The 52,724-nt window shown below is 69.4% G+C and carries 66 protein-coding genes (1 of these 66 running past the window's edge); 53 read left to right on the top strand and 13 right to left on the bottom strand.

The window, feature by feature from the left end; genetic code table 11:
• Positions 1-751, top strand: the 3' portion of a protein-coding gene (locus ASF41_RS19695) for an SNF2-related protein (RefSeq protein WP_056496270.1). The gene continues 674 nt to the left of window position 1, outside the view; 751 of the gene's 1,425 nt are visible here — the last part of the coding sequence; its start codon lies off the left edge, out of view; it ends in the stop codon at positions 749-751.
• Positions 752-852: 101 nt separating this feature from the next.
• The gene (locus ASF41_RS24320) at positions 853-1,245 is read left to right on the top strand and encodes a phage holin family protein (protein WP_082487734.1); all 393 of its coding nucleotides are present in this window, start codon (positions 853-855) and stop codon (positions 1,243-1,245) included.
• Positions 1,246-1,248: 3 nt separating this feature from the next.
• On the opposite strand, the gene ASF41_RS19685 is transcribed toward ASF41_RS24320, so the two are convergent.
• The 3 genes from ASF41_RS19685 to epmA all read right to left on the bottom strand — a co-directional run bounded on the left by ASF41_RS19685 (position 1,249) and on the right by epmA (position 3,915).
• A complete protein-coding gene (locus ASF41_RS19685) occupies positions 1,249-1,698 on the bottom strand; it encodes a hypothetical protein (protein ID WP_056211314.1) in 450 nt (149 codons plus the stop codon).
• Between the two features lie 115 nt (positions 1,699-1,813).
• Positions 1,814-2,866 (bottom strand): lysine-2,3-aminomutase-like protein, encoded by a 1,053-nt coding sequence (locus ASF41_RS19680; protein ID WP_056496267.1) that lies wholly within the window; start codon positions 2,864-2,866, stop codon positions 1,814-1,816.
• Entirely contained in the window at positions 2,863-3,915 is a 1,053-nt protein-coding gene (gene epmA, locus ASF41_RS19675) for an EF-P lysine aminoacylase EpmA (protein WP_056496265.1), read from the bottom strand. The genes ASF41_RS19680 and epmA overlap by 4 nt, the downstream gene beginning before the upstream one ends.
• A 182-nt stretch (positions 3,916-4,097) precedes the next feature.
• Here epmA and efp point away from each other — a divergent pair, with 182 nt between their 5' ends.
• On the top strand, positions 4,098-4,664 hold the full coding sequence (gene efp, locus ASF41_RS19670) for an elongation factor P (protein WP_056211320.1): 567 nt from the start codon (positions 4,098-4,100) through the stop codon (positions 4,662-4,664).
• A gap of 26 nt (positions 4,665-4,690) precedes the next feature.
• On the opposite strand, the gene ASF41_RS19665 is transcribed toward efp, so the two are convergent.
• Positions 4,691-5,680, bottom strand: a complete 990-nt coding sequence (locus tag ASF41_RS19665) for a DUF1624 domain-containing protein (protein WP_156389521.1) — start codon at positions 5,678-5,680, stop codon at positions 4,691-4,693.
• A 302-nt stretch (positions 5,681-5,982) separates the two neighbouring features.
• Here ASF41_RS19665 and ASF41_RS19660 point away from each other — a divergent pair, with 302 nt between their 5' ends.
• The 9 genes from ASF41_RS19660 to ASF41_RS24315 all read left to right on the top strand — a co-directional run bounded on the left by ASF41_RS19660 (position 5,983) and on the right by ASF41_RS24315 (position 11,667).
• Positions 5,983-6,600 carry a cold-shock protein gene (locus ASF41_RS19660; RefSeq protein WP_056211323.1) on the top strand — a complete coding sequence of 206 codons (618 nt, stop codon included), beginning with the start codon at positions 5,983-5,985 and terminating at the stop codon, positions 6,598-6,600.
• 11 nt (positions 6,601-6,611) lie between these two features.
• A complete protein-coding gene (locus ASF41_RS19655) occupies positions 6,612-7,109 on the top strand; it encodes a DUF192 domain-containing protein (RefSeq protein WP_407067304.1) in 498 nt (165 codons plus the stop codon).
• Positions 7,110-7,247: 138 nt separating this feature from the next.
• Positions 7,248-7,778, top strand: coding sequence for a hypothetical protein (locus ASF41_RS19650; RefSeq protein WP_244479722.1), 531 nt, complete (start codon positions 7,248-7,250; stop codon positions 7,776-7,778).
• A 130-nt stretch (positions 7,779-7,908) separates the two neighbouring features.
• Entirely contained in the window at positions 7,909-8,772 is an 864-nt protein-coding gene (locus tag ASF41_RS19645; RefSeq protein WP_056496433.1) for a dienelactone hydrolase family protein, read from the top strand.
• Positions 8,773-8,926: 154 nt separating this feature from the next.
• A complete protein-coding gene (locus ASF41_RS19640) occupies positions 8,927-9,367 on the top strand; it encodes a response regulator (protein WP_056272453.1) in 441 nt (146 codons plus the stop codon).
• A gap of 91 nt (positions 9,368-9,458) precedes the next feature.
• Positions 9,459-9,662, top strand: coding sequence for a hypothetical protein (locus ASF41_RS19635; RefSeq protein ID WP_056496253.1), 204 nt, complete (start codon positions 9,459-9,461; stop codon positions 9,660-9,662).
• Between the two features lie 139 nt (positions 9,663-9,801).
• A complete protein-coding gene (locus tag ASF41_RS19630) occupies positions 9,802-10,995 on the top strand; it encodes a chlorophyllase/cutinase-like alpha/beta fold protein (RefSeq protein ID WP_056211486.1) in 1,194 nt (397 codons plus the stop codon).
• A gap of 114 nt (positions 10,996-11,109) precedes the next feature.
• On the top strand, positions 11,110-11,310 hold the full coding sequence (locus ASF41_RS19625; protein ID WP_056496250.1) for a hypothetical protein: 201 nt from the start codon (positions 11,110-11,112) through the stop codon (positions 11,308-11,310).
• Positions 11,311-11,490: 180 nt separating this feature from the next.
• Positions 11,491-11,667, top strand: a complete 177-nt coding sequence (locus tag ASF41_RS24315; protein WP_003599466.1) for a DUF1328 domain-containing protein — start codon at positions 11,491-11,493, stop codon at positions 11,665-11,667.
• 142 nt (positions 11,668-11,809) lie between these two features.
• Here the strand turns inward: ASF41_RS24315 and ASF41_RS19620 are convergent, their stop codons facing one another.
• On the bottom strand, positions 11,810-12,034 hold the full coding sequence (locus ASF41_RS19620; RefSeq protein WP_056211330.1) for a NepR family anti-sigma factor: 225 nt from the start codon (positions 12,032-12,034) through the stop codon (positions 11,810-11,812).
• A gap of 180 nt (positions 12,035-12,214) precedes the next feature.
• Between ASF41_RS19620 and ASF41_RS19615 the strand changes: the two genes are divergently transcribed.
• Positions 12,215-13,018, top strand: coding sequence for a response regulator (locus ASF41_RS19615; RefSeq protein WP_055953119.1), 804 nt, complete (start codon positions 12,215-12,217; stop codon positions 13,016-13,018).
• Positions 13,019-13,473: 455 nt separating this feature from the next.
• Complete coding sequence (locus tag ASF41_RS25245; protein ID WP_156653400.1) at positions 13,474-13,839, top strand: hypothetical protein; 366 nt, start codon at positions 13,474-13,476, stop codon at positions 13,837-13,839.
• Between the two features lie 125 nt (positions 13,840-13,964).
• Here ASF41_RS25245 and ASF41_RS19610 read toward each other — a convergent pair whose 3' ends face one another.
• Positions 13,965-14,159 carry a general stress protein gene (locus ASF41_RS19610; RefSeq protein WP_055953126.1) on the bottom strand — a complete coding sequence of 65 codons (195 nt, stop codon included), beginning with the start codon at positions 14,157-14,159 and terminating at the stop codon, positions 13,965-13,967.
• A 292-nt stretch (positions 14,160-14,451) separates the two neighbouring features.
• On the opposite strand from ASF41_RS19610, the gene ASF41_RS19605 reads away from it, so the two are divergent.
• Positions 14,452-14,895, top strand: coding sequence for a cyclic nucleotide-binding domain-containing protein (locus ASF41_RS19605; protein ID WP_056211334.1), 444 nt, complete (start codon positions 14,452-14,454; stop codon positions 14,893-14,895).
• Between the two features lie 23 nt (positions 14,896-14,918).
• Here ASF41_RS19605 and ASF41_RS19600 read toward each other — a convergent pair whose 3' ends face one another.
• On the bottom strand, positions 14,919-15,365 hold the full coding sequence (locus ASF41_RS19600) for a VOC family protein (RefSeq protein WP_056211336.1): 447 nt from the start codon (positions 15,363-15,365) through the stop codon (positions 14,919-14,921).
• A 246-nt stretch (positions 15,366-15,611) separates the two neighbouring features.
• Here ASF41_RS19600 and ASF41_RS19595 point away from each other — a divergent pair, with 246 nt between their 5' ends.
• From ASF41_RS19595 to greA, 8 genes are all read left to right on the top strand, one after another.
• Positions 15,612-16,253: a L,D-transpeptidase gene (locus ASF41_RS19595; RefSeq protein WP_056211338.1), complete on the top strand. Its 642-nt coding sequence runs from the start codon at positions 15,612-15,614 to the stop codon at positions 16,251-16,253.
• Positions 16,254-16,314: 61 nt separating this feature from the next.
• Positions 16,315-16,467 (top strand): DUF3096 domain-containing protein, encoded by a 153-nt coding sequence (locus ASF41_RS24310; protein WP_082487738.1) that lies wholly within the window; start codon positions 16,315-16,317, stop codon positions 16,465-16,467.
• Between the two features lie 147 nt (positions 16,468-16,614).
• Positions 16,615-19,296 (top strand): pyruvate, phosphate dikinase, encoded by a 2,682-nt coding sequence (gene ppdK / locus ASF41_RS19590; RefSeq protein WP_056496247.1) that lies wholly within the window; start codon positions 16,615-16,617, stop codon positions 19,294-19,296.
• Positions 19,297-19,523: 227 nt separating this feature from the next.
• Positions 19,524-19,787, top strand: coding sequence for a hypothetical protein (locus ASF41_RS19585; RefSeq protein WP_056211342.1), 264 nt, complete (start codon positions 19,524-19,526; stop codon positions 19,785-19,787).
• A gap of 171 nt (positions 19,788-19,958) precedes the next feature.
• The gene (locus tag ASF41_RS19580) at positions 19,959-20,966 is read left to right on the top strand and encodes a cell wall hydrolase (protein WP_056354195.1); all 1,008 of its coding nucleotides are present in this window, start codon (positions 19,959-19,961) and stop codon (positions 20,964-20,966) included.
• 193 nt (positions 20,967-21,159) lie between these two features.
• A complete protein-coding gene (locus ASF41_RS19575) occupies positions 21,160-21,747 on the top strand; it encodes a hypothetical protein (protein WP_056211346.1) in 588 nt (195 codons plus the stop codon).
• Positions 21,748-21,853: 106 nt separating this feature from the next.
• On the top strand, positions 21,854-22,846 hold the full coding sequence (locus tag ASF41_RS19570) for an MDR family oxidoreductase (RefSeq protein WP_056496244.1): 993 nt from the start codon (positions 21,854-21,856) through the stop codon (positions 22,844-22,846).
• Between the two features lie 36 nt (positions 22,847-22,882).
• Positions 22,883-23,344, top strand: a complete 462-nt coding sequence (gene greA, locus ASF41_RS19565; protein WP_056496241.1) for a transcription elongation factor GreA — start codon at positions 22,883-22,885, stop codon at positions 23,342-23,344.
• A gap of 175 nt (positions 23,345-23,519) precedes the next feature.
• On the opposite strand, the gene ASF41_RS19560 is transcribed toward greA, so the two are convergent.
• Positions 23,520-24,533 (bottom strand): L-threonylcarbamoyladenylate synthase, encoded by a 1,014-nt coding sequence (locus ASF41_RS19560; RefSeq protein ID WP_056496238.1) that lies wholly within the window; start codon positions 24,531-24,533, stop codon positions 23,520-23,522.
• Between the two features lie 122 nt (positions 24,534-24,655).
• Between ASF41_RS19560 and ASF41_RS19555 the strand changes: the two genes are divergently transcribed.
• From ASF41_RS19555 to ASF41_RS19515, 9 genes are all read left to right on the top strand, one after another.
• Positions 24,656-26,419 carry an acyl-CoA dehydrogenase gene (locus tag ASF41_RS19555; RefSeq protein ID WP_056496234.1) on the top strand — a complete coding sequence of 588 codons (1,764 nt, stop codon included), beginning with the start codon at positions 24,656-24,658 and terminating at the stop codon, positions 26,417-26,419.
• 61 nt (positions 26,420-26,480) lie between these two features.
• Positions 26,481-27,239, top strand: a complete 759-nt coding sequence (locus tag ASF41_RS19550; RefSeq protein WP_056496229.1) for an enoyl-CoA hydratase-related protein — start codon at positions 26,481-26,483, stop codon at positions 27,237-27,239.
• Positions 27,236-28,096 (top strand): SDR family NAD(P)-dependent oxidoreductase, encoded by an 861-nt coding sequence (locus tag ASF41_RS19545; protein ID WP_056496226.1) that lies wholly within the window; start codon positions 27,236-27,238, stop codon positions 28,094-28,096. Before ASF41_RS19550 ends, ASF41_RS19545 begins: the two co-directional genes overlap by 4 nt.
• A gap of 3 nt (positions 28,097-28,099) precedes the next feature.
• Positions 28,100-28,960: an NAD(P)-dependent oxidoreductase gene (locus ASF41_RS19540; protein ID WP_056211359.1), complete on the top strand. Its 861-nt coding sequence runs from the start codon at positions 28,100-28,102 to the stop codon at positions 28,958-28,960.
• 10 nt (positions 28,961-28,970) lie between these two features.
• Complete coding sequence (locus ASF41_RS19535; protein WP_056211361.1) at positions 28,971-29,975, top strand: magnesium transporter CorA family protein; 1,005 nt, start codon at positions 28,971-28,973, stop codon at positions 29,973-29,975.
• A 93-nt stretch (positions 29,976-30,068) separates the two neighbouring features.
• Complete coding sequence (locus tag ASF41_RS19530; protein WP_056496223.1) at positions 30,069-31,757, top strand: methyl-accepting chemotaxis protein; 1,689 nt, start codon at positions 30,069-30,071, stop codon at positions 31,755-31,757.
• Between the two features lie 86 nt (positions 31,758-31,843).
• The gene (locus ASF41_RS19525; protein ID WP_056496220.1) at positions 31,844-32,608 is read left to right on the top strand and encodes an SOS response-associated peptidase; all 765 of its coding nucleotides are present in this window, start codon (positions 31,844-31,846) and stop codon (positions 32,606-32,608) included.
• A gap of 92 nt (positions 32,609-32,700) precedes the next feature.
• Positions 32,701-32,904: a hypothetical protein gene (locus tag ASF41_RS19520; protein ID WP_056211367.1), complete on the top strand. Its 204-nt coding sequence runs from the start codon at positions 32,701-32,703 to the stop codon at positions 32,902-32,904.
• An 11-nt stretch (positions 32,905-32,915) separates the two neighbouring features.
• A complete protein-coding gene (locus tag ASF41_RS19515) occupies positions 32,916-33,131 on the top strand; it encodes an alkylphosphonate utilization protein (RefSeq protein WP_056378640.1) in 216 nt (71 codons plus the stop codon).
• 46 nt (positions 33,132-33,177) lie between these two features.
• Here the strand turns inward: ASF41_RS19515 and ASF41_RS19510 are convergent, their stop codons facing one another.
• Complete coding sequence (locus ASF41_RS19510; protein ID WP_056211374.1) at positions 33,178-33,432, bottom strand: hypothetical protein; 255 nt, start codon at positions 33,430-33,432, stop codon at positions 33,178-33,180.
• A gap of 324 nt (positions 33,433-33,756) precedes the next feature.
• On the opposite strand from ASF41_RS19510, the gene ASF41_RS19505 reads away from it, so the two are divergent.
• From ASF41_RS19505 to ASF41_RS19485, 7 genes are all read left to right on the top strand, one after another.
• Complete coding sequence (locus tag ASF41_RS19505; protein ID WP_056496217.1) at positions 33,757-35,565, top strand: adenine deaminase C-terminal domain-containing protein; 1,809 nt, start codon at positions 33,757-33,759, stop codon at positions 35,563-35,565.
• A gap of 210 nt (positions 35,566-35,775) precedes the next feature.
• Positions 35,776-35,961, top strand: coding sequence for a hypothetical protein (locus ASF41_RS19500; RefSeq protein ID WP_056211377.1), 186 nt, complete (start codon positions 35,776-35,778; stop codon positions 35,959-35,961).
• The gene (locus tag ASF41_RS25470) at positions 35,886-36,239 is read left to right on the top strand and encodes a hypothetical protein (RefSeq protein ID WP_348271636.1); all 354 of its coding nucleotides are present in this window, start codon (positions 35,886-35,888) and stop codon (positions 36,237-36,239) included. Before ASF41_RS19500 ends, ASF41_RS25470 begins: the two co-directional genes overlap by 76 nt.
• 79 nt (positions 36,240-36,318) lie before the next feature.
• Positions 36,319-36,468 (top strand): hypothetical protein, encoded by a 150-nt coding sequence (locus tag ASF41_RS25735; protein ID WP_200917650.1) that lies wholly within the window; start codon positions 36,319-36,321, stop codon positions 36,466-36,468.
• A gap of 88 nt (positions 36,469-36,556) precedes the next feature.
• Positions 36,557-37,651 (top strand): COX15/CtaA family protein, encoded by a 1,095-nt coding sequence (locus ASF41_RS19495; protein ID WP_056496215.1) that lies wholly within the window; start codon positions 36,557-36,559, stop codon positions 37,649-37,651.
• A 227-nt stretch (positions 37,652-37,878) separates the two neighbouring features.
• Entirely contained in the window at positions 37,879-38,103 is a 225-nt protein-coding gene (locus ASF41_RS19490) for a hypothetical protein (RefSeq protein WP_056211382.1), read from the top strand.
• 106 nt (positions 38,104-38,209) lie between these two features.
• Entirely contained in the window at positions 38,210-38,890 is a 681-nt protein-coding gene (locus ASF41_RS19485) for a hemolysin III family protein (protein WP_056496212.1), read from the top strand.
• A gap of 76 nt (positions 38,891-38,966) precedes the next feature.
• Here the strand turns inward: ASF41_RS19485 and ASF41_RS19480 are convergent, their stop codons facing one another.
• Positions 38,967-39,836, bottom strand: a complete 870-nt coding sequence (locus tag ASF41_RS19480) for a GH25 family lysozyme (protein WP_056211385.1) — start codon at positions 39,834-39,836, stop codon at positions 38,967-38,969.
• Between the two features lie 215 nt (positions 39,837-40,051).
• Between ASF41_RS19480 and ASF41_RS19475 the strand changes: the two genes are divergently transcribed.
• The 4 genes from ASF41_RS19475 (at position 40,052) to ASF41_RS19460 (ending at position 42,308) form a co-directional block, all read left to right on the top strand.
• Positions 40,052-40,483 carry a DUF488 family protein gene (locus tag ASF41_RS19475; protein WP_056273638.1) on the top strand — a complete coding sequence of 144 codons (432 nt, stop codon included), beginning with the start codon at positions 40,052-40,054 and terminating at the stop codon, positions 40,481-40,483.
• A 96-nt stretch (positions 40,484-40,579) separates the two neighbouring features.
• Positions 40,580-41,314: a LuxR family transcriptional regulator gene (locus ASF41_RS19470; RefSeq protein WP_056211387.1), complete on the top strand. Its 735-nt coding sequence runs from the start codon at positions 40,580-40,582 to the stop codon at positions 41,312-41,314.
• Between the two features lie 149 nt (positions 41,315-41,463).
• Positions 41,464-42,087, top strand: a complete 624-nt coding sequence (locus tag ASF41_RS19465) for an acyl-homoserine-lactone synthase (protein WP_056496209.1) — start codon at positions 41,464-41,466, stop codon at positions 42,085-42,087.
• A gap of 23 nt (positions 42,088-42,110) precedes the next feature.
• Positions 42,111-42,308 (top strand): hypothetical protein, encoded by a 198-nt coding sequence (locus ASF41_RS19460; protein WP_056211391.1) that lies wholly within the window; start codon positions 42,111-42,113, stop codon positions 42,306-42,308.
• Between the two features lie 29 nt (positions 42,309-42,337).
• On the opposite strand, the gene ASF41_RS19455 is transcribed toward ASF41_RS19460, so the two are convergent.
• Complete coding sequence (locus ASF41_RS19455) at positions 42,338-43,267, bottom strand: histone deacetylase family protein (RefSeq protein WP_056273632.1); 930 nt, start codon at positions 43,265-43,267, stop codon at positions 42,338-42,340.
• A gap of 181 nt (positions 43,268-43,448) precedes the next feature.
• Here ASF41_RS19455 and ASF41_RS19450 point away from each other — a divergent pair, with 181 nt between their 5' ends.
• The 9 genes from ASF41_RS19450 to ASF41_RS19405 all read left to right on the top strand — a co-directional run bounded on the left by ASF41_RS19450 (position 43,449) and on the right by ASF41_RS19405 (position 50,692).
• A complete protein-coding gene (locus ASF41_RS19450) occupies positions 43,449-44,072 on the top strand; it encodes a L,D-transpeptidase (RefSeq protein ID WP_056496206.1) in 624 nt (207 codons plus the stop codon).
• Positions 44,073-44,800: 728 nt separating this feature from the next.
• Positions 44,801-45,121 carry an AraC family transcriptional regulator gene (locus ASF41_RS19440; protein WP_056496198.1) on the top strand — a complete coding sequence of 107 codons (321 nt, stop codon included), beginning with the start codon at positions 44,801-44,803 and terminating at the stop codon, positions 45,119-45,121.
• 106 nt (positions 45,122-45,227) lie between these two features.
• Positions 45,228-45,650 carry an aspartate 1-decarboxylase gene (gene panD / locus ASF41_RS19435; protein WP_056496195.1) on the top strand — a complete coding sequence of 141 codons (423 nt, stop codon included), beginning with the start codon at positions 45,228-45,230 and terminating at the stop codon, positions 45,648-45,650.
• 211 nt (positions 45,651-45,861) lie between these two features.
• Complete coding sequence (locus ASF41_RS19430) at positions 45,862-46,296, top strand: hypothetical protein (RefSeq protein WP_056211400.1); 435 nt, start codon at positions 45,862-45,864, stop codon at positions 46,294-46,296.
• Positions 46,297-46,495: 199 nt separating this feature from the next.
• Entirely contained in the window at positions 46,496-48,499 is a 2,004-nt protein-coding gene (locus ASF41_RS19425; RefSeq protein ID WP_056272398.1) for an acetyl/propionyl/methylcrotonyl-CoA carboxylase subunit alpha, read from the top strand.
• 79 nt (positions 48,500-48,578) lie between these two features.
• Positions 48,579-49,010: a gamma-glutamylcyclotransferase gene (locus ASF41_RS19420; protein ID WP_056354245.1), complete on the top strand. Its 432-nt coding sequence runs from the start codon at positions 48,579-48,581 to the stop codon at positions 49,008-49,010.
• Between the two features lie 168 nt (positions 49,011-49,178).
• Positions 49,179-49,457, top strand: coding sequence for an acylphosphatase (locus ASF41_RS19415; RefSeq protein WP_056496193.1), 279 nt, complete (start codon positions 49,179-49,181; stop codon positions 49,455-49,457).
• 114 nt (positions 49,458-49,571) lie between these two features.
• The gene (locus ASF41_RS19410; protein ID WP_055953252.1) at positions 49,572-50,294 is read left to right on the top strand and encodes a DUF599 domain-containing protein; all 723 of its coding nucleotides are present in this window, start codon (positions 49,572-49,574) and stop codon (positions 50,292-50,294) included.
• Between the two features lie 134 nt (positions 50,295-50,428).
• On the top strand, positions 50,429-50,692 hold the full coding sequence (locus tag ASF41_RS19405; RefSeq protein WP_056273630.1) for a DUF3253 domain-containing protein: 264 nt from the start codon (positions 50,429-50,431) through the stop codon (positions 50,690-50,692).
• On the opposite strand, the gene ASF41_RS19400 is transcribed toward ASF41_RS19405, so the two are convergent.
• Positions 50,650-51,483: a YdcF family protein gene (locus ASF41_RS19400; RefSeq protein ID WP_056378656.1), complete on the bottom strand. Its 834-nt coding sequence runs from the start codon at positions 51,481-51,483 to the stop codon at positions 50,650-50,652. The two genes, ASF41_RS19405 and ASF41_RS19400, sit on opposite strands and share 43 nt — an antisense overlap.
• A gap of 261 nt (positions 51,484-51,744) precedes the next feature.
• Between ASF41_RS19400 and ASF41_RS19395 the strand changes: the two genes are divergently transcribed.
• A complete protein-coding gene (locus ASF41_RS19395; protein ID WP_056211408.1) occupies positions 51,745-52,011 on the top strand; it encodes a DUF6894 family protein in 267 nt (88 codons plus the stop codon).
• Positions 52,012-52,177: 166 nt separating this feature from the next.
• Here the strand turns inward: ASF41_RS19395 and ASF41_RS19390 are convergent.
• A partial coding sequence (locus tag ASF41_RS19390) for a cupin domain-containing protein (protein ID WP_156653399.1) occupies positions 52,178-52,724 on the bottom strand: 547 nt, incomplete at its 5' end.

Here is a 52,724-nt window from a genome sequence, read left to right as displayed (position 1 = left end):
GTTCAAGGGGGAGGGGGCGATCGGCCTGCGCCGGCGCCCCGGCGACATCGCCGGGTGGCCCGAGGTGCAGCGCGCCCTGAGCGCGGTCGCCCTCACGCCGTCCGAACGCCGCCTCTACGACGCGACCTGGCGCGAGTTCCGCCGGGAATGGGGCCTCCTCGGCGGCAGCACCCGCAAGCCGGCCGGCTGGGCGGCGGACCTGCGATTCCGCCAGAAGGCGAGTCTGCTCCGGGTCTCGGGCACCACGGCCTTTGCCGACCTCCTGATGGAGGACGGCCAGGCGGTAGCGATCTCGGTGGCCTTCCTGGAGACGGCTTCCGCGCTGGTCGAGGCGATGCGGGCGGCGGGCTGGCGGGCCGACGCGATCACGGGCACGCAGTCGGGCGAGGCGAACGAGGCCGTGCGGCTCGCTTTCCAGACCGGCGGGCTCGATGCCGTCGTCTTCACCCTGACGGAATCGATCTCCCTGCATGCCCACGAGTTGCCGGGGGGCGAGAAGCCGCGCGCGCTCATCGTCCACGACCTGCGCCACAGCGCGATCCAGCTGACGCAGATCGAGGGCCGCTGCCACCGGGACGGACAGCAGGCGACGATCTACTACGCCCTCGCCGAGGGCACGGTGGAGGAGAGCATCGCCGCCACCGTCGTCGGCCGCATGGCCTCGATGGACGCCATGGCGGGCGAGGACACCAGGCTGATCGACGCGATCGCTCAGGCCATCGCCGAGGTGCAGGCCGGCGAGGCGGCCTAGGTCGGCCTCGTTCCGTTGGAACGGGATCGAACCGCCACGGTTGTGGCCATCAGGGTCCCGTCTCGCCGGGGCGCTTACCCCCAACGAGGAGGACCGTCCCGATGGCACGACCGACGCCGAGCCTTGGCCGCCTGATCAGCGAGGGCCTGCGCCATGGCGGCGACCTCGTCGGCCAGGAACTCGAGCTGATGCGGCGCGAGACGGACGGGAACATCCGCGCGATCCTCGGCCTCGTCGCCCGGTTCGGCACCGCGCTCACCCTCGTGGTCGCCGCCCTGGTGATGCTGTTCGTGGCACTGGTGAAGGGCATCGCCGCCCTGATCGGGTCGGAAATCCTGGCGGCGCTCATCGTCGGGGCGCCCTTCGCTGGAATCGCCCTCGTCCTGATGGTCCTGGGCCTGCGCCGGATGGACCGCTCCAACCTGCTGCCGCGTCGCTTCGAGCGCCAGGTGGAGAAGGACGCCGCCCTGGTGGCCAGCCGCGTCGCCGACTGAACCTCAGGCCTTCCGGACGGAGCCGAGCAGCGCGTCCTTGTCCACGCCGAGCGCCGCGGCGATCTCGGCCAGGGCCGCGTGCTCCGGCTCGCTGATTCCGGCCTGGTCGGCGACGTCCGCGGCGATCAGGAACACGCTGGTGCGCTGGGCGATCTCGCGCTCCGCGATGGCGGCGACGAAGTGCAGGTTCTCGGCACGGCCGGCGCGGGTGCGGGCGCGGGCAATCCCCTCGAACAGCTCGGCCTCAAGCTTGAGGGTGTCGTAGCCGCGCTCGAGGATTGGATTGGACCGCATGCCGGCGAGCGCGACCTCGATCTCCTCCTCGTCGATCTCGTAATCCGCCAGGATGACGTTGGCCGAGGCCGAGACCGCCGCCTCCATCAGCGCCCGGTCGCCTAGATAGGCGCCCATGGTCTGAGAGAAGCGCCCGACGAACTCCTGAAACACACCCATCCGGCTCCCCGAAGACTTTCAAAATGGGCGGCACCCGGATCTGGCCGGACCGTCCCACCACACCGCTTTCGCATCAAAAGCTTGGCGCCGGAGGCGTGTCAACGCACCTGCCGCTTCACGGGTCGCACGCCTTGGGCGGATAGTCGTGGACGGCTCCCTGCGGGTCGGTCACCCGCCATCCGGCGCTGGCTTCGGCGAGATAATCGGGCCCGGCCGGGACCTTGCCGTGCCCGCCCGGGATGTCGAGCACGTAGAGGGGCTGGGCGAGACCCGAGAGGCGTCCGCGCAGGGCCCGGACGAGGTCGCGGCCCGCGCCGAGATCCGTGCGCAGGTGGCTGGTCCCGGGTGCGAGGTCGCCGTGATGCAGGTAGTAGGGCTTGATCCGGTTCTCGACGAAGCGCCGCATCAGCAGGGCTAGGGTCTCCGGATCGTCGTTGATCCCGGCGAGCAGCACCGTCTGGCTCACCATCGGGATGCCGGCATCGACGAGGCGCGAAACGGCCGCGCAGGCCGCCGGGGTGAACTCGCGCGGGTGATTGGCATGCAGCGCGACGAACACCGCCCCCTCGAATCGCTTCAGGGCCTCGATGAGCTCCGCACCGACCGAGCCGGGGTCCACCACCGGAACCCGGGTGTGGATGCGCAACACCCGCACGTGTGGGATCGCCGCGAGGACGGCGGCGATCTGGGCCAGCCGGCGCGGCGCCAGGGCGAAGGGGTCGCCCCCGGTGACCACGACCTCCCAGATCTCGGGCCGTTCGGCGATGTAGGCGAGAGCCCGGGCAAGATCGGCCTCGCCCAGGGTCCCGAGGCCCTCCGGCCCGACCATTTCGCGCCGGAAGCAGAAGCGGCAATAGACCGGACAGACATGCAGCGGCTTCAGGAGCACCCGGTCCGGGTAGCGATGGACCAGGCCGGGCAGGGGGCTGTGGGCCCCGTCGCCGATGGGGTCGGCCGCCTCCTGATCCTGCGTCTGCAATTCCTCGGCCCGGGGCAGGAACTGCCGGGCGATCGGGTCCGCCGGATCGTGCGGATCAATCAGCTCGGCCATGTCGGCGGTGACGGAGACGGCATAGCGGGCCGCCACGGCCTCCAGGGCCGGAAGGTCGGCGGGGGCAACGAGCCCGACGCGGGCGAGGTCGGCCGGCCGACGCAGGGACGGACTCATCGCGCCGTCCCCACCACCGGCGTCCAGAGTACATCCTCGATGTGGCGGGCATCGGTCGCCAGCATGACGAGGCGGTCGAGGCCGAGGGCGATTCCGCTCGCCTCCGGCATGATCGCCAGGGCGTCGAGGAAATCCTCGTCGATGGGATAGGACTCGCCGTAGACGCGCGCCTTCTCGGCCATCTCGAGCGTGAAGCGCCGGCGTTGCTCCTCGGCATCCGTGAGCTCGCCGAAGGCATTGGCGAGTTCGACGCCGCAGGCATAGAGCTCGAAGCGCTCGGCCACGCGCGGGTCGCGCGGGCTCGGCCGGGCCAGGGCGGCTTCGCTTACGGGGTACTCGCACAGGATCGTCGGGCGCCCGAGCCCGAGATGCGGCTCGATCCGCGCCACCAGGACCCGGCTGAACAGGTCGGCCCAGGTGTCGTCAGCGGCGACCCGGAGCCCGGCCCCGGACACGGCCGCCGCGAGCGCCGCACGGTCGGTGGTGCCGTCGGCATCGATGGTGGCGAGGAGGTCGATGCCGGCACGCGCGGCGAAGGCCTCCGCCACGGTCACCCGCTCGGGCTTCGCGAAGGGATCGGCCGTGCGACCGCGATGGCGCAGCGTCGGGACCCCCGCCGTCTCCGCGGCGAGCGCCAGGAGCTCGGCCCCGTCGCGCATCAGCGCGGTATAGTCGGCCCCGGCCCGGTACCATTCGAGCATGGTGAATTCCGGGTGGTGCAGGGGCCCCCGCTCGCGGTTACGGTAGACACGGGCGAAGCTGACGAGGCGCGGCTCGCCGGCGGCCAGGAGCTTCTTGCAGGCGAATTCCGGCGAGGTGTGGAGGTAGAGCGCCTGCCGCGCGCCGTCCGGACCCAGGGCCTCGGTGGCGAAGGCCGAGAGATGGGCCTCGTTGCCGGGCGAGACCTGCAGCGCGGCCGCCTCGACCTCGACGAAGTCGGCCGCCGCGAAATGCGCTCGGAAGGCCGCGACGATGCGGTTGCGCACCATCAGGGCTGGCCGGCGGTCGGCGTGGCGATGGGGCGCCCACCAGGGGGAGGGGGTGTTCATGCGGCGAGCTTTGCGACCTGCTTCAGACCTGAAATCGACGTCTCGGGAGTGGCGTCTCGCGGAGCGACTGGCAACGGTGGCGCGGATAGGTTAGTGGCGGAGCCAAGATGTCGCTCCCGCGGAGAGATCCGCGTCGGGGTGCCGAGTCGTTTTTCTCAACGAACACAGCAGGACCAGACCCCGTGAAGGTGATCGCCTCTACGCTCCGCAAGGGCAACGTCGTCGACAAGGATGGCAAGCTCTACGTCATCCTGACGGTCGAGAACATCCACCCCGGCAAGGGCACCCCGGTGACCCAGCTCGACATGCGCCGCATCACCGATGGCGTGAAGGTGTCCGAGCGCTACCGCACCACCGAATCGGTCGAGCGCGCCTTCGTCGAGGACCGGGAGCACACCTTCCTCTACGAGGACGGCGAGGGCTTCCACTTCATGAACCCCGAGAACTACGATCAGGTCGCGATCCCCAAGGACGTCGTCGGCAATGCCGCCCCGTACCTTCAGGAAGGCATGGCCGTGATGGTTTCGACTCATAACGGCGTGGCGCTGACCCTCGATCTGCCGCAGCGCGTCGTCCTCGAAGTCACCGAGACCGAGCCGGCGATGAAGGGCCAGACGGCCTCCTCGTCCTACAAGCCCGCGATCCTCTCCAACGGCGTTCGTACCGCCGTGCCCCCGCACATCGCCGTCGGCACCCGCGTGGTGATCATGACCGAGGACGGCTCCTACGTGGAGCGCGCCAAGGACTGACCGCACCGGAGGATCGCGAGCCGGATTCACGGAGCCGGCGCCGTTCCCTCCGCTGCCTCGTAACAGCCCTGCGACAGGCCCTGGGCCCGCAGGCGCTCCTCGGCGGTGAAGCTGCGCGGCCGGTCCGCCCAGAGGTTTTCCCGGCGGAACGCATCGGAGACGCAGGCCGCCGCGCGGGTGCAGGCCTGTGTCTCGCCCCCCGTCGCGACGCAGTTGCGCACGTAGAGCGCCCGGAATTCGGCCACTCCAGCCTGCGGGTGCGGGCCCGTCACGGTCACCAGCCCCAGGAAAAGTCCCATCAGGATCGGCTGATGGATCAGGTAGATCGCCAGGCTGTGGCGCCCGGCCCAGGCCAGCCCCCGCGCAAGGCGGCCGGTGGGCGTCCAGGTCGCGAGCCGCGAGCGGCGAACGGCGGCCAGGCCGTACAGGGCCGTCGCGACACCGGCGAGAACCAGTCCGAACCAGGGAAACAGCGGTACGTAGTCGTTGGTCTGCGGCATGGCGCGCCCGAGTCCCAGGAAGGACAGCATCGGCGCATCGAGGATCCCGCCCGAGATCAGGTGCGGCCCTGCCAGAACGAGCGCCGCGGCGAGAACCGAAGCCCAGCGCGGCAGGACCCGCACGAAGGGCAGCGCCAGCACGCTCGATACGGCGATGCAGTGCAGGATTCCGAAGAAGATGTAACTGGACGGATCGGTGACGACCGTCGCGACGGTCACGAGCAGCGCCGCACCGGTGATCCGGGCCAGCCGCAGAACGAACGGCCGCGCCGCGAAGCGCTCGCCGTTCATCAGCACGAGCCCGATCCCCACGAGGAGCAGGAAGCTTCCGGCGATGCCGTGTGCGGCGAGACGGCCCGACGGCGTCAGCGCATAGTTTTCGGGCGTGAGACGCACCGCCCCGAGATCCCAGGTGGCGTGGTAGAGCGCCATAGCCACGAGAGCGATGCCGCGCGTGACATCGAGGGCCGCGTACCGGAAGCGGGGCGCAGCGGAGGAGGGGGGCGGGCGCATCATCGCGCAGGCCCTAGCATCGATCTCGAGCCGTCGCGACGGTCCAGGGTGGATGACAGACTTCGCAGCTTTTCCGCGCCCTAGGCTAACAAATTTTGACCGCCGACGATCCGAGCCCAAAAATACTGAAGCTCAGCGCGAGCTTGGGGCGCGATCGTCGGGGGTCTGCTGTTGCCCCCGCACCGCCCTGCCGAACAATGCGGCATCGAAGTCCAACGCGGATCGCCAAACGGGCTTCCGCCGAGTCATGACTTTGTTAATCTCTGGTGCGGGTCGCGAGACGTGATTCGGTGTGGGTTGCTTACATGTCTGACGAGTTCGGTTCAGGCCCCTTCGGGCAGCGTTCGTCGGGAGAGCAGGACGACACCCGCGCCGTCGAGGGCCAGGGCGCCGAGGCGCAGCGCCCGCTCGACCTCACGGAGGTATCGGGCCGGATCAAATGGTTCGACGTGGCGAAGGGCTTCGGCTTCATCGTGCCGGACGACGGCTCGGCCGACGTGCTCCTCCACATCACCTGCCTGCGTCGGGACGGGCATCAGAGCGCCAGCGAGGGAGCCCGCGTGGTGGTGGAGGCCACGGAGCGGCCCCGCGGCTGGCAGGCCTTCCGGGTCATCTCCCTCGATCAGTCCACCGCGCTCCATCCCTCCGAACTGCCCCTGCCGCGCACCCACGTCACCGTCACGCCGACCAGCGGCCTCGAAACCGCCGTGGTGAAGTGGTTCAACCGCCTGCGCGGTTTCGGATTCCTCAGCCGCGGCGACGGGACGCCGGATATCTTCGTTCACATGGAGACGCTCCGCCGTTACGGAATCGCCGAACTCAAGCCGGGAGAGACCGTTCTCGTCCGCTACGGCGATGGTTCCAAGGGCAAGATGGCCGCCGAAGTTCGGCTCCTCGACGGTGCACTGCCCGCCTCACACTGACGGATGGTCCGGTGGTCACGCGACGTTTGATCGATTGGCGCGACGGGATTCGCGCACTCCTCGCCCTCGCCTTGTTCGGGCTACTCCTCGGCCACGCGACGGCGCAGGATGCGGCCTCCGGGCCGACCGAGCCGCTGAGCATCGTCGGCCGCCAGGGGCGGCACGTCTTCGCCGTCGAGGTGATGCGCACCGATGCCGACCGCTCGCGCGGATTGATGTACCGGCGCACCATGGCGCCCGACCACGGCATGCTGTTCGACTTCCAGGCCTCGGCGCCCGTGGCCATGTGGATGAAGAACACCTACCTGCCGCTCGACATGCTGTTCATCCGGGCCGACGGCACCATCGCCAAGATCGCCGCCGATACCGAGCCGCTCTCCACCAAGGTGATCCCTTCGAACGAGCCGGTTCTCTCCGTGCTGGAGCTGAACGCCGGAACGGCCGCGCGTCTCCGGATCCATGCCGGCGATCGGGTGGAGCATGCGCTGTTCGAGCGGACGCCGCGCTAGGGCTGCCTTTGCTCCGATCGAACACACCAAGAACAAACCCTTGACGCTCGATCGATTTATCCCCACTGTTCCCTCAATGTTCTGATCCATTTCGAGACGGCCACGCGGCGGCTCCGAAGCTGGCGAAGAGGGGACATCATGTTCGACCTGCCCTTGGACGACTCGCCTCTGGACGATCTGCCTCTCGACGACCTGTCTCCCGACCACGGGTGCCAGCCGACGGCGATCCTGTTCGAGAACGCCGACTGGTGCGTCGCCGCCGACGGCCTCGAGCATCGCGAGACCGGCTATTTCATCGCGCGTGACATGGTTTCCCAGCGGCGGGGCGACCTCTGGGAATGGCCGATGCATCTGGCCGAGAAGAGCTGGTGCACACCGCGCAGCTTCCGGGAAGCGTTCCTCGCCGCTGTGGCGGCATTCGGGGTCGAGATGGATTCCGGCCTCTCGCAGTCCTTCGCGATCGCCTTCGGGGTGGTCACCGGCGCCGGGACGCGACGGGGCGACGCGGGCTTCGTGCCCCTGGGCGATCTCGTTCGGCCGAAGTCGGCGAGTTCCGGGGTGGCCCGGAAGCGCACCCCGGCCAGCGAGGCCCGTTCGGCGACGCGGCGCGCAGGTTCGCCGGCCGATCCGCGGACGGGCGAGGCGGCACGACAGCGCGTGGCCCTCTGAGACTGTTCGGCGCGGCGCCGAGCCCTAACTTCCCGGTTGCGATCCAGGATGTCTTCGTCCCGCGCGATCGGTTCTCCCAGTTCGCCCCGGGAACACCATGTCGAACACGTCGGATCATCGCGCTGACACCATGCCGATCGAGGGCCTCGAGGGACTCCTGACACCGCCCTTTTCCCGGCGCGGTTTCGTCATGACGAGCCTGATGACGGGGCTGACCCTCGCGACGAGTTCCGTCGAGGCCCAGGTCATCAGGACCGACGCCGAGGACATCGAAGCCGGTGAAATGAAGATCCCCGCCGCCGATGGCCCGATGCCCGGATACCGGGCCATGCCGAAGGGAGAGGGGCCGTTTCCGGTCATCCTCGTCATCGAAGAGATCTTCGGCGTTCACGACTACATCAAGGATATCTGCCGCCGGCTCGCTAAGGTCGGCTACTGTGCGGTCGCTCCCGAGCTCTATGCCCGCCAGGGCGATCTTTCGACCATGACGGACGCGAAGGTGATCATTCGCGATGTCATCTCGAAGACTCCGGACGCCCAATGGATCGCCGACCTGGACGCCGCCGCGGGCTGGGCGGTCTCGGCCTCGCATGGGGATCCGTCACGGATCGGAACGATGGGCTGGTGCCGCGGCGGCCGTGGCGTCTGGCTCTACGCCGCCCACCGGAAGGACCTCAAGGCGGGGGTCGCGTGGTACGGACCCGTCGGCGGTGAGCGCACCGAGATCCAGCCTCGCACGGCCACGGATCTGGCGGCGGACATCAACGCACCGCTCCTGTGCCTGTACGGTGGCGCGGATACCGGCATCCCGGTCCCGGCCGTGGAAGCGGCGCGGGACAAGGCCAGGGCCGCTGGCAAGTCGGTGGAGCTCGTCGTGTATCCGGACGCGCCGCATGGATTTCATGCGGATTACCGGCCGAGCTACCGTGAAGGCGATGCGAAGGACGGTTGGGCGCGGGCCCTAGCCTTTCTCAAATCTCATGGTGTTGGCTAAAAACCTCGCGAAAGCGTGGCACTGAAAGCACAACGGGCCTGCGCGGCGTTCCTTCGGGGCTATTGGTCGGTTCCGCCACATTGACAGCTTCGCGCCTCCGTGGCGCAAGATTGCACTTGGCCCGCCGTTCTGGCCCGAAGAGCGTACCGGACCCATGAGTGCAGTGACCCCATCTGACGCACGTCCCGTGATCCTCGTCGTCGAGGACGAGCCAGATGAGCGGTTCCTCGCGGCCGAGCTTCTCGAAGAGACCGGCTTCCGGGTGATCGAGGCCGAGACGGCCGAACGCGCCCTGGCGATCCTCAATGATCGGGGCGATGAGGTCAGCGTCGTCTTCTCGGATGTCCGCACACCGGGGCCGATCGGGGGCTTCGAACTGGCCCGGATCATCGGCGTCACCTGGCCGCGTGTCCGGGTCCTTCTGACCTCCGGCGATGCCGGGGACCAGCCCAGCGACCTGCGCGTCTCAGCGACGTTCATTCCAAAGCCCTGGCGCGCCGCGGATATCCTGGCCTGGGTCGAGGAGGCCGCCGGACGCCCCGACGACGCAGCCTCCGGGCCGGACGTCATCGGCTCCCCTCTGCGCGGAACCTGAAATTATCATAGATCAGTGGAAACATCGGGGCGCTTGACCGTTGTCCGGGTTCACGCAATCGAGAGGCCGCGCGATGGCCCGAAAGCCGACGATGAACTTTGCCCCATCGGTCCGTGCCCAGCGTTTGAATGAAGCGTGGTCGTCCCTGACCGGCTTGCCCGAAGATCGGATGCTCGCGACACTCGGAAGCAGTCTTCGCGACGTCTATCGAGCGGTTACCGACGCAACGCAGCCCAACGATCTGATGCGACTTGCGGCAATGATCGACGAGCGGCGCGGCCAGTTCAAGCGCTGAATCCGACATTCCGCCGGCCCAGTGCGGCGGGAATACCGCACTCAGACGCGTCGGATTGCCGTATGGTTCGGCCCACATTCGATCCGTGCTTCGCGAGGACTGGCCTTCGAAGCTCACGGGCCGCGTCATCGGACTGTCCATGCGTTTCACACTGAGCCTCGGCGTCGCCGCTCTGGGCCTCGCCGCGCTGATGGCGGCGGTCGTTCCAGCCATCGCCGCCGCCCCGCCGAGCCAGCCCGCGGAAGGGCCCGGCGGGGTCGGCGATCGCGCTGCGACCGTCGTGAAGCGCGGCCTCGGCAAGGCCGGCTCCGGCAGCTTCGTCTTCCACAAGGCGGGCGCCGCACCGGCCGAGGGCCGCCCGGTCGTCGTCTTCCTTCACGCTTGGGGGGCCCCCAATCCGCAGGCCTACGGCAGCTGGATCGACCACCTCGCCCGAACCGGCTCGCTCGTCATCTTTCCGCGCTTTCAGGACCTCAACCGGACGCGCCCGTCGGAGGCGAGCGCGATCGCCGAGCGCATCCTCAAGTCGACGCTGTCCGACCTGGCGAGCGATGCCGACGCCAAGCCCGACCCGAAGCGGGTCGCAGTCATCGGGCACCTCGCCGGCGCACCGATCGCCGCCAACCTCGCCGCCGACGCGGCCGAGCAGGGCCTGCCGATCCCGCGTCTCGTCTTCGCGATCATGCCCGGCGGTATCGCCAGCGACGCACGTGCCCGTGGGATCGTCCTGCACGATCTCGGCCGGATCGCGCCCGAGACTCTGGTCATCACCGTCATCGGCGACCGGGACGCGCGGGCTGCCGACCTGGCGGGGCGACGCCTTCTGCGGGAGGCCAGCGGCGTGCCGAGCGAGCGCAAGCTGTTCGTGCGCGCCCTCTCGGACGACCATGGGTTTCCCGCCCTGGCCGCGACGCTGACGTCGCCGGCCGGCGTGGATGCCGCCTATGACGGATCGGCAATCAAGCTGCCGCCAGAGCCGCCCCGCGACCCGAAGCAGCCGGCACCGCCCTTCAAGTGGTCGCCCGACATGGCCCTCACCGGCGAGCAAACCACCCTGGTCTCCCAGATCAACAATTCCCGCGCCGACAGCCTCGACTATCTCGCCTATTGGAAGACCTTCGACCTCGCCGCGGCCGCGGCCTTCGGTGGAACAGACGCCGCGGGCTTGAAAGCCAACCCGCGCTTCAGCGACATGGAGCGTTGGGCCGACGGCTGGCCGGTCAAACGTCTCGTCGTGGAAACGCCGCGCCCGCCCGCGGCCCAGCCGGCCGCCGCACCGACCCCGGCGACGACAGGTACCCGCCCGAAGCCGGCGGCGTCGCGCCGCCCCTGACGCGGGCGTTCAGCCCTGCCGTACGGCCGCGAGGCGGAAGCCCGCATTCGTGAGGGATCGGGGCTCTGGCGCACGCTTTGCGTGGAGGTGTCCGGGTCAACCGGATACGCCGCCATGCCCGATTTCATCGCTATCCTAGCCGCGTCAGCGTTCTTCTGTGGTACCGTGATCGTCCTGAATGGCCTGACGCGCCTTCTGATTCAGATGCACGGACCGATCGGCGATCTCGCGGAGAACGGCTTCGCGCAGTACGGCCTCGCCCTCGCCCTAGCCGGTCTCGTCTGGCGACGCGTCGTCCGCCGCAACGCTCTGTGACGTCGATCCCGGTTTCCGCCCAGCGGCGCCATCGAAGAACCGAGTGAAACGTGCCGTCCATCGCCCGGGGAAAACGTGGCGAACCTGTGACGAACCCAGGAACCGTCCCGCTAACTTGGCGTTATGCTGTCATGAGGTCGCAGCCGATGCTGCACCGTACTTGATGAAGGGTAGAGTCACATGCTCGGATGGGCCGTTACGTTCCTGGTCGTCGCCCTCGTCGCGGCGCTGCTTGGTTTCGGTGGAATTGCCGGTACGGCGATGGAAGCCGCGAAGCTCGTGTTCTTCGTCGCGATCGTCCTGTTCGCCATCTCGGCCGTGATCGGCCTGATGCGCGGTCGTTCGCCGACGCTCTGACGTCCCTCGACGCAAGCGCGCCGGACGTTTGAAGACATGAAAAGGGCCGCTCACGAAGAGCGGCCCTTTTTCGATGCGGGCGGAGGCGCCGCCACGGACCTATGCGGCCCAGGAAGGGAATGCAGGTGCGACGGGAACCGCCTCAGCTCGAGGGCTCGGAATTGGTGGCCGAGGCGTCGAGTTTGGCGATGAGATCGCGGAATCGATCCGGCACCGGTTGTTGCACGATGGTGTCGTACATGGCCCGCAGGTGAAGCCCGATTCGCTTCTGAGTATGATCACTCAGGCCCTGCCCGGGCAAAGCGTCGCCTGTCTTCGGGTCGGCACCCTCGGGTGAGGGGCCGGCACCCGGTCCGTTTTCGTCCATACGTCGGTCCCCTTGGATGTCGACAAGCGACATCGCCGCGATTGTTTTGCGGCTTCACATAGGCCATGGCTGCACCTGCAACGCTGGTGTGAACAATCGGTTCCCGCTCAGCGGAACGGAGCCCTGCATTCCGCGTTGTGGCGGAGGCGCCCGATAGAACGGCAAAGCCAAGGGGATATAATGTCGACAGCTCAACTCGTCGTTCAGCATCTGCCGTACCTGCGCCGTTATGCGCGGGCGCTGACCGGCAGCCAGGTTGCTGGCGACGCCTACGTGGCAGCCACGCTGGAAACACTCGTGAACGAGCCGGAGACACTCGGCCGCAGCTCCAACGTAAAGGCCGACCTGTTCCGCGTCTTCACCCGCATCTGGAACTCGCTCTCGGTGAACGGCCAGAGCGAGCAGGTTCAGCACGATCTGCCGGCGGAAGTCCGCCTCGGTCAGATCACGCCCCTGCCGCGCCAGGCCTTCCTGCTCTCCTGCCTCGAGGGCTTCTCCGAGGAGGATGCCGCGATCATCCTCGACGTCGACGTCAGCCAGGTCCGCGACCTCGTCGACGAAGCCGGACGCGAGCTCGCCGCCGACATGGCGACCGAGATCCTCATCATCGAGGACGAGCCGCTGATCGCGATGGATCTCGAAGCGCTCGTGGAAGGCCTGGGCCACAACGTGATCGGCGTCGCACGCACCCGCACCGAAGCGATCAAGATCGCCTCCGGCGGCACGCGCCCGGGCCTGATCCTGGCCGACATCCAGCTCGCCGATGGCAGCTCCGGCCTCGACGCGGTGAACGACCTCCTGAAGACCTTCGAGGTTCCGGTGATCTTCATCACGGCCTATCCCGAGCGCTTCCTCACCGGCGAGCGGCCCGAGCCGGCCTTCCTCATCGCCAAGCCTTTCCAGCCCGCCAACGTCTCGGCGGTGATCAGCCAGGCGCTGTTCTTCCAGCAGAGCGCGCGGCGGCGCGAGGCCAAATCGGCCTGATCGTCCGCCAAGCGCGTATTGGCCGCCTGCTAGGATCGGCTTACGAGCGACGAAACGAACCCCGGTCCAGCGGCCGGGGTTTTTTCACGCCACCTTCACGGGCCACCGCCGCCCGGAAAACCGGCACAAAAAAACGGGTCGGATTTGCTCCGACCCGCTGAAAGGTTCCGGCCTATGCACAAGGGGAATGCGGGGGAGGACCAGGCGGCCGGGTGCAGGGACAACGACCAGCGCGCGGAGCGGTTCCGATCCGGCATCTCGGCGAGCGCTTTTTTCCTGTGCCGATGCAAATTCGCCACGGGATCCGAGAGGCCCCGGGCCATGGCCTTGGCAATTCAGAGAATGCGACGCATCGCCTTAAGGACTGGATATCCAGATCAAAAGGGTTAAGGAACCGTTGTTTCCGGTCTGCGTTGAGCTGACAACCTGTCAAGCTCTGCGCGGAGATTAAGACAATGTCTCGGTCTGGCTTCTTTCTCAGCGTGAGTGGACCGGCCGCCGTACTGACGCTGCTGATCCATCCGACGATCCGCCTGGCGGCCGATCAGTGGGCGCCGGCAACCAAACCGGTCGCTTCGCTTGCGCAGCAGGAAAATCCCGAAATCCGCGACATTCCCGCAACATTCGGCCATGTGCATCTCGCATCCGTTCCGAGTGCGGCACCGCGTTCCGAGCCGGTTGCTCCCGCTCTGGGGAGGACGGCCAGCGACAGGGAGCTGCTCCGGCTGCGCAAGCCGCTCCAGGAAGGCTGCGAGCGGGCCATCAGTTCCCTGGCCGGTCCGGAGGCCCGTCGTATGGTGCCGGGCCGTTGCATGACCTGACCGAGACCGATCGAACAATTGAGACATACGAAAACGCCCCGTTCTGCTCGAACGGGGCGTTTTCGTAGATTCAGAAGGTACGAAAAAGGCGCGTAGCCCTTGAGGGCCACGCGCCGAGACGGGTGCTACTCGTCGCCGGGACGGCCGGAACCGCTCGACTGACCGCCCTTGCGGCCCGCATTCGAGGCCAGCTCGCGATCTTGCGAGAACGAGCGCTTCTCGGCCGGCACGCTGCGGCCGCCCTTGCTTGCGATTTCCCGCTGCCGTTCGAGGTCCATCGATGCGAAACCTCGCTTCGAGGTGGAATTTCCTGATGCCATCAGCGCCTCCTCAGATTTGCGTTCACTGCCAAGACAACCTTTGCCAATATCGATGGTTCCTCATCTGATCGCTGAGCGAGCAGTCCAGGCCCCGAGGATTGGCGATTAATTTAAGCTTAACCGTTAGATGTAGAGGCTGTTCTGACGGGCTGAGGCCCAGGCGGATCGCTTCCGCTGGGGGCGCCGCAGCCCGCGGGCCGTCGGGGTCTGGACAAAGGGGCGCCGACCCGCATTGGATGCGCCAGGATCGTGCCGGACCGGGAGGGACGTCGCGTCACGGGAGCCCGACTCAATGACCCTCGAGACAGAGGTTTCGTCCCTTCGCCAGGTGCCCCTGTTCCGCGGTGTCGAGCCGTCGCGCCTGAAGCTTCTCGCCTTCACCAGCGAGCGCGTGCATTTCGAGGCCGGCCAGCAGCTCTTCGCTCGGGGCGACGCGGCCGATGCGGCCTATCTTCTCTTGGAAGGTTCGGCGGAGGTCTCCATCGACGGACCGCAAGGTCCTTTTCGCCTGGCGCTGCTGGGCGCGAACGCCCTTGTCGGGGAGATGGGCATCCTCGCCGACCAGCCGCGCTCGGCGACCGTCGCCGCCGTCGATCCGGCCATGGCCCTGCGCATCGATCGGACGGTCTTCCTGGAACTTCTGGCGCAGTTCCCGCCCATCGCCATCGCGGTGATGCGCGAACTGGCGCTCCGCCTCGAACAGACCAACCAGCAGCTCGCCCAGAGCCGGGGCTGAGGGCGAAGGCCGAGCCCGCGTGCCTACGGGGAGGCCGGGTAGGTGATGAACTCCATCAGGGAGCCGTCCGGGTCTCGGAAGTAGAGGCTCACCCCGGCGCCGGCGGCACCGTTGCGCTCCACGGGTCCGAGCTCGATCGTCACGCCCAGCGACGCGAGGTGGTCGGCGGCCTGCTCGATCGTGCCCGACCAGCGAAAGCACAGATCGCTATTCCCCGGCTGCACGGGGATCCGCGCCAGCGGCGTCGCGTTCACCCCCGGCCCGTGCACGTTCAGCTGGACGCCGCCGAAGCGATAGACGAAGGCCGACCCGCGGGAGATGATCTCGGCCCCCATCACGTCACGATAGAACGCGTTCGAGCGCTCCCAGTCCGTGACGTGGATGACGCAGTGGTCAAGATGGACGGCGGGGGCGAGGTCGGCCAGAGGGGCGCCCGCATCGATCTCGGAAAGTACCTGCGTTTCGACCATCGTCACCCGTACTCCGGAGCCCATGGCGGCCCGGAGCCATCATGGAAGTCCCGTTCGCGCGATGCAATGCGCGGGGCGCAGCCCGGCTCGTCCCGCCGTCATCATCCGATCTCGGACGCCTCCGCCGCAGGGCTGCTCGAGCACGCAACTGCTTACCTGCGGCGGGAATGACACAACGTCGGCGCCCCGGGAGCGGTAGTCAGGGGACAGAGCCGTCCTCCGACGCGTCGAAACGTGGAGCTGTCCATGCCGTCCCGCCGCCTCATCCTCGGCCTGATCCTGATCGCGCCCCTCGCGGCATGCCAGTCCCGGGGCCCCGTGAACCTGGCCCAGGACGACGAAGCGGCCTGGTACACCGGCACGATGCCGGACAAGCCCTACGACGTCCCCCTGGTCGACAAGTCCCGGCTCGATCCAAAGTATCGCCGGCAGGTGGTGCGCTACACCGGTCCGGAGAAGCCCGGCACAATCGTCGTCGACATCGACAACCGGCAGCTCGCCCTGGTGCAAGAGGACGGGACGGCGGTGCAGTACGGCGTCGGCGTGGGCAAGCTCGGCTTCTCCTGGAAGGGCCAGGCCCGGGTCGGACGCAAGGGTGTCTGGCCCGACTGGAGCCCCACCACCACGATGGTCTCCCTCAACCCGGACCTGCCGCGCACCCGCAAGGGCGGCGTCGACAATCCCCTCGGCGCCCGCGCCCTCTACCTCTACCAGGGCAACCGCGACATCCTCTTCCGCATCCACGGCACCAACGAGCCCTGGAGCATCGGCGAGCAGATGTCGTCCGGTTGCGTGCGGATGCTCAACGAGGACATCGTCGACCTCTACGAGCGGGTGCCCGTGGGCACGCAGGTCCTGGTCAGGCGCAACGGCAAGTACCGCGTCTGACACCGCCTCTGAGCCGCCACGCGGCGCCGACAAGTCCTGAAGCCGTGCCGGAGCGCGCCCCATGACCATCACGATCTCCAGTCTTCAGCCTGTCATCGCCCTGGCCGCCGGCGTGCTGATCCTGATCGTCCCGCGGCTGCTGAACTTCATCGTGGCGATCTACCTCATCCTGGTCGGCCTGATCGGCCTCGGCGTCTTCCGCGCGCTCGGCTGATCCGGCAACGGCTCCGTTACAGCGGGCTCGAAGCGTCACGCGGTGGCCGCCTGGAGAAGCCGTTCATCTTGCGTTGCAGCAGAAGATGGTCCAACCCGCCGTGTTAGGCATGGGGCAGTGTTCACTCCTGCAAGCGGACGGATACAGATGGGCAAGTGGGTCTACTCCTTCGGTGACGGCAAGGCCGAGGGCCAGTCGTCCATGCGCAACCTCCTGGGCGGGAAGGGCGCGAACCTCGCGGAGATGTCGAATCTCGGTCTTCCGGTACCACCCGGTTTCACCATCACGACCGAAGTCTGCACCTACTATTACGACCACGGACAGCAGTATCCGGACGAGCTGAAGAGCCAGGTCAAGGCCGCCCTGGACGCCGTCGGCGCGCTCACCGGACGCGGCTTCGGCGATCCGGAGAACCCACTCCTCGTCTCGGTCCGCTCGGGCGCCCGCGCCTCGATGCCGGGCATGATGGACACCGTGCTCAACCTCGGCCTCAACGACATCACGGTCGAGGCCCTGGCGCAGGGCGCCGGCGACCCGCGCTTCGCCTACGATTCCTACCGCCGCTTCATCACCATGTACTCGAACGTCGTCCTCGGCGTGGAGCACCACGCCTTCGAGGAGGCGCTGGAGCACTACAAGGAAGGCAAGGGCGTCAGCCTCGACACCGAGCTCGGGGCCGAGGACTGGAAGCACCTCGTCGGCAAGTACAAGGCCATTGTGAAGGCCGAGCACGGCGCCGACTTCCCGCAGGCGCCCGAGGACCAGCTCTGGGGCGCCATCGGCGCGGTGTTCGATTCTTGGATGATTCCGCGCGCGAAGAAGTACCGCGAGCTGAACAGCATTCCAGAGAGCTGGGGCACGGCCGTCAACGTCCAGGCCATGGTGTTCGGCAACATGGGCGACACCTCGGCCACCGGCGTCGCCTTCACCCGCAACCCGTCCACCGGTGAGCGCGCCCTCTACGGCGAGTTCCTGATCAACGCCCAGGGCGAGGACGTGGTGGCGGGCATCCGCACCCCGCAAGACATCACCGAGAAGGCCCGCATCGAGGCGAAGTCCGACCGTCCGTCGATGGAGCTGGCCATGCCCGACTCCTATGCGGAGCTGGTGCGGATCTACGGCCTCCTCGAGAACCACTATCGCGACATGCAGGACATGGAGTTCACCATCGAGAGCGGGAAGCTCTGGATGCTCCAGACCCGCAACGGCAAGCGCACCGCCAAGGCGGCCCTGCGGATCGCCGTCGATCTGGCCGCGGAAGGCCTGATTACCGAGGAGGAGGCCATCGGCCGCGTCGAGCCCGCCGCCCTCGATCAGCTCCTGCACCCGACCATCGACCCGAAGGCCGAGCGCAAGGTCATCGCCGCCGGCCTGCCGGCCTCGCCGGGCGCCGCCACCGGCGAGATCGTCTTCAACTCCGAGGATGCCGAGGCCGCTCGCAAGGCCGAGCGCAAGTGTATCCTGGTGCGCGTGGAGACCTCTCCGGAGGACATCCACGGCATGCACGCCTCCGAGGGCATCCTCACCACCCGCGGCGGCATGACCAGCCACGCGGCTGTGGTAGCCCGCGGCATGGGCAAGCCCTGCGTCTCCGGCGTCGGCTCGATCCGCGTGGACTACAAGGCCGGCACCCTCTCGGTCGCCGGGACCACCCTGAAGGCCGGCGACAAGATCACCATCGACGGCTCGACGGGCCAGGTGCTCCTCGGCGAGGTGGCGATGCTGGAGCCGTCCCTGTCGGGCGAGTTCGCCACCCTCATGGGCTGGGCCGACAAGGTGCGTACCATGAAGGTCCGCACCAACGCGGACACCCCGACCGACGCGCGCGCCGCCCGCAACTTCGGCGCCGAGGGCATCGGCCTGTGCCGCACCGAGCACATGTTCTTCGAGGGTGACCGCATCGTCGCCGTGCGCGAGATGATCCTCGCCGACGACGTGGAGGGCCGCCGCGCGGCGCTCGCCAAGATCCTGCCCTACCAGCGCCAGGACTTCGTCGAGCTGTTCACGATCATGTCGGGCCTGCCCGTCACGATCCGCCTCCTGGATCCGCCGCTGCACGAATTCCTGCCGCATACCGACGAGGAGGTCCGCGACGTCGCCACGAGCACGGGCGTCTCGGAGGACAAGCTGCGCCGCCGCATGACGGAGCTGCACGAGTTCAACCCGATGCTCGGTTTCCGTGGCTGCCGCCTCGCCATCGCCTTCCCGGAGATCGCCGAGATGCAGGCCCGGGCGATCTTCGAGGCTGCCGTCCAGGCCGCCAAGGAGACCGGCGCGCCCGTCACTCCCGAGGTGATGGTGCCGCTCGTCTTCACCAAGATGGAGTTCGACATCGTCAAGGCGCGCATCGATGCCATGGCGAAGGCCGTCGCTGCCGAAACGGGCGGCACGGTTGATTACCAGGTCGGCACGATGATCGAGCTGCCCCGGGCTGCGCTCCGGGCCGGCGACATCGCCGAGACGGCGGAGTTCTTCTCCTTCGGCACCAACGACCTGACGCAGACCGCCCTCGGCATCTCCCGCGACGATGCCGCGACCTTCCTTGGCGCCTACACGCAAAAGGGCATCCTGGCGGCGGATCCGTTCATCAGCATCGATCAGGAAGGCGTCGGCGAACTCGTGCGCATCGGCGTGGAGCGCGGCCGGGCGGTTCGTCCCGACATCAAGCTCGGCATCTGCGGCGAGCACGGCGGCGACCCGGCCTCGGTGGCGTTCTGCCAGGACGTCGGCCTCGACTACGTGTCGTGCTCGCCCTACCGGGTGCCGATCGCCCGTCTCGCGGCCGCCCAGGCGGCTCTTGCCGCCAAGGCCGCAAAGGCTGCCAAGTAGGATCGCACGAGGGGCCGCGGCGACTCGCACAGTGTCGCCGCGGCCCGACGATGACGGATCGGGACGGCCGCGCGCCGTCCCGGGTCAACGGTCGAACGAACCGTTCAACAAATTGTCGAAAACGCGGCGAACCGATTCCGCGCGGGCACGTTCAGTGCTAGTGCCAAACCATGACGCGCAGGCAACCCTGCTGACTGGGGCGGCAGCCAACGCGTGGGATCGCCGGCATGAACGACACCAGCCCACCCCCCCTGTTTCTCAACGAAAGTCCCGTCGCCGTCCCGCTGCCCCGCGTGATGCAGCAGGCGTATCTCTGGATCGTGGCCGGCCTGAGCGGCCTCGCCACCATCGTGCTGTTCGTCTTCGCCGTCGCCACGCAGAGCGGGGCCGATGCCGAGCGGATCGCCGGCGCGCAGGAGAGCGGACGCTCGAACCTCGCGACCCTCGTCAGCAGCCTGGCGGCGATGCACGGTCGTCCCGGCGCGCTCTGACGCCTCCGCTTAACCGCTCCGCAACCATACCGCACGATAGTTGAACGCAACGGCCGCTTCCGTGTCCTCCTGGGACCGGCGGTGTGAGCGTTTGGCATCCTGGTGCGAGTCGGTTGCGTGGGTAGGAAACAGGTACGGCGCGCGTCGCATCTGCGCTGGCTCAGCGCGGCGATGACTCCCTGGGCGGCGGGCATCGGGCTGCTCGTCTCCTTCACCGCCACGGCCGGCACGGACATGGCGCCGGGCTCCGCCGGGCGCGCGGCCGGTCCGGCTCGGCTCCTCGCGACGGCCTCCCCCGGGGCCCGGCTTGCGGGGACGGAGACGCGCTCGCACGCGCCGCACCGGGTCTACACCCGCGGCACCACCGAAGGCCTTCTCTACGCCGAGGGCCGGGGCGACGCCCTCGTCGTACGGACGAGCCTCGCGGAGCCCGTGAGCGGCTTGCTGGAATCAGGGTCGGCGACCTGGAATCCGGACCTCGATGCCGGCTTCGTACCACCCCCCGACCTCGGCCTCGATGCGAGCGGGGAGAGCGAGGGCTCGGTGATCGCGGTGGAGGATGGGGCGACCCCCGCCATTCCCCGCGCGGAAGCGCTCTCCTCGACCACCCCAGCCCCGGCCGATGCGACGCCGATCGAGATCGCCGCCGCGAGCCTCGTCTTCCCAGGCCTGTCGCCGCGGGGATCCCAGGCGGATGGCGCCACACCGGGTGCGGCCGTGCCCCCGGACGTCGCACGCCACCGCTACGCCGACCTGATCGGGCCCGACGCCATGGACCGCGAGCAGCGCTGTCTCGCCGAGGCCGTGTACTTCGAGGCGCGCAGCGAATCCGAAGAGGGGCAGGCGGCGGTCGCCCAGGTCGTCCTCAACCGAGTGAAGAGCGGTCTCTATCCCAGCAACGTCTGTGGCGTCGTCTATCAGAACCGCCACCGCTACATGGGCTGCCAGTTCTCCTTCGCCTGCGAAGGCAAGTCCCTGCGCATCGCCGACGGGCCGTCCTGGCAGAACGCCACCCGGATCGCCAGCGCGGTCATCGAGGGGCGCACCTATCTGAGCGAAGTCGGCGGAGCGACCCATTACCACGCGGACTACGTGAAACCAGGCTGGTCACGGCGCCTGAAGAAGATGGACGTCATTGGGCGGCACATCTTTTACCAGCTCAAGCGCGGTCAGACCTGATTTTCTCGACAGTTCCGCGTGTTTTTACCTAAGCATTGAAACTTCTAAGTAGTCCTAAGCTTGGGTTAATTTTACCTTGAGTCTCGATACAGCTTGATCGAGCGGCAACTTGGCGGCCTCTGGAACGTCGAGATGCGCGCGGGCTTCGCGCGCCATCCCGTCCTATCCAGCGTTTCGAGCCGAGGAACCCGTCATGACCACGCCGGTCGCAGCCCGTATCAGTCTCGCCGCCATCGCGGGCGCCGTCATCACCCTGTCCTCCGCCCAGGCCGGCGGCTGCGGCGGCGCCGAGTGCTACCGCCACGTCAACACCCCTCCGGTCTACGGCGCGGTGTCCGAGCAGGTCCTCGTCCGCCCGGCCGAGACCGTCTACCGCACCATTCCTCCGGTCTACGAGACCGTCTCGGAGCGTGTTCTCGTGGCGCCCGGCGGCCGGGTCTGGCAGACTCGTCGGGATGCCTATGGTGAGCTGATCGGTTGCTGGGTGGACGTGCCACCGCAATATTCCGTCCGCCGCCGCCGCGTCCTCGTGCAGCCCGCGCAGACGATTCCCGAGACCCTTCCGCCGCAATACGCCAGTGTCCGCCGCCGGGTCCTGGTGCAGCCCGCCCGGTCGGGCTGGGTCCCGGCCAATTACGGCCAGGGCGGCTATCCCGGCGCCTTCGGCCCCAGTCTCGCCGTCGGCTCGATTCCCGACGCCTTCGGCATCACCGGCGCCAGCTCGGCCGATGTCGGCGTCGGCCTCGGCTTCTCCTCCGGCAGCATCTACGACGGCTACTGAGCCCTTCGTCGCCGACCCTTCTCCGGCCCCGGACGCCAGCGGCGCCCGGGGCCGCTTGATTCGGACAGTCCGTGCCACACCTCAGTCCCGTCAGCGGAGGCATGCCATGGGTCGGTTCAAGGCTTGGGTCATCGAGAAGACCGAGACGGGGCAATCCCTCGCCTTCCAGGATTTCGACGACGCCGACCTGATGCCGGGCGACGTCACGGTCCGGATCACCCACTCCACGGTGAACTACAAGGATGGGCTGGCGATGACCGGCAAGTCGCCGGTGGTGCGCCGTTTCCCCATGATCCCCGGCATCGACTTCGCCGGGATCGTCGAGACCTCGGATCATCCCGACTACCAGCCCGGCGATGCGGTGGTGCTCACCGGTTGGGGCATCGGCGAGACCCATCTCGGGGCCTATGCGCAGTGCGCCCGGGTCAAAGGTGACTGGCTGGTGCCGCTTCCCCAGGGCCTGAGCCCCGCCCAGGCGATGGCGATCGGCACCGCCGGTTATACGGCGATGCTCTGCCTGATGGCCCTCGACCACCACGGCGCGACTCCATCACAAGGACCGGTTCTCGTCACCGGCGCCTCGGGTGGCGTCGGGTCCGTGGCGGTGGCCTTGCTGGCGCGGGCCGGCTGGCACGTCATCGCCTCCACCGGCCGCGATGCGGAATCCGACTACCTGCGCGGCCTCGGTGCCTCGGAAATCCTCGACCGCGCGGAGCTGAGCCAGCCCGGCAAGCCGCTGGCCAAGGAGCGCTGGGCAGCGGCGGTGGATGCGGTCGGATCGGTCACCCTTGCCAACGTCCTGGCGGGGACGAAGGTGGACGGTGCGGTCGCCGCCTGCGGTCTGGCGCAGGGCATGGACCTGCCGACCTCGGTCGCCCCGTTCATCCTGCGCGGGGTCTCCCTGCTCGGCATCAACAGCGTGACGACGCCGCAACCGAAGCGCCGGGCGGCCTGGGACCGGCTCGCCCGGGAGCTCGATCACGACAAGCTGGCGGCGATGACCCAGACGGTGCCGCTGGCCGGCGTCGATACGGTGGCACGGGCGATCCTCGAAGGCCGGGTCCGGGGACGCACGGTGGTCGAGGTCGCCCGAGCATGACGGAACGTCGGGCAGGCGCCGGGCGTTTCCCCGATCATGAGCCAAGCATTCGTCCGTGAGCGTGAAGGTGAAGCGGTGTTCGAGGATCTTCCCGAACGCACGATCTCTTCACACCCGAATTTCGTCACGCCCGAGGGCCTGGCCCATATCGAGGCGGAGGTCGCACGCCTTCAGGCCGCGTTCTCGGCCCTGACGCCCGAGGCCCAGGCCGACGTAGCCCGGGTGAATCGCGATCTCGCTTATTGGACCGCCCGGCGCAGTTCCGCGGAGTTGGTCGAGGCGGAGCCGGGCGACGTGGTCCGCTTCGGCTCGACGGTGACGATCCTGGCCGAGGACGACAGCCGCCGTACCTACCGGATCGTTGGTGAGGACGAGGCCGACCCGGCCCAGGGCACGATCTCCTATGTCTCGCCGATGGCGCGCGCGCTGACCGGCAAGGTCACAGGCGATGTCGTCGAGGTGAACGGGCACGAGAGCGAGATCTTGGAAATCGCCTGACGGGGTCTCGTAAATCGGGTCAGGGCGCCGTGGCCAGGGCCCGAATGACGCGCAAGAAAAAAGGCTCGGATTGCTCCGAGCCCGAGAAGGGAAAAGGCCATTGGGGGCTGAACTGGCCTTCGTACGGGGAAAACACGCCCCCGGCGGCTTGGTTCCAGCGCATCCCGAAAAAATTTCAGCGCGGCGCCGCGGCCCTCCGAAGCCGGTCGTTGATCGCTTCGCCAAGACCCCGCTCCGGAATGGGCGCCACCGCGATCACCGGCGCCCCGAGGCCGTCGAGCTGGCGCAGGGCCGAGAACAGCCGGGCCGCGGCCTCGGCGAGATCCCCCGTGGGACTGAGGTTGAGGCGCGCCTGCGCCGCATCCGCTCCCGGGAGCGGCGCCGGCCCGAACAGCAGCGCCACTTCGTCCGGTGCGGCGGCGGTCGCCTCGAGACGGACCTGCGCCCGCGGCGCGTAGTGGGAGGCGAGGAGTCCCGGGCCGACCGGATGGGCCGTGTCACCCCGCTCCGGGCCGGCCAGGGCGAAGCCAAGGCGCGCTTCCAGCGCCTCCCGTGTGACGCCCCCGGGCCGCAGCAGCCGGGGCACTCCGCCGAGACAGGCCACCACGGTGGATTCGACGCCGACCGGCGTCTCGCCGCCATCCAGCACGGCAGCGATCCGGCCCTCAAGGTCCGCCAGGACGTGTTCGGCGTTGGTCGGGCTGACGCGTCCCGAACGGTTGGCGGAAGGCGCGGCGACGGGACGGCGGACCTGCGCCAGCAAGGCCCGGGTCAAGTCGGGCGCCGGCACCCGAAGGGCGACGCTCGGCAGGCCGGCCCGAGCGAGGTCGCAGACGCGGCAGCCCGGCGCAGCGGGCACCACTAGGGTCAGAGGGCCGGGCCAGAACGCCGCGGCGAGGCTGCGCGCCGCGTCGTCGAAAAGGCCCTGGGCGAAGGCCGCCTCCGTGTCGGCGAGATGCGCGATCAGCGGATTGAAGCGCGGCCGCGCCTTGGCGGCGAAAATCTTCGCGACCGCCGCCGGGTCGGTGGCATCGGCCCCGAGGCCGTAGACCGTCTCAGTGGGGAAGGCCACGACCTGCCCGGCCCGGAGCAGGGACGCGGCTTCCGCGATCCCGGCGGCGTCATCGGTCAGCCGACGCGTCGCCACCGCCGGGATCGCGGCGTCGGGGATTGACCCGAGATCGTTCATATCTAAACTATCTTCGCTGACGCCCCTTCGGCGGGGAAAGCCTGGGCCTAGCGCCCGTCCGGGCCATGCGTCAAACACGGGGCGACACGCGTCGATTCAACCAAGGCGCGGGAGGAAGCAACATGACCTATCGCGCTCCGGTGGCCGACATGCTGTTCGCCCTGCGCCACGTGGCCGGGCTCGACGCTGCCCTGGCGGCCGGCCTGCACGGCGACCTCGCCGTCGACGACGCGGAAGCCGTCCTGGCCGAGGCCGGCAAGGTCGCCGAATCGGTCATCGCCCCCCTCAACCGGGTCGGCGACCGGCACGGCACGCCACTCAAGGACGGTGCCATCACCACCCCGCCGGGCTGGCGCGAAGCCTACCGGACCTGGATCGCCGGCGGCTGGAACGGCCTCAGCGCCGACCCCGACCATGGCGGGCAAGGCCTGCCCCTCGTGCTCAACGCCGCCTGCAACGAGATGTGGAACGCAGCGAGCATCGCCTTCGGCCTCTGCCCGCTCCTCACGGCGGGCGGGATCGAGGCCCTGGCCCAGCACGGCTCGGACGACCTCAAAGCGCGTTACCTCGCCAAGCTGATCTCGGGCGAATGGACCGCGACCATGAACCTGACGGAGCCGCAGGCCGGCTCGGACCTGGCCCTGCTGCGCAGCCGCGCCGAACCCCTGGGGGACGGTCGCTACGGCATCGTCGGCGCGAAGATCTACATCACCTACGGCGAGCACGACCTCACCGACAACATCGTCCACCTCGTGCTGGCCCGGCTCAAGGACGCGCCCGCCGGCACCCGCGGGATCTCGCTGTTCCTCGTGCCCAAGATCCTGCCGGATGGCAGCCGCAACGACCTGCGCTGCTCCGGCATCGAGCACAAGCTCGGCATTCACGGCTCGCCCACCTGCTCGATGGCCTTCGGCGACGACGGCGGCGCCGTCGGCTGGCTGATCGGCGAGGAGAATCGTGGGCTCGCCTGCATGTTCACGATGATGAACTCGGCGCGCCTCAACGTCGGCCTCCAGGGCGTCGGCATCGCCGAGCGGGCCTACCAGCAGGCGCTGGGCTATGCCCGCGACCGGCGTCAGGGCAAGGCGCCCGGCGCCCCCGAGACCAGCCCCATCGTCGACCACGCCGACGTGCAGCGCATGTTGCTGACCATGAAGGCCTTCACCCAGGCCGCGCGCGGCATCTGCTACCTCACCGCCGCCGCCCTCGACGCGGCTGAGGGCCCGGAAGGGCAGGGGGCGCATGACCGCGCCTCGCTGCTGACGCCGGTGGCCAAGGCCTTCTCCACCGACATCGCCAACGAGGTGACCTCGCTGGGTGTCCAGGTCCATGGCGGCATGGGCTTCGTCGAGGAGACCGGCGCCGCCCAGCACATGCGCGACGCCCGCATCCTCGGCATCTACGAGGGCACGAACGGCATCCAGGCCATCGACCTCGTCGCCCGCAAGTTGCCCCTCAACGGCGGGGCGACGGTGCGGGCGCAGATCGCGAGCCTGCGCCGGACCGCCGAGGGCTTCCTCACGGATCCCGATCCGGCCTTCGGCAGCCTCGGCGCCCGGCTGCGTGCCGGCATCGAGAGCCTCGACCGGGCGACGAGCTTCCAGCTCAAGGCCCTCGCGTCGAACCGGCCGGAGGCGGCGCTGGCGGGCGCGACGCCGTACCTGCGCCTGTTCGGCCTGGTCCAGGGGGGCGCCTGCCTCGGTCGCCAGGCGCTCGCCGCCCACGCGGCGCTCAAGGCGGGGGACACCGATCCCGCCCATGCGGGCCGGATCGCGCTGGCCCGGTTCTTCGCCGACAACCTGCTGACCGCCGTGGGCGGCCTGGAGGAGAGCGTCGTCGCGGGTGGGCGCTTCACCGAGGACGCCGCCCTCGCCCTGGCGAGCTGATCCGGCCCCGCCGAGCGTCGCACTCGCGCGGATCGAACACCATCCAGGAGGGCAGGGCACCATGAGCGAGCACATCGCGATCGCGGATACCGCCGACGGCGTCCGCCTCATCCGCATCGACCGGCCCGAAAAGAAGAATGCGCTGACCGGCGCCATGTACGACGCCCTGCGCGCCGCCCTGGTGGAGGCCGACGATCACGATGCGATCGGCGCCGTGGTGTTCGCCGGGGCGCCGGGCGCCTTCAGCGCGGGCAACGACCTCGCCGATTTCGTCGCGGGCGCGAGCAAGCCGTTCCGCGAGGCGCCAGCCCTGCAGTTCATCCGCCAGCTCGCCCGCACGCGCACGCCGATGATCGCGGCTGTGGACGGGATCGCGGTGGGGATCGGCACGACCCTGACCCTGCACTGCGACCTCGTCTATGCCAGCCCGGCGGCCCGCTTCCGCATGCCCTTCGTGGAACTCGGCCTCGTGCCGGAGGCGGCGTCGAGCTACCTGCTGCCGCGCCGGGTCGGGCTCCTGAAGGCCACGGAGATGCTGCTCCTGAGCCAGCCCTTCGACGCGGACGAGGGGCTGGGTCTCGGGCTCGTCAACGGGGTGATGCCGGCCGGGCTGCTGCTGGAGCATGCCCGTGCGCAGGGCGCGCGCCTCGCCGGGCTGCCGCGCGGGGCGGTGCAGGCGACGCGGGCGCTGATCCGGGGCGACCAGGCCGCCCTGGACGCCGCCCTGGAGGCCGAGGCCGTGGCCTTCGAGGAGCGCCTGCGGTCGCCCGAGGCCCAGGCCGCCTTCGCGCGCTTCCTCGGCCGGGCCAAGCCGGCGTGACCCCCGCGCCGGACCTGCTGCGCGGAAAGATCTGCCTCGTCGCCGGCGCCTCGCGCGGGGTCGGGCGTGGTTTGGCGCGGGGGCTCGGCGAAGCCGGCGCCACAGTCATCGTCACCGCCCGGTCCAGCGAGACCGGGCCACGCACGGAGGGGCGGCCCGAGACCATCGAGGATACCGCCCGCGCGGTCGATGCCGCCGGTGGCGAGGGCCATCACTACCTCTGCGACCACACCAGCGAGCGCGCCGTCGACACCCTGGTCCACTGGGCCCTGCGCCGGTTCGGGCGCATCGACGTGGCGGTCTCCAGCGTCTGGGGGGGCAACGAGGGTTATGACGGCGAGCGCTACGCCGATGGCGCCGCCTGGGGCACGCCGTTCTGGCGCCGCTCGGCCGAACCGTTTTCGGACTTCTTCGGGAGCGGCCCCTATCCGGCCCTCCTCCTCGCCCGCGCCGTCGCCCCCGCGATGGTCTCGGCGAAATCCGGCCTCATCGCCTTCGTCTCGTTCGACACCGCGCCGGGCTATCTCGGCGACATCTTCTACGACCTGACCAAGGCGGCCACGAACCGGCTGGCCTTCGCCTGCGCCGAGGAACTGGCGCCGCACGGGGTCACGGCGCTCGGGCTGTCCCCCGGTTTCGTGCGCACCGAGCGCGCCGTCGACATCGGCCATGCCGACCGGGCGACGGAGAGCCCGCTCTATGCCGGCCGGGCGCTGGCCGCCCTGGCGGCCGACCCAGCCGTGGCGGCGCGGGCCGGGCAGATCCTCCATGGGGGCGACCTCGCGGCCGAATACGGCTTCACCGATGCGGACGGCACGCAGCCGGCCCGGTTCCAGATCAACGCCGAGGAGAGCTGAGACATGAGCGATTCGCTGCAGGGCAAAACCCTGTTCATCACCGGGGCGTCCCGCGGCATCGGACTCGCCATCGCCCTGCGAGCGGCCCGCGACGGCGCCAACATCGCCATCGCGGCAAAGACCGACGCGCCGCATCCGAAGCTGGCGGGCACCATCCACACCGCCGCCGCCGCCATCGAGTCGGCGGGCGGCCGGGCACTGCCGCTCCTGGTGGATGTCCGCGACGAGGACAGCGTCGCCTCCGCCATCGCCCGGACGGCCGAGACCTTCGGCGGCATCGACATCGTGGTGAACAACGCCAGCGCGATCGCGCTGACCCGGACGCCCGAGACCGAGATGAAGCGCTTCGACCTGATGCATGGCGTCAACACGCGCGGAACCTACATGGTCAGCAAGTACGCGATCCCGCACCTCGCCAAGGCAGAAAACCCGCACATCGTCATGCTGTCGCCGCCCCTCGACATGGCGGAGAAGTGGTTCGCGCCGCACCTCGCCTACTCGATCGCCAAGTACGGCATGTCGCTCTGCGTGCTCGGGCTCGCCGGCGAGCTCAAGCGCCAGGGCATCGCCGTGAACGCTCTCTGGCCGCGCACCACCATCGCCACGGCGGCGGTGCAGAACCTGCTGGGCGGAGAGGCGCTGATGCAGGCGAGCCGCACGCCCGAGATCCTGGCCGACGCCGCCCACGCGCTGTTCCGCCTGCCCGCCCGCGCGGTGACGGGCCGCTTCCTCATCGACGACAGCTTCCTGGCGGAGCAGGGTGTCACGGACTTTTCAAAATACCGGGTCACACCCGGCATTCCTCTTGCGCCGGACTTCTTCGTGCCGGATGCGAGCACACCGCCTCCCGGGGCCTTCGCCTGAGACATCCCGCGTGATCTTCATCCACCAGCCGGTCGCCGGCGCCGGGCAGACCCTGCTCGAGCGCCGTTCCCTCGAATTGCAGGAGCCGATCCCCGACGACACCGTCTGGCTCGACATGGTGCGGCCGAGCCGGGAGGAGGACCTCAAGGTCGAGGTCTTCATGGGCATCTCGGTGCCGACCCGCGAGGAGATGAAGGACATCGAGCCCTCCGAACTCCTCTACGTCGAGGACGGGGCGCGCTACATGACCGGCCGGGTGCTGAGCAAGGTCAGCGAATCCGAGGAGCCGGGGCTGGCCGGCATCACCTTCATCCTGCGCGGCAGCCGCCTCGTCACGGTGCGCTACGAGGAGCCGCAGGCCTTCCGGATGTACACCCAGCGGGCCGGCCGCTCGACGGGCAACGGCCCCTCGGCCGTGCCCTCGGGCGAGACCATCCTGGCCGGGCTGATCGAGACGGTGATCGACCGGGCGGCCGACGTGCTCCAGCTCCAGGGGGAGCGCATCGACCGCCTCTCGGGCAAGATCTTCGAGGAGAAGGAGGACCCGAGCGCCCGCAACACCGCCCTGCAGGACACCCTCCGGGCGCTCGGGCGCCACGGCGACCTGATCTCGAAGCAGCGCGAGAGCCTCGTCTCGATGGAGCGCATCCTGCTCTCGCTCTCGGCGACCTACCGCACCGCCAAGGCGCCGCGCGAATTGCGCGAGGACGTGCGCTCCACCCTGCGCGATCTGCAGTCCCTGGAGGAGCACGCCACCTTCCTGTCCTCCAAGATCCAGTTCCTCCTCGACGCCACGCTCGGCCTGGTGAACCTGGAGCAGAACAACATCATCAAGCTGTTCTCGGTCATGGCGGTCGTGTTCATGCCGCCGACCCTGATCGCCTCGATCTACGGCATGAACTTCAAGGCGATGCCCGAATTGGATTGGGGATTCGGATACCCGATGGCGGTCGTGATGATGGTCGTGGCGGCTGTCCTTCCATACGTGTTCTTCCGCTGGAAACGCTGGTTGTAGCGAGTATCCGATGCATCCTGTTAAGGATGCCGATGCAATGTAACCGCGCTTGGCATGATCCGGAGGGCGGATGCATGCTCTTGGAGCGGTTCCATGACCTTCAAGACCCTGACCATCCGCACTCGGTTGGTTGCCAGCTTCGCGATCATCACATTCTTCATCGTCGCAATTGGCTGGCTTGGAATGTCCGGTGTCGGACGGATCAACGCACTACTCACCGCCGTCCAGACCAATTGGCTTCCGAGCGTGCAGGTGAGCGGTCGGATCGACGTCGCCCTGGCCCGCTACACCACGAGCCTACTGCGCGTGACGCAGACCACGGATGCCGGCGACCAGGCCAAGATCGAGGCCGACATGACCAAGCGCCGGGAACAGGTCGGTGCCCTGTCCAAGAGCTACGAGCGCCTGATCAGTTCGGATGCGGAGCGCGGGCATTTCCAGGCCTTCAGGCGGGAGGTCACCACCTTCTTCGGCGTGGCCGACCGGATCGTCGCCGCCGCCCGCACCTCCCCGAAGGGCGAGGCTTACGCCCTCTACCTCTCCGACGGCGTCGAGCCGCGGCGGCGCGCCTCCACCGCCCTGGAGAAGCTCATCGAGATCAACGACGCCGGCGCCGCGCAGGCCGAGGCGGAGGGCGTCGCCCTCGCGTCCCAGACGACGTCGATCGCGCTGGCGGCCCTCTGCGTGGCCGTCGTGCTCGCGGTCCTGCTCGCGACCCTGATCATCCGCAGCGTCACGCGGGGCATCGACTCGGTGGTGCAGCCGATGACGGCGCTCACCGCCGGGAACCTCGCCGTGACGGTCCCGCACCAGGGCACCGGCACCGAGATCGGCCGCATCGCCGACGCCGTCCAGGTCTTCAAGGAGAGTCTGATCCGCATGAAGGCCCTCGAGGCGGACACGGCCTCGGCCCGGGCCGGGGCCGAGGCCCAGCGCCGCCAGGCGATGCAGGAGATGGCCGACGGCTTCGAGCGTGCCGTGGGCGGCATCGTGGACTCCGTGGGCAGGGCCGCGAGCGAGTTGCAGGCGACCGCCCAGGCCATGAGCGGCACCGCGAGCGAGACCGCCGGGCGTTCCCTGTCGGTGGCCGCCGCCGCCGAGGAGGCGGCCTCGAACGTCGAGACGGTGGCGGCGGCAGCCGAGGAGCTCGGCTCCTCCGTGCAGGAGATCGGCCGCCAGGTGCAGGGCTCGGCCGAGCTCGCCGGCGCCGCCGTGCGCGAGGCCGGCACGACCGCCGCCCTGGTGCAGGAACTCAGCGGCGCGACGGCGCGGATCGGCGACGTGGTCAAGCTGATCTCCGACATCGCCGGTCAGACCAACCTCCTCGCGCTGAACGCCACGATCGAGGCGGCCCGGGCCGGCGAAGCGGGGCGCGGCTTCGCCGTAGTGGCGACGGAGGTGAAGGAACTGGCCGGGCAGACGGCCCGGGCCACCGACGAGATCAGCACGCAGATCGCGCGGATCCAGGGCGCCACGGCCGAGAGCGTGCACGCCATCGACGCCATCCGCGGCCGGATCGACGAGATTAGCGCGGTGGCGACCACCATCGCGGCGGCCGTCGAGGAGCAGGGCGCGGCGACCCAGGAGATCGTGCGCAACGTCGCGCAGGCCGCCACCGGCACGGGCGAGGTCACGGCCAACATCGCCGGCGTGGCGGGAGCGGCCGAGGAAACCGGCGCCGCGGCGAGCCAGGTCCTGGCGTCCGCCTCGGCCCTCGCGCGCCAGTCCGACCATCTCGGCCAGGAGGTCGGCCGCTTCCTCGCCGGCGTCCGCGCCGCCTGAGGCCGGCGACGCGCCGCCGGGGGATCCGTCGCCCCGGGGGGCCTGAGCCCCTTGCCCATCGGGTCGAATTTGCGGATCGTCCGCGGATGTGTGGACGCTTCTTCATCGCCCAGGCTCCGGACATCTTCCGGGCGTTCTACGGCTATCCCGAGCTGCCGAACTTCCCGCCCCGGTACAACGTGGCGCCGACCCAGCCGGTGCCGGTGGTGCTGTCCGAGGGCGGGCGGCGCCGGTTCCGGCTGGTGCGCTGGGGTCTGTGGCCGAGCTGGGTCAAGGACCCGAAGGACTTCCCCCTCGTCATCAACGCCCGGTCCGAGACCCTGCGGGAGAAGCCGACCTTCCGCGGCGCCCTGCGCCACCGCCGCTGCGTCTTCCTGGCCGACGGGTTCTACGAGTGGCGCCGGGAGGGGACGGGCAAGGCCGCGACGAAGACCCCCTTCATGATCCGCCGCGCCGACCGGGCACCGATGGCGCTCGCGGGCCTCTGGGAAAACTGGCTCGGGGCTGACGGCTCGGAGGTCGACACGGCGGCCGTCGTCACCACGGACGCGAACGGCACGATGGCGGCGGTGCACGACCGCATGCCGGCGATCCTCGCGCCGGACCAGATCGATTCCTGGCTCGACACCCGCGACACGGAGCCGGACGCCGCGGTGAAGCTGTGCCGCCCCTGTCCCGATGACTGGCTCACGCTGGACCCCGTCAGCGCCCGGGTGAACGACGCCCGCATCGATGCGCCGGACCTCATCGAGCCCCTGGCCCGGCCGCAGAGGGGCGAAGCCGGGCGGTCTGCCCCGCCCGCCGCGCAGCCGCGCTCCAGCGACGAGGATGCGCAGGGTGCCCTGTTCTGAAGGGGGACCCTCGGGACGACGCCGTCCTTGCGTTCGGCCCCCAAAGGTCGCATCGCTCCCGCGGCCCGGCCGGGCGTTCAGGGGAGCACAGCATGACGGCGGAAGAGATCGACCAGATGAACCGGGCGCGGGACAGCCTGGCCCGTCAGCGCGCTGCGCTCGCCCGGCGGATCGGCAGCAGCGAGGTCGCGGCGCCCTCGGCGGCCGAGGACCTCACCCGCATCCTCCTTGCCATCGAGGCCGTGGACCGGGCGCTCGTGGATGCCGGCCGACCCTACCTGCGTCCCGAGAGCTGAGGGCGCGGGCGATGGACGAGACCCGGGATGCGAACGGCACCAAGCTCGCCGACGGCGACGCGGTGACGCTGATCAAGGACCTGAAGGTGAAGGGAACTTCGACGACCCTGAAGCGCGGTACGCTGATCAAGAACATCCGCCTGACCGACGATCCGTCCGAGATCGAGGGCAATGCCGAGAAGGTGAAGGGCCTCGTGCTGAGGGCCGAATTCCTCAAGAAGGCCTGAGGCGGGGCCTCGCCGGCCCCGCGCCGCAGGCCGGCCTGGCGAGCGCCTACTCGTCGGACGCCGTGGAGACGCGGGCGGGCGAGCGGGTCAGGCTGCGGATCGCCCGCAGGGGACGACCGGATTTCTCGGAAATGGCGCGGTCCTGGTCCTCGATGAGCTGGCGGGCCGGCTCGTCGCCGTCGAGGCCGCCGAGGATCTCCATGGGGACGCGCCGGTTGGAGGCGCGGGACTCGTCGTCATAGACGACGTCGAACAGGACGGAGCCGCGCTCCTGCGGTTTCGACTTGGTACGCTTGGCCATGACGGGACGGTGCTCGAACTGCAGGGGTGGGGAAGAGACGCCGACGGCCACGGATGGGCGGGGCGGGTGCGCGTACATCCGGCGTCACCCAGGCCCGGCCTCGTGGCCGTCTCCGATCGAGCGACGCGTGGTCGCGATCGGCATCTGTCTTAAATGGTCTCGCCGCTCCCGCTTGGCAACCCGTTTCGCCGGGTCGCACCGCCTGTCCGCCGGGCCCGGTGTCTGGCACGATGCATGCGCCGCGGAACGGCCGGGCCGGCGTGGCGGCCCCGGCGCACGCCAAATCCGACGGACACGTCGAGTGCCACGGAGCCGGGAGACCGCATGACCGACACGCGACCGCTGACGCGCTTCTCCGTCGAACCGTTGAGCCGGATGACGCGACACCTCTCGGCCGTGGCCGCCGGCCGCGCGGAGCCCGACCGCGTCCTCACCGGCGCCCGCCTGCTCTCGACCTACTCGGAGCGCATCCTGCCGCATCGCGAGGTCTGGATCGCCGGCGGGCGGATCGCGGCGGTGAAGCCGGCGGGAACCTACCGGGGCAATGCGCCCCGGCGCGACCTCGGCGGCGGGCTCCTCGCGCCGGGCCTCGTCGACCCGCACCTGCACATCGAGAGCAGCATGGTCACGGCCTGTGCCTATGCCGAGGCCGCGCTCCTCAACGGCACCACCACGATCGTCTGCGACAGCCACGAAATCGGCAACGTCCTCGACGCCGACGGCATCGCCTGGATGCTGGAGGATGCCCGCGCGGCGCCCCTGAACATCTACCTCACGGTGCCCAGCACGGTGCCGGCGACCTCGCCCGAACTGGAGACCGCGGGCGGCGACCTCGATGCCGCCAAGATCGCGGCCCTGTTCGATGCCTGGCCGGAGGCGATCGGCCTCGGCGAGAAGATGGATTTCGTGGCGGTCTGCGAGGGCGATCCCCGCGCCCATGCCATCATCCAGGCCGCCCTGGAGCGCGGTCGCCCGGTCTCGGGCCACATCTATGGACGCGACTTCGTGGCGGCCTACGCCGCCAGCGGCGTCACCGACACGCACGAGGCGATCGACCGCGACATCGCCGACGACCTCCTGGAGGCCGGAATCTGGATCTACCTGCGCGGCGGCCCGCCGACCACGCCCTGGCACAGCCTGCCGAAAGCCATCGGCACAATCCTGGATTACGGCGCCGCGGCCAAGCGGATCTGCGTCTGCACCGACGACCGCGACGCGCAGGATCTCCTCGCCTTCGGCCTCGACTGGGTCGTGCGCGAGGCGGTGCGCATGGGCGTCCCGAAGGTCCAGGCCTGGTCGATGGGCTCGCTGCACCCCGCCGCCCGCTACGGCCTCGATGGGGAGATCGGCGGCTTCGGCGGCGGGCGCCGGGCCGACCTCGTGCTCCTCGACGACGACCTCGTGCCCCAGTCCACCTGGTACGGCGGGGAGCTCGTTGTCGACGACCGCCGGATCACGCCGTTGCTCGACGCCGCGCTGTCGCGGCCCTACCGCTACCCCGCGCCGGCCTACGCCACCATGCACCTGCCCGACCCGCTGCCGGCCCTAACCCCGGACCTGCCGACTGGCCCGTGCCGGGTCAACGCGATCCGCACCACGCTGCCGGGCATCGAGCTCACCCACGAGATCGTCGACCTCGTGCCCGGACCGGACTGGCCCTCAACCCTCGGGGCCAACGACCTCTGCTTCGTCACCGTGATCGAGCGCCACGGCCGGGCCGGCAACGTCGCCCACGGCTTGCTGCGGGCCTTCGGGCTGAAGCGGGGCGCGGTGGCGAGCAGCGTCGGCCACGATTCGCACAACGTCATCGTCGCCGGCCTGAACGAGGGCGACATGCGCGTCGCCCTCGATGCCCTCGGCGCGATCCAAGGCGGCGTCTGCGTGGTGGAGGACGGGGCCGTGGTCGCCCTGGTGCCGCTGCCGGTGGCGGGGCTCCTGTCGGACAAGCGCGTCACCGCCGTGGCCGAGGAAGTCCGGATCCTGAAGGAGGCCTGGGACCGGGCCGGCTGCACCATTCCGTATATGGGCTTCAACCTCATCCCGCTCTCGGTGATCCCGGAGATCCGCATCACCGACAAGGGTCTCGTCCTGGTGCCGGGGATGCGGATCGTGCCCCTGTTCCAGGCGGCCTGACGTTTTCCCGCTCCACGCGCGGGAACCAGAGCAGGGTCTCCCCGTTGTCAGGCAGGTCTCAACAGCCTCTCGATCCTCCCAAGCTTACACAGCCTGCATGCCGTGATCGGCGCGCGGGCTGTTTCTTTGTCCCGGGCTTACCCGGACTTGGGATCGCCCGACGATCGGGTGGACGGAAGGGGCGCCAGACCGGTCCTGGGAGTTGCCCCGATGCGTAGTCTTCTCACCCTCATCCTCGTCGGCGCCGTCGCCTTCGTCCTCGTCGGCATGTACGTAGCCCCCGGCCAGCCGGAATTACGGGCGTGGTACCTGCGCAATGCCTGCGAGCATCTCGACAAGGTGTCGCCGCAGATCTGCGCCCCGGCCCGCAAGGCCGAGAGCGGGGTGCCGACCTGAACGCGATCGACTGGTTCTTTCGCGACCGGAAGACCGGTGCAATCACCATCGGACAATGGCCGAACGCGCCGCTGCTGATCTTCATCGGCTGCGCGCTGGTCGGCTGGCTCGACGGGCCCGGCGGCCGAATCGGTCCCTACCTGCGTATTCTCGGCGCGGCGGCCCTGGCATGGTGGGCCGTCGACGAGGTCGCGCGGGGCGTGAATCCGTGGCGGCGGTGTCTCGGTGCCGGTGTCCTGGCCTTCCTGGCCTGGAAGTTGGCGCGGGCGGCTCTCTGAGGGCACCCTCGCGTCTTGCCGAACCCCGTGCGTCGCCTATTCTCGCTGTCGCGCGTGGCGCGCCGGAGGATTCGCAGGCATGACGTTCTTCATCGGGATCGCGGGGCCCTGGATCGTCATCGCCGTGCTCGAGATGCTGTCGCTCAGCCGCCAGCGCGAGCTGGATGCCGAGGGCCTGGCCCCCGGTGCGTCGTCGCTGAGCGTTGCCCACAGCGCCTACCTCGCTTAACCCGCATCCATCCGAGGCGCGCCGTCCGGCGCCCGGGCGGGATGCGAGGAGCGACGTGGTGCGAGCAGGCGAACAGGCGACCGGCGTGATGCCCGGCCTACGGGGCGTGCGGATCTGGCTCTACGTTCTGGCCGTCCTCGTCGTCGGCATGGTCGCCGTCGGCGGCGCCACCCGCCTGACCGGTTCCGGGCTCTCCATCACCGAGTGGCGCCCCGTCACCGGGGCGATTCCGCCCGTCTCGGCCGAGGCCTGGGCGGCGGAGTTCGACAAGTACCGCGACACGCCCCAGTACCGCATCCTGAACCAGGGCATGGGGCTTTCGGACTTCAAGGTCCTGTATGCCTGGGAATGGGGCCATCGCCTCCTCGGCCGCATCGTCGGCCTCGTCTTCTTCCTGCCGCTGCTCTGGTTCTGGTGGCGCGGCGCCCTGACCCGGCGCCTCGGCCTCGGCCTCCTCGGCCTCGGGCTCCTGGGCGGGCTCCAGGGCGCGATCGGCTGGATCATGGTCGCCTCCGGCCTGCAGCCGGGGATGACCGCCGTGGCGCCCCTCAAGCTCGCCCTGCACCTCACCACCGCCAGCCTGATCCTGGCCGGTCTGGTCTGGCTCGCCGCCGGATTGCGGGCGCCGGACGCCGCCGTCGAGGTCGATCCGCCCCGCCTGCGCCGGACGGCCCTGGCCATCATGACCCTCGTCGTCGTGCAGATCTTCCTCGGCGGCCTCGTGGCGGGCTCGAAGGCTGGTCTCCTCTACAACACATGGCCGACCATGGACGGGCACCTCATCCCGCCGGTCGCGGAGCTCTTCGCCGGGACGCCCTGGATCGAGAATTTCGTCGACAACCTCGCCCTGGTGCAGCTGAACCATCGCCTGACCGCCTACCTGCTGCTGGCGGTGGCCCTCGTTCATGCGTTCGACGCCCGCCGGGCGCGCCCGGGCTCGGGCATGGGCCGCCGGGCAACCGGCATCGCCGCCCTCGTTCTCACCCAGGCCGTCCTCGGCATCACCACCCTGCTGCTGGCCGTGCCGCTCTGGGCCGCGCTCGCCCATCAGGTCTTCGCCATGGCGGTGCTGACGATGGCGACGGTCCATGCCCGGCGAGCGGCCCGATCCCACGTCCCGGCGCCCCTCGGACGCCCGTCGACCCCCTTCGGCTACGAAACGCTCACCGGCAGAACGGCGTGATCGGCAGGGCAGCGTGATCGACAGAGCTCCCTGAGCGACACGGTTGCCGGATCGACGCGATCGCGTGACGGATGCGGCCGAGGCCCGGCATGTGCGGATCGCCACATCGCGACCGCACTGCAACGAACCACTCTGGCCCCCGCACGTTCGACCCCCGTCGGAACGCGGCCGGAGCCCTCGCCCCCCCCTCGTCCGACGCCCCTGAACCGCGAGAGGACGATCCCTGCATGCAGGATACCGAGACCCGGCGCACGCCCGCATCCGAGCCGACCCCCTCCGAGACCCGGACGACCTCCGAGCCCCGGACAGCCGCCTCCGCCGGTCAGACCCCATCCCCGGCGAAGCGCCGTCACGGCAAGCAGGCCTGGTTGGCCCTCGGCCTGACGGGATTGCTCGGCGCCGTCTGGGCCGTTGCCATCGCGAACCGTTATCCCAACATCCTTCCGGGCTAGTCCTCGCCCGAAGAGATTCCTGTTGATCGCTCCAACTCGGTAGTTGTCGCGGGGAACGCGGCAACAGGTTCAAGCGTAGCCTCAACGGATATACCGGAGGTCGGCGATGCTTTTAGCGGACGACGGACGCCCAACGGGAGTGACCTGGAACTATACCCGGAAAGAAATTCTGGCGGATGGCGCCGTCCACGTCGTGGGCGTCGCCCTCGGCGTAGCGGGTGCCATCGCCATCGTGGTGATCGCCGCCCTCTCGCCGCTCTCGCTCCTCGAGCGTGCTGGGGTCACGATCTACGCGGCCGGCCTAGTCTCGATGCTCGGCGTCTCGGCCACCTACAACATGTGGCCGGTGTCCCGCCGGAAATGGCTGCTCCGGCGCGCCGACCACGCCCTGATCTACCTGATGATCGCCGGCACCTACACGCCCCTGGTCGCCCTGGTGGGCGACGGATTGCCGGCGTGGAGCCTTCTCGGCACGGTCTGGCTGGTGGCGGCGATCGGCATCGCCCTGAAGCTGCTCCTGCCCGGGCGCTACGACCGGGTTTCCATCGGGCTCTACCTCACCCTCGGGTGGAGCGGGGTCGTCGCCTACGACGAGGTGATCGGCCGACTCGGCAGCGATGCCCTCTGGATGCTCGCCCTGGGCGGCGTCCTCTACTCCCTCGGGGTCGTCTTCCACGTCTGGCGCAGCCTGCCGTACCAGAACGCGATCTGGCACGCCTTCGTCCTCGCCGCGACGGCCTGCCATTACGGGACCGTGATGGCGACCGTGATGGGCGCCGGCGCCTGAGGGGCGACCGGGCCCGACGCCGGGACGCCGTGCTCGGAGTCGGCCAGAGGTTCGAGGCCGGGAACGTCCCCTGGCGCTACTTGCCCGTGCAGAGTCCGCGATCGGCAAGGTTGCGGTGCTCGCGCGGATCGCAATCCGTCGACAGGAACGAGGCCCACTCGGCGGGGGTGCCGTAGAAGGCGTTGCGGTCGACGTCGCCGCGCACGCCCGGCACCCGCCCGGTCGAGGTGAACTGCCATAGCATCCACTTGCGCTTGACGTAGCGCTGCTCCGGCTCGGCGGCCGTGGAGCGGACCCAGTGCGGGTAGTCCGGCAGCTCGTCCTCGAGCACGTCCTTGTGGAAGGTGATGTCGGTGTAGATGATCGGTCGCTTGCCGGTGTAGCGCTCCATCTCGTCGAGCATGTAGCGGATCATCGACAGGGCCTGGGCCTTGGGCAGCTTCTTCGGGCAGAGCTGCGAATGGCCGTTCCACTCCACGTCGAGGACGGGGGGGAGGGCGGTCGGGTCGTTGGGGACGTTCTTCTTGAACCAGGCCATCTGGTCCTGGGCCGAGCGGCACCAGAAGACGAAATGGTAGGCGCCCCGCGGCACGCCGGCCTGCGCGGCCCCGTCCCAGTTCGTTCGGAAGCGCTCGTCCACGTGGTCGCCGCCCTCCGTCGCCTTGATGAAGGCGAACTGGGTGCCGGCCGCACGCACCGACATCCAGTCGACGGGACCCTGCCACTTCGAGATGTCGATGCCCTGGACCGGGTGCTGCTTGGCCCGCGCGACGCCGGGATGAGGCTTGGCATCGCCCTTGGTCGGATAGAAATCCGTGGTCCCCGAGCAGGCCGCGAGGGCGGACAGCACGGCGACCGCCGCGCCGCGCCGCAATCCGGCGCGCAAGGCGGTCAGCGGCGCACGCTGGTTCTGACGTGCCGGGGCAGTCCCGTTCCACAGCCGCATCGTTGCCCGACCCACCAGCTTCTACGCGCTACCAATGGCTAAGGGATGACCCGGGCGCGGTTAACAGACCTTTGACGGCAATGCGGCGGATTTCCGGAAGCCATGTCGGGCAAGCCACATAGGCGGTCGGCATCCACCCTGGCCCCCACGGGCACCACCCCCTAAGTGCAGGCCGTGCCTGCGGGTTTGGGACACAGGAGGGTGCCGTGAAGGTTCTGTTCACCATCGGGTACGAAGGTCTCGATCCCGAGCGCCTGATCGCGGCTCTGAAGGACGCAGAGGTGGGAACCCTGGCGGATGTCCGCGCCGTGGCGAATTCCCGCAAGCGCGGCTTCTCCAAGACCGCCCTGCGCACCAGCCTGGAGGAGTCCGGCATCGGCTACGCCCATGCCCGCAGCCTCGGCACGCCGAAGGCCGGCCGACAGGCGGCCCGCGCCGACGATGCGGCGCTGATGCGGCGCATCTACTGCGAGGAGGTGCTCGACACCGCCGATGGCGGCCTCGCCCTCGACGAACTCTGTGCCCTGGCCGACCGCACACCGATCTGCCTGCTCTGCTTCGAGCGCGAGCCGGCGCGCTGCCATCGCCGCGTCCTCGCCGAGCGGATGCAGGCGCGGGGCTTCACGACGGTGGACCTGTTCGGGTGACGCCCGCTGCCCTCGCCACACGTAGGCCATCGGCGCGTTGACAATCTAGAGTTATCCGGTTTTCACTCAACCGGGGGTGACGATGCCGGATTTGCAATGACGCGCAAGGCGCTGGATCAGACGTTGGGCTTCCTCCGGGCCCTCGACCGGACCGCGAGCACCGACGATGTGGGGCGCCTGCTGGTGACGGAATTCGCGGCGCACGGCGTGTCCCATGCCATGGCGGGGACCATTCCCCGCAAGGGGACGCCGGCGCGGCAGCAGCACGGACACATCCTGGTCAACACCTTCCCGGAGGAATGGGGCCGGCGCTACCTGGCGCGCGGCTACGCCTTCCACGACCCCACGGTCCGTCACCTCGCCCACAGCACGGCGCCCTTCGCCTGGAGCGAGCTGGGCGAGCGGTTCGGCGACGATGCCGGCGCCCGCCGGGTGATGGCGGAGGCGGGCGAGTTCCGCCTCCGCGACGGGATCACGGTCCCGCTGATGACCCTCGACGGCGACATGGCGGGCTTCAGCCTCTCGGGCGAACGCCTCGGGCTGAATCCCGGCGACCGGCCGATGCTCCACCTCATCGCCACCTACGCCTTCGGCCATCTCCTGCGCCTGCGCGGCCCGGCGGGGGCGGCGCGGGCCGCCCGGCTCGCGCCGCGGGAGCGCGAGGCCCTGCAATGGGCGGCGGAGGGCAAGACCGACTGGGAGATCGGCGAGGTCATGGGCATCTCGACCCACGGGGTCGACTTCCACCTGCGCTCGGCCCGGACGAAGCTCGGCACCACCAACCGGACCCAGGCGGTCGCGGTGGCGTTGCGGCGTGGACTGATCACCTGACGCGGCCCCCTCGCGGGGGCCATCGCGACCACCCGCGCAGGGTCCGCCGGCGTCGATCCCGCACGCCTCGCGGCGTCGACCTACGGGTTCCCGTAGGTTTGTGACGGTCCCGATCATGTCAGAACCGGCCTCGGAACGGAGGTTTCGACATGATTCAGATCGTGACACCCGCGAATGAATACTGCTTCCGCGAAGAAATGGAACAGGTCTGGCGCCTGAGGCACGCGATCTTCGTCGACGAAAGGCGTTGGCTCGACCTCGCTCGTCCCGATGGGCGCGAGATCGACCAGTTCGACACGGCCCACGCGATGCACTTCCTCGCCATCGAGGCGGGGCGGGTCATCGGCTACAGCCGGCTCCTGCCGACGACACGGCCGCACCTCCTCTCCGACGTGCTGCCCCAGCTCTGCGAGGTGGCGCTGCCCTGCGGCCACGACACCTGGGAATGGACGCGCCAGGCCGTCGCCCGGTCCCATCGCGGACGGGGCAAGGCGGTGAATCTGGTTTCGCTCACCCTGCTCTCCGGCATCGTCGAGTGGGGCCTCGCCAACGGCGTGCGCCAGCTCGTGCTGCAAATGCCGACCCTCTACCTGCTGCACGTGGTGCAGCTCCACTTCCGGGCCCGGCCGCTGGGCCTGCCGCAATCGATCAGCGGCGAGGACATCATCGCGGCCACCGCGGAATTCGACGAGCGGACGCTGGCACGCCTGCGCGCCCTCACGGGGCGGACGGACTCCGTCCTCGCTCCGACCTACCCCTACCTCGCCGCCTGACGCGCGGCCGCAAAGGACCTGCCATGCTCACCCTGATCCAGCCACCGAAGGGCGAGGCCTTCGACGTCCTCGCCGCCCACTGCATCGCGGCGCGGGCCGTCATCGCGGAGGCCGGGACGCCGGTGATGCGGCGGTTGATCGACCTTCTGCTGTTCGAGATCGCCGTCGCCATGGCGGATCCGTCGGACAATCCGGCCCTCGTCCCGGAGCCGGTCGCCTGAGGGCGAACGGGCGGACCGGCGCCGGAGACTCAGCGCCCCATCAGCGCATCCACGTGGGCGGCGACGGAGAGGCCGAGCCCCTTGAGGCTGTAGCCGCCCTCCAGGACCGAGACGACGCGCCCGCCGGCATGGCGATCGGCCAGCGCCATCAGGCGGCGGGTCGCCCAGCCGAAATCGGCTTCGGTGAGCTCGACATGGCCGAGGGGATCGAGGTGGTGGGCGTCGAAACCCGCCGAGATGATGATGAGGTCGGGGGCATAGGCGTCGAGGCGGCGCAGGATGCCGGCCTCGAAGGCCTCGCGAAAGACCGGGCCGTCGTCGCCCGCCCGCAGGGGTACGTTGACGATGGTGTCGTGGTTGCCCCGCTCCGACGCGGCGCCCGTACCCGGAAACAGCGGCATCTCGTGGGTGGAGGCGTACATCACGGAGCGGTCGTCCCAGAAGATGTCCTGCGTGCCGTTGCCGTGGTGGACGTCCCAATCGACGATCGCCACCCGGCTCGCCCCGTGGGCTTCGCGGGCATGGCGCGCCGCGATGGCGGCGTTGTTGAAGACGCAGAACCCCATCGCGGTCATGCGCTCGGCATGGTGGCCCGGAGGCCGCATGGCCACGAAGGCATTGGCGCACTCGCCCGCCATCACGGCATCGACCGCGTGCACGGCGCCGCCGACCCCGCGCAGGGCCGCCTCGACGGTGCCGGGGGAGAGCAGGGTGTCGCCGTCGATCTGGACGTAGCCCTCCGTCGGCGACGCCTCGATGATCGCCTGCACGTAGGGCACGGGATGGACCAGGGTGGGCACCGAGGTCTCGGCCCTCGGGGCCTGGCCGCGGACAAGCCCGGCGAAGCGCTCGTCCTCGAGGGCCCGCTCCACTGCCCGGATCCGGTCGGCGCGTTCGGGATGCCCTTCCGGCATGGCGTGATCGAGGGCGGACGGGTGGCTCACGTACAGCGTCGTCACGGTCATCCCTTTGCGGCCGCCGATCTGTCGCTTTAAGACAACAGATGATGCCAATGTATCACATCTTGCGCATGATCACGTTGCCGGGATGCGCGCTCGGCTCGGGTTGTGCAAGACCTGTCCGAACACGAATCGATCAGACCGCGCCCGGTGACCGGCGGGTCGAGACAGGCCCTCATCCATGCGCGCGCCCGCCCTTCTCCTCCTGATCGGTACGCTGCTGCCGCTCGGCGCCTGCAACACCCGGACCAATCCGGGGGCGACCGGACCGCTCGCCGCGGCGCCCGCCCCCCTGAGCGGGCCGGAGCGCGACAAGGCCTGGATGAAGCTCGCGCCGAGCGCCCCCGTCGATCCGAAGATCGCCCGCGCCACCGTGGACTACCCGACGCGGGAAGCGCCCGGAACCGTCATCGTGGTCACCAAGGAGCGGCGGCTCTACTATGTGCTGCCCGACGGCAAGGCCGTGCGCTATCCCGTGGCCGTGGGCCATGCCAGCATGGCCTGGGCCGGGACGGCGGAGGTCGACCGCAAGGGTGAATGGCCGGACTGGAACCCGCCGCCGGAGATGCTGGCCCGCCGGCCCGACCTGCCGAAGCGCCTGGAAGGCGGCCCCACGAGCCCAATCGGGGCCCGCGCCCTCTATCTCGCGGAGGGCAAGAAGGACACGCTGTTCCGCATCCACGGCACCAACGAGCCGGAGAAGATCGGTCAGGCGGTCTCTTCGGGCTGCATCCGCATGCGCAACGACGACGTGGTCGACCTCTACGACCGGGTGCCGATCGGCGCGAAGGTGGTGGTGCGCTGACACTTAACCAAGCGCGGGTGGTTTGTCGGTCGCGGCGGGTCGTTCGTCGGCAAGAGCCCCCAGGCGCATCCCGCGGTGACGCCCGGCGGGACGGTCGGCCGGCGGAACGCCGACCGCCTCGCGCGGGGGTTCGCCGTCACGAACCAGGCGGATCGAGCCGCCGACGGCCGATCCCGACGTGACGATGAGCGCGTTCGCCTGCGCTGCGAGAACCGGCAGGCACAACGGGAGCGCGACGTCGTCGCGCCCGAGACGGCCGTTCCGGGCGAGGTCATGGCGCCGGGACGGTCGATGCCCGGGCACCCGGCCGCACGTCCCGGCACGAAGGCGCGACCCCCGAAACGCTCACGAACACCTGGCGTGCCCGGTGGCCCTCGCATGTGCCGAGCCCTGCCTGCAAGGCAGGCGCGGTGCGCGCGGGGATGGCGATGCGGACAGGATCATCGGAGCGCCCGCCGCGTCTGGGGCGCCGGACGCCCCCCGGTCGACGCGCCGGGCGCCGAGCGGCCCGCCGTGAGCCAGGCCGTCTTCGCCCCGGATGCGCCGGACCGCTTCGCGGCCTACCACGACCTCTAGGCGATCGGCTCGACGGTCTCGCGGATCGGCGACCGCCTCCAGGCCGCCGTGAGGGGGCGCCGCGCCGCCGGATTGCTCCTGCGTGACCGGCAGATCGCCGGCGCCGTCCACTAGCGCGAGGCGGCGCGCATCTGGGGCGGCGGGACCTCGACATGCGCGCGGTCGCCTCCGGCTCCGGCCTGTCCCGCAGCGCCCTCTACCGGGCCTTCGTCCCGGTTGGCAGGGTCGGGCACGAGATCCTGCGTCGCCGCGTGGCCCGCCTGCGCTCGGCCATCTTCCGCAGCGGCAGGGACGTGCGGATTTCGAATCTGGTCTGGACCCTCGGGTTCGCTACGCCGAGCCATGCCGCGCGGGCCTTCAAGGGCACCTACAGCGTCGCGCCGGGCAAATCCGCGCGGAAGTCCGGGCCCCGGAGGGGCGCCTCTTGGAGGACCTTTAATCCGATCACCTGCGGGGCTGGATCCGGGACCTGACCGGATCGTCCCGTCTCTCCTGAGCGATCCGGTCGGCGCCAGATAGACCTGGCCTCCCGCGACGGCGCCGATTAACAACGCGACCGCACGAGGGAGAGCCAGACCGATGCAGAGTTTCGTCCGCGCCAAATTGCACGGCCTCCGGGTGACCGGTGCCGACCTGAACTATCACGGCTCGATCACCCTCGACGCGGACTTCTGCCGGGAGGTCGGCCTCGATCCCCTCGAATTCGTCGAGATCTGGAACAAGATGTCGGGCGCCCGGATCAGCACCTACGTCCTCTACGGCGCGGCGGGATCGCGCTGCTGCATCCTGAACGGGGCGGCCGCCCGCACCTGCCAGGTCGGCGACGAGGTCATCATCGCCTCCGCGACCTACGGCTCCATCGAGGACGTGATCGCGCGCAAGCCGAAGGTGCTGATCTTCGGCCCGGACAACGCGATCAGTGACCGGGTGACCTACGACGTCTTCCGCGACGCCGAGGGACGCCTCGACATGCGCATCCTCGGGCCCGGCATCGCGGGCTGACGGGGCGCTCGCTCCGCCCGCGGCCCGCGGAGCGGGGAGGGTGCGCCGGCCCCGGAGCATCAGGATTTCGAAAGGCTCATTCGTGAGCAGGCTTTAACCTGAACAGTGATTCAGATTTGCCCGTTAACCGCTTGAACGATGCCGTCCTGCATAGTCGAACCATCGACAGGGACACAGACCGGCCAAGATAAAGCCGGGGAGGCATCAAGAGATGATCAACCTTTCGCTTCAGGTTTTCTGTAACCGTATCGTTGCAGCCGATTGCATCACCGCCGAGGACGTCCAGATCCTGGCGCGCGAGATCCTCCCCGATGGCTTCGTGTGCCGCGACGAGGCCGACATGCTGATCGCCCTCGAGCGCATCGTCACTTTCGCGGATACGAGCTTCGGCGACTACCTCGTCGCGTCGGTGGTGGATTTCGCCGTCTGGGGCGAGCGCCCCACCGGCTACATCGATGCGGGCGTGGCCGCCTGGCTGGTGGGCAGCCTGCGCGCCGGCAGCGGCCCGACCCGTCTCGCCGCCCGCCTCGCCCGCGAGGTCGTGCGTGAGGCCCAGGCCAGCGACGAAGCCCTCATCGCCTTCGCGCTGGCAGCCAACCGCGCCACCGCCGAGAGCGACCGGATGCGCGAATTGCTGGCTGCTTAGAAGCCGCCAGCCCCTGATATTTCGCATTCAAAATCATATGGTGCATCGCACCGTGAGATTGTCGGTCGTGGCCGTGCATAAACAGGCCCCCGGCCTGGATCGATCAGCTTCCCGAAGCCGCATAACTGCTTTAACGGGAACCAGCTTGGGCGTTTGCAAGACGCCGCATGTTCCCTGACGGACCAGAGTGCGCGGAAAGATGTTCGACAAGATCCTGATCGCGAACCGTGGCGAAATCGCCTGTCGCATCATCAAGACCGCCCGGCGCATGGGCATCAAGACCGTGGCGGTCTACTCGGATGCCGACCGCGACGCCGTGCACGTCGCCATGGCCGACGAGGCCGTGCACATCGGTCCGGCCCCGGCGGCGCAGTCCTACCTGCTCATCGACAAGATCATCGACGCCTGCAAGCAGACCGGCGCCCAGGCCGTGCATCCGGGCTACGGCTTCCTGTCCGAGCGCGAATCCTTCCCGCGCGCGCTGGAAGCGGCCGGCATCGTCTTCATCGGCCCCAACCCCGCCGCCATCGCGGCGATGGGCGACAAGATCGAATCCAAGAAGGCGGCCTCGGCCGCGACGGTCTCCACCGTGCCGGGCTTCCTCGGCGTCATCGAGAGCCCCGAGCACGCGGTCACCATCGCGGACGAGATCGGCTATCCCGTCATGATCAAGGCCTCCGCCGGCGGCGGCGGCAAGGGCATGCGCATCGCCCATTCCTCCGGCGAGGTGGCGGAGGGCTTCGCCCGCGCCAAGTCCGAGGCCGCCTCGTCCTTCGGCGACGACCGCGTCTTCGTGGAGAAGTTCATCACCGACCCGCGCCACATCGAGATCCAGGTGATCGGCGACAAGCACGGCAACGTGATCTACCTCGGCGAGCGCGAGTGCTCGATCCAGCGCCGCAACCAGAAGGTCATCGAGGAGGCGCCGTCGCCGCTCCTCGACGAGGCCACCCGCCGCAAGATGGGCGAGCAGGCCGTCGCGCTGGCAAAAGCCGTGAACTACGATTCCGCCGGCACCGTCGAGTTCGTGGCCGGCCAGGACAAGTCGTTCTACTTCCTCGAGATGAACACCCGCCTGCAGGTGGAGCATCCGGTCACCGAGATGATCACCGGCCTCGACCTCGTCGAGTTGATGATCCGGGTCGCGGCCGGCGAGGCCCTGCCGCTCGGCCAGGCAGACGTGAAGCTCAACGGCTGGGCCGTCGAGAGCCGGGTCTACGCCGAGGACCCGACCCGCAACTTCCTGCCCTCGATCGGGCGCCTCACCACCTACCGGCCGCCGGCCGAAGGCGAGTTCGGCGGCGCCATCGTCCGCAACGACACCGGCGTGGAGGAGGGCGGCGAGATCGCGATCCACTACGACCCGATGATCGCCAAGCTGGTCACCTGGGCCCCGACCCGGGCCGAGGCCATCGAATCCCAGGGCGAGGCGCTGGACGCCTTCGCCATCGAGGGCATCCGCCACAACATCCCGTTCCTCGCCGCCCTGATGGCGCATCCGCGCTGGCGCTCGGGCAACCTCTCCACCGGCTTCATCGCCGAGGAGTTCCCCGAGGGCTTCGTCGCCCCCGAGCCGAAGGGCGCGATCGCCCAGCGCATGGCGGCCGCGGCCGCGGCCATCGACCACAAGATGAACCAGCGCAAGCGCGGCATCTCGGGCCAGATGCGCGATCCGGCCCTGCTGCATTTCGAGCGCGACCGCGTCGTGGTCCTAGCGGGCGAATCCTACCCGGTTACCGTCGACGCCGTCGGCGGCACCCTGATCGTCACGGGCGCCGACGGCACCACCTGGCCGGTCTCCTCCGACTGGCGCCCGGGCGAACCCGTCTGGCAGGGCGAGATCGGCGGGGCCCGCGTGGCGATGCAGGTCCGCGGCCTCCTCAACGGCGTCGCCCTCCAGCACGCCGGCGCCGCGGCCGAGGCCCGGGTCTACACCCAGCGCGAGGCGGCCCTCGCCGCCCTGATGCCGGTCAAGGAGGATGCCGGCTCCGGCAAGCAGGTGCTCTGCCCGATGCCCGGCCTCGTCAAGGCGATCCTGGTCAAGGAAGGCCAGGAGGTGAAGAACGGCGAACCCCTGGCCATCGTCGAGGCGATGAAGATGGAGAACGTGCTGCGGGCCGAGCGCGACGCCACCGTCGCCAAGATCGCCGCCAAGGAAGGCGACAGCCTCGCGGTCGACGCGGTCATCCTCGAATTCGCTTGACGCGCGGCCGGCCCCGGGCCGCGTCGCCTCCCGTCCCGGGACGCGGCGCGGCCCGGGCCGGACGCCCTGGACCCGGTCGATGCCCCTCTACTTCGCCTACGGCGCGAACATGGATGCCGGCGCCATGGCCGCGCGCTGCCCGCGCTCGACCTTGATCGGGCAGGGCCGCCTCAACCGGCACCGCTTCATCATCATGCGGGAGGGCTACGCCTCCGTGGTGCGCGACCCACGCGCGACCGTGCATGGTATACTGTGGGATCTCGCCCTCGGAGACGTCCCGGCCCTCGACCGCTACGAGGGCGTCGCCTCGGGCCTCTACATCAAGGCGATGCAGCCGGTCTCGGTGCCGGGCGGTTCGAAGCGGGCGCTGATCTATCTCGGCGGCACCAGCGCCACGGGGGCGCCCCGTCCGGGCTACCTCGAAGCCGTCCTCGCCGCGGCGACCGCCGCACAGTTGCCGGCCGTCTATCGCGCGGAATTACAGGCCTGGCAGCGCGGGCGCGCCGGTTGAGCCATGCTCCCCGGATGGTCTTCGATCGCACGGGTCCGGCTTCGGGCTGTCGAAGACGGGGCAAGTCCGAACGGAGTCCTGCGCGCGCAGGTCCCTCTCCCTCGGCGGCGTGCCATCGCGTCTTCCGGACCGCCGCCGCCCAACGATGCTACAAAGGACAAGACTGCGATGCCCGAGATCCGAACCGTCGCGGTGATCATCCGGGGCCGGGTCCAGGGCGTCGGCTACCGATTCTGGACGCGCGGCGAGGCGGATCGCCAAGGCCTCTCCGGGTTCGTCCGCAACCGCCCGGACGGGTCCGTCGAGGCCCTGTTCTCCGGAGCCCCCGACGCCGTGGCACGGATGCTGGACGCCTGCCGCCAGGGTCCGCCCGGTGCCCGCGTCACGGACATCGCCGTGACGGAGCCTGCGGTCGCACCGCCGCAGACCGGTTTCGCGATCCGCTGACGCTTCGTCCCGGGTGAGACACATCCGGCCCCCCTTCGTCTGGACAGGGCGTCGGCTTCCGCGCTAGCGCCCGGGCGGGGCGCCCGGCGATCGGTCGTCGAGAGACCGGACGCGATGCTGACCGCCGACTTCTCCTATCTCGACCTCGCGGCCCTCAGCTACTTCGTGGCCGCCTGGGCCGGCTACGGCATCGCGGTGGCGCGCATGCGCGGGCGCCGCACCAGCCTCAGCCAGATCATGAATGCGCAGCGGGCGGAGTGGACGCGCCAGCTCATCGGGCGCGACAACCGCGTGGTCGACACCACGATCAACGCCTCCCTCCAGAACGGGACGGCCTTCTTCGCCTCGACCTCGCTCATCGCCCTCGGCGGCGTCCTGACCCTGTCACGCTCGGGAGACGACGTCCTCACCCTGTTCGGTACGCTCCCCTTCGGCGCCATCGCCACGCGCTTGACCTGGGAGATCAAGGTGGCGGGCCTCGCGGTCGTCTTCGTCTACGCCTTCTTCAAGTTCTCCTGGGCCTACCGGCTGTTCAATTACGGCGCGATCCTCCTCGGCGCGGTACCGCCGAAAGGTTCGGATGCGACGCCGGAGCAGATGCTCCGCGCGGCGCGCAAGGCGGCCGCGATGAACATTGCCGCCGGAAGCCACTTCGCGCGCGGCCAGCGCGCCTTCTTCTTCGCCCTGGCCTATCTCGGCTGGTTCGTGAGCCCCTGGCTCCTCATGCTGACCACCACCGCGGTGGTGCTGGTGATGTGGCGACGGCAATTCGCCTCGCGAATTCGCGCCGCCCTGCTGGCGGAAGACGACGGGACAGGGCAGGGATGGCAGCCATGACGATTTCCAAGAAGCCCACGCGCCAGCGCACCTCCTCCCCGAAGATCCCCGCCGCGAAGGCGCCCCCGAAGGTCGCGGCGAAGCCGGAACCGAAATCGACGGGTCGCCCGGAACGCAAGGGGCCGTCCGAAACGCTGATCGCGGAGACGATCCTGCGTCTTCTCGCGGCTCGCGAGGCCGGTAAGACCATCTGTCCGTCCGAGGTGGCCCGGGAACTCGGGGGACCGCAGCCGGAGGGCTGGAGCCCCCTGATGCAGCCCATCCGCCGGATCGCTGTGCGGATGACCAAGGCCGGCGAAGTCGCGATCCTGCGCAAGGGAAAGCCGGTTGAAGACCCGGACGATTTCCGCGGCGTCTATCGGCTCGGAGCCGCGGCCCCGGCGCCGGACGAGGCCTGAGGCGCCGGCAGCAGGGCATCGGTGTAGCCGCTGAGCCGATAGGCGACGAGACCGAACCACTCCTTGGTCACGATGTCCAGGAGCGCCAACCCCTCGGACGCGAAGGCATTGACGTGCAGGACGTCTCGCCAACCGCCGGTGCGATAATCCACGGGATAGGCGGTGACGGCGAAGCCGGCCTCGCGGAAGCAGCCGATCGCCCGGGGCATGTGCCAGGCCGACGTGACGAGAAGCCAGCGCTCTCCCGGCTGCGGCTTGACCATGTCGGCGGTGAAGCGCGCGTTCTCGCGCGTGTTGCGCGAGCGATCCTCGAGGATCAGCCGGGTGCGCGGCAGCCCCATCGTGTCGGCGTAGCGACCGACGATCTCGGATTCCGAGGCCTTGCTGCCGCCGAGGCTGCCGCTTCCGCCGGTGAAGACGAGACGGCTCTGGGGATAGCGCCGGGCCAGATCCGCCATCGCGACCTGTCGCTCGGCCGCGTCGTTGAGGAGGAGTTGTCCCCGATCCGCCGAAAGCCGGGTCTCGATCGCGCCGCCGAGAACGATGATCCCGGTGACCGGTGCACCATCGTCGACGAATGCGGGAAATCGCTCCTCAAGCGGCAGGGCGATGAGGACGGGCAGGGGTGAGAGGCCGGCGACCAATAGGATCATGGCCGCCAGGCCGCCGATCCAGAGCCCGCTCCGAAGCCATCCCCCTGTCGCCAATCCGATCCCCAGCAGCACGAGCAGGGCAAGGGCGTTCGACGGCGTCACAAGGAAGTACAGCAGCTTCGACAAGGGAAAGAACATGCACGGGCAACCGGAGCGGGTGGGCAGGTGAGGCGTGATACCGCAACGGCCACGGCCTTGTCCCGCGCGTTACCCGGTAGCGCGAACCAGCGCATCGGACAGAGGCGAACCGAGACATCGTCATGCCCACTCGCATAGACGATGGAGCTGACAAATCCGTCCCGGATCAGCCCTACGCAAGGACCACCGATTGCTCTTGATCCGCGAACGGCTTAGGTTAATTTCATGGAGTGGGATAAATTCCCACGGGTAATATTGTCAATGCCACGCTTTTTCATCGACCTCCACGACGGAGCCAATTTCGTCAAGGACAAGGTCGGATTCGAATTGTCCGACGAGGATGCGGTGCGCACGAAGCTCGTGCGCATCATGGCCAAGATCGCGCAGGAATTCAGCGTCGAGACCGAGCGACAGGACTACCTGGCGATCGTGCGGGGCGAAGAGGCGCAGGTCCTGTTCCGGGCCCATCTCTCACTCGATATCGAGCGGGTCGACGGCGCGGTGGAGGTCATTCCGGACGAAGCCTGACGACGTCCGACCGACGCGCGGTGATTTTCGTCCCAGCACGTCCTCCTCGGAAGCCGATTTCTCGGTGGCGGTGGGGACTCGGACGATCGTCCTGCACCGGTATCGCGGAGCCGTCAGTGCCCCTGCGGCCTTACAGGAAGGCTTTCGGGGAGGGCGCCCGGCGGTCTCAGCGTCCGTAGATATCCTCGACGCGGATGATGTCGTCCTCGCCGGTGTAGGAGCCGACCTGGACCTCGATCAGTTCCAGGGGGATCCTGCCCAGGTTGGTCAGGCGGTGCATCGAGCCGATCGGCAGGTAGATCGCTTCGTTCTCGTGCACCAGCACCACCGACTCGTTCAGCGTGACCTCCGCCGTGCCCTTGACCACGACCCAGTGCTCGGCCCGGTGGAAATGCTTCTGCAGCGACAGCCGCCCGCCCGGCGTTACCATGATCCGCTTGACCTGGAAGCGCTCGCCCAGGTCGATCCGCTGGTACCAGCCCCAGGGCCGGTACATCCGCCGATGGGCGTCCGCCTCCGGGTRGCCCTGCGCGCGCAGGCGTGTGACGAGATCCTTCACCTCGCCCGATCGCGCCTTCGAGGTCACCAGCACGGCGTCGGGSGTCGTGACCACSACGACGTCGTCGAGCCCCACCACCGTCGTCAGGTGCTCGCCCTCGCTGTGGATCAGGCTGCCATGGGTGTCGATGGTCTCGACCCGGCCCCGGACGGCG

The sequence above is a fragment of the Methylobacterium sp. Leaf111 genome (assembly GCF_001423285.1).
In the GTDB taxonomy this organism is placed as follows: domain Bacteria; phylum Pseudomonadota; class Alphaproteobacteria; order Rhizobiales; family Beijerinckiaceae; genus Methylobacterium.
This window is presented reverse-complemented; position numbering and strand designations above follow the sequence as displayed.

Bases quoted from the DNA above. Each gene is read 5' to 3' on its own strand.
- ASF41_RS24320 (WP_082487734.1), top strand. From the start codon at position 853: ATGGCACGACCGACGCCGAGCCTTGGCCGCCTGATCAGCGAGGGCCTG.
- ASF41_RS19685 (WP_056211314.1), bottom strand. From the start codon at position 1,698: ATGGGTGTGTTTCAGGAGTTCGTCGGGCGCTTCTCTCAGACCATGGGC.
- ASF41_RS19680 (WP_056496267.1), bottom strand. From the start codon at position 2,866: ATGAGTCCGTCCCTGCGTCGGCCGGCCGACCTCGCCCGCGTCGGGCTC.
- epmA (WP_056496265.1), bottom strand. From the start codon at position 3,915: ATGAACACCCCCTCCCCCTGGTGGGCGCCCCATCGCCACGCCGACCGC.
- ASF41_RS19665 (WP_156389521.1), bottom strand. From the start codon at position 5,680: ATGATGCGCCCGCCCCCCTCCTCCGCTGCGCCCCGCTTCCGGTACGCG.
- ASF41_RS19660 (WP_056211323.1), top strand. From the start codon at position 5,983: ATGTCTGACGAGTTCGGTTCAGGCCCCTTCGGGCAGCGTTCGTCGGGA.
- ASF41_RS19650 (WP_244479722.1), top strand. From the start codon at position 7,248: ATGTTCGACCTGCCCTTGGACGACTCGCCTCTGGACGATCTGCCTCTC.
- ASF41_RS19645 (WP_056496433.1), top strand. From the start codon at position 7,909: ATGCCGATCGAGGGCCTCGAGGGACTCCTGACACCGCCCTTTTCCCGG.
- ASF41_RS19640 (WP_056272453.1), top strand. From the start codon at position 8,927: ATGAGTGCAGTGACCCCATCTGACGCACGTCCCGTGATCCTCGTCGTC.
- ASF41_RS19635 (WP_056496253.1), top strand. From the start codon at position 9,459: ATGAACTTTGCCCCATCGGTCCGTGCCCAGCGTTTGAATGAAGCGTGG.
- ASF41_RS19630 (WP_056211486.1), top strand. From the start codon at position 9,802: ATGCGTTTCACACTGAGCCTCGGCGTCGCCGCTCTGGGCCTCGCCGCG.
- ASF41_RS19625 (WP_056496250.1), top strand. From the start codon at position 11,110: ATGCCCGATTTCATCGCTATCCTAGCCGCGTCAGCGTTCTTCTGTGGT.
- ASF41_RS24315 (WP_003599466.1), top strand. From the start codon at position 11,491: ATGCTCGGATGGGCCGTTACGTTCCTGGTCGTCGCCCTCGTCGCGGCG.
- ASF41_RS19620 (WP_056211330.1), bottom strand. From the start codon at position 12,034: ATGGACGAAAACGGACCGGGTGCCGGCCCCTCACCCGAGGGTGCCGAC.
- ASF41_RS19615 (WP_055953119.1), top strand. From the start codon at position 12,215: ATGTCGACAGCTCAACTCGTCGTTCAGCATCTGCCGTACCTGCGCCGT.
- ASF41_RS25245 (WP_156653400.1), top strand. From the start codon at position 13,474: ATGTCTCGGTCTGGCTTCTTTCTCAGCGTGAGTGGACCGGCCGCCGTA.
- ASF41_RS19610 (WP_055953126.1), bottom strand. From the start codon at position 14,159: ATGGCATCAGGAAATTCCACCTCGAAGCGAGGTTTCGCATCGATGGAC.
- ASF41_RS19605 (WP_056211334.1), top strand. From the start codon at position 14,452: ATGACCCTCGAGACAGAGGTTTCGTCCCTTCGCCAGGTGCCCCTGTTC.
- ASF41_RS19600 (WP_056211336.1), bottom strand. From the start codon at position 15,365: ATGGTCGAAACGCAGGTACTTTCCGAGATCGATGCGGGCGCCCCTCTG.
- ASF41_RS19595 (WP_056211338.1), top strand. From the start codon at position 15,612: ATGCCGTCCCGCCGCCTCATCCTCGGCCTGATCCTGATCGCGCCCCTC.
- ASF41_RS24310 (WP_082487738.1), top strand. From the start codon at position 16,315: ATGACCATCACGATCTCCAGTCTTCAGCCTGTCATCGCCCTGGCCGCC.
- ppdK (WP_056496247.1), top strand. From the start codon at position 16,615: ATGGGCAAGTGGGTCTACTCCTTCGGTGACGGCAAGGCCGAGGGCCAG.
- ASF41_RS19585 (WP_056211342.1), top strand. From the start codon at position 19,524: ATGAACGACACCAGCCCACCCCCCCTGTTTCTCAACGAAAGTCCCGTC.
- ASF41_RS19580 (WP_056354195.1), top strand. From the start codon at position 19,959: ATGACTCCCTGGGCGGCGGGCATCGGGCTGCTCGTCTCCTTCACCGCC.
- ASF41_RS19575 (WP_056211346.1), top strand. From the start codon at position 21,160: ATGACCACGCCGGTCGCAGCCCGTATCAGTCTCGCCGCCATCGCGGGC.
- ASF41_RS19570 (WP_056496244.1), top strand. From the start codon at position 21,854: ATGGGTCGGTTCAAGGCTTGGGTCATCGAGAAGACCGAGACGGGGCAA.
- greA (WP_056496241.1), top strand. From the start codon at position 22,883: ATGAGCCAAGCATTCGTCCGTGAGCGTGAAGGTGAAGCGGTGTTCGAG.
- ASF41_RS19560 (WP_056496238.1), bottom strand. From the start codon at position 24,533: ATGAACGATCTCGGGTCAATCCCCGACGCCGCGATCCCGGCGGTGGCG.
- ASF41_RS19555 (WP_056496234.1), top strand. From the start codon at position 24,656: ATGACCTATCGCGCTCCGGTGGCCGACATGCTGTTCGCCCTGCGCCAC.
- ASF41_RS19550 (WP_056496229.1), top strand. From the start codon at position 26,481: ATGAGCGAGCACATCGCGATCGCGGATACCGCCGACGGCGTCCGCCTC.
- ASF41_RS19540 (WP_056211359.1), top strand. From the start codon at position 28,100: ATGAGCGATTCGCTGCAGGGCAAAACCCTGTTCATCACCGGGGCGTCC.
- ASF41_RS19530 (WP_056496223.1), top strand. From the start codon at position 30,069: ATGACCTTCAAGACCCTGACCATCCGCACTCGGTTGGTTGCCAGCTTC.
- ASF41_RS19525 (WP_056496220.1), top strand. From the start codon at position 31,844: ATGTGTGGACGCTTCTTCATCGCCCAGGCTCCGGACATCTTCCGGGCG.
- ASF41_RS19520 (WP_056211367.1), top strand. From the start codon at position 32,701: ATGACGGCGGAAGAGATCGACCAGATGAACCGGGCGCGGGACAGCCTG.
- ASF41_RS19515 (WP_056378640.1), top strand. From the start codon at position 32,916: ATGGACGAGACCCGGGATGCGAACGGCACCAAGCTCGCCGACGGCGAC.
- ASF41_RS19510 (WP_056211374.1), bottom strand. From the start codon at position 33,432: ATGGCCAAGCGTACCAAGTCGAAACCGCAGGAGCGCGGCTCCGTCCTG.
- ASF41_RS19505 (WP_056496217.1), top strand. From the start codon at position 33,757: ATGACCGACACGCGACCGCTGACGCGCTTCTCCGTCGAACCGTTGAGC.
- ASF41_RS19500 (WP_056211377.1), top strand. From the start codon at position 35,776: ATGCGTAGTCTTCTCACCCTCATCCTCGTCGGCGCCGTCGCCTTCGTC.
- ASF41_RS25735 (WP_200917650.1), top strand. From the start codon at position 36,319: ATGACGTTCTTCATCGGGATCGCGGGGCCCTGGATCGTCATCGCCGTG.
- ASF41_RS19495 (WP_056496215.1), top strand. From the start codon at position 36,557: ATGCCCGGCCTACGGGGCGTGCGGATCTGGCTCTACGTTCTGGCCGTC.
- ASF41_RS19490 (WP_056211382.1), top strand. From the start codon at position 37,879: ATGCAGGATACCGAGACCCGGCGCACGCCCGCATCCGAGCCGACCCCC.
- ASF41_RS19485 (WP_056496212.1), top strand. From the start codon at position 38,210: ATGCTTTTAGCGGACGACGGACGCCCAACGGGAGTGACCTGGAACTAT.
- ASF41_RS19480 (WP_056211385.1), bottom strand. From the start codon at position 39,836: ATGCGGCTGTGGAACGGGACTGCCCCGGCACGTCAGAACCAGCGTGCG.
- ASF41_RS19470 (WP_056211387.1), top strand. From the start codon at position 40,580: ATGACGCGCAAGGCGCTGGATCAGACGTTGGGCTTCCTCCGGGCCCTC.
- ASF41_RS19465 (WP_056496209.1), top strand. From the start codon at position 41,464: ATGATTCAGATCGTGACACCCGCGAATGAATACTGCTTCCGCGAAGAA.
- ASF41_RS19460 (WP_056211391.1), top strand. From the start codon at position 42,111: ATGCTCACCCTGATCCAGCCACCGAAGGGCGAGGCCTTCGACGTCCTC.
- ASF41_RS19450 (WP_056496206.1), top strand. From the start codon at position 43,449: ATGCGCGCGCCCGCCCTTCTCCTCCTGATCGGTACGCTGCTGCCGCTC.
- ASF41_RS19440 (WP_056496198.1), top strand. From the start codon at position 44,801: ATGCGCGCGGTCGCCTCCGGCTCCGGCCTGTCCCGCAGCGCCCTCTAC.
- panD (WP_056496195.1), top strand. From the start codon at position 45,228: ATGCAGAGTTTCGTCCGCGCCAAATTGCACGGCCTCCGGGTGACCGGT.
- ASF41_RS19430 (WP_056211400.1), top strand. From the start codon at position 45,862: ATGATCAACCTTTCGCTTCAGGTTTTCTGTAACCGTATCGTTGCAGCC.
- ASF41_RS19425 (WP_056272398.1), top strand. From the start codon at position 46,496: ATGTTCGACAAGATCCTGATCGCGAACCGTGGCGAAATCGCCTGTCGC.
- ASF41_RS19420 (WP_056354245.1), top strand. From the start codon at position 48,579: ATGCCCCTCTACTTCGCCTACGGCGCGAACATGGATGCCGGCGCCATG.
- ASF41_RS19415 (WP_056496193.1), top strand. From the start codon at position 49,179: ATGCCCGAGATCCGAACCGTCGCGGTGATCATCCGGGGCCGGGTCCAG.
- ASF41_RS19410 (WP_055953252.1), top strand. From the start codon at position 49,572: ATGCTGACCGCCGACTTCTCCTATCTCGACCTCGCGGCCCTCAGCTAC.
- ASF41_RS19400 (WP_056378656.1), bottom strand. From the start codon at position 51,483: ATGTTCTTTCCCTTGTCGAAGCTGCTGTACTTCCTTGTGACGCCGTCG.
- ASF41_RS19395 (WP_056211408.1), top strand. From the start codon at position 51,745: ATGCCACGCTTTTTCATCGACCTCCACGACGGAGCCAATTTCGTCAAG.